Annotated in this window: 72 protein-coding genes and 1 pseudogene (2 of these 73 running past the window's edge); 29 read left to right on the forward strand and 44 right to left on the reverse strand. The window is 60.7% G+C overall.

Annotated features, from left to right (window positions below; all coding sequences use genetic code 11):
* The 3 genes in view from AB4N41_RS25815 to AB4N41_RS25825 are tightly spaced (at most 58 nt apart) and all read right to left on the reverse strand, a layout consistent with a single transcriptional unit that may run on beyond the window.
* Window positions 1-1,334: the beginning of a TipJ family phage tail tip protein gene (locus tag AB4N41_RS25815; protein WP_460138202.1), read on the reverse strand. It extends 2,230 nt beyond the left edge of the window; only the first 1,334 of its 3,564 coding nucleotides appear in the window; it begins with the start codon at window positions 1,332-1,334; its stop codon lies beyond the left edge, outside the window.
* Window positions 1,335-1,392: 58 nt separating this feature from the next.
* Entirely contained in the window at window positions 1,393-2,001 is a 609-nt protein-coding gene (locus AB4N41_RS25820; protein ID WP_150635453.1) for a tail assembly protein, read from the reverse strand.
* 27 nt (window positions 2,002-2,028) lie between these two features.
* Window positions 2,029-2,370 (reverse strand): hypothetical protein, encoded by a 342-nt coding sequence (locus AB4N41_RS25825; protein WP_460138203.1) that lies wholly within the window; start codon window positions 2,368-2,370, stop codon window positions 2,029-2,031.
* 140 nt (window positions 2,371-2,510) lie between these two features.
* Between AB4N41_RS25825 and AB4N41_RS25830 the strand changes: the two genes are divergently transcribed.
* Window positions 2,511-2,762, forward strand: coding sequence for a protein L (locus AB4N41_RS25830; protein WP_460138204.1), 252 nt, complete (start codon window positions 2,511-2,513; stop codon window positions 2,760-2,762).
* A gap of 80 nt (window positions 2,763-2,842) precedes the next feature.
* Window positions 2,843-3,073 carry a hypothetical protein gene (locus AB4N41_RS25835; RefSeq protein ID WP_460137928.1) on the forward strand — a complete coding sequence of 77 codons (231 nt, stop codon included), beginning with the start codon at window positions 2,843-2,845 and terminating at the stop codon, window positions 3,071-3,073.
* Window positions 3,074-3,212: 139 nt separating this feature from the next.
* Here AB4N41_RS25835 and AB4N41_RS25840 read toward each other — a convergent pair whose 3' ends face one another.
* From AB4N41_RS25840 to AB4N41_RS26010, 35 genes are all read right to left on the reverse strand, one after another.
* Window positions 3,213-3,977, reverse strand: coding sequence for a C40 family peptidase (locus AB4N41_RS25840; RefSeq protein WP_460138205.1), 765 nt, complete (start codon window positions 3,975-3,977; stop codon window positions 3,213-3,215).
* Window position 3,978: 1 nt separating this feature from the next.
* Window positions 3,979-4,728, reverse strand: coding sequence for a phage minor tail protein L (locus tag AB4N41_RS25845; protein WP_460138206.1), 750 nt, complete (start codon window positions 4,726-4,728; stop codon window positions 3,979-3,981).
* A gap of 9 nt (window positions 4,729-4,737) precedes the next feature.
* Complete coding sequence (locus AB4N41_RS25850) at window positions 4,738-5,076, reverse strand: phage tail protein (protein WP_252877565.1); 339 nt, start codon at window positions 5,074-5,076, stop codon at window positions 4,738-4,740.
* Complete coding sequence (locus AB4N41_RS25855; RefSeq protein WP_460138207.1) at window positions 5,076-8,051, reverse strand: phage tail tape measure protein; 2,976 nt, start codon at window positions 8,049-8,051, stop codon at window positions 5,076-5,078. Before AB4N41_RS25855 ends, AB4N41_RS25850 begins: the two co-directional genes overlap by 1 nt.
* A 10-nt stretch (window positions 8,052-8,061) precedes the next feature.
* Window positions 8,062-8,310, reverse strand: a complete 249-nt coding sequence (locus tag AB4N41_RS25860; RefSeq protein ID WP_460138208.1) for a DUF1799 domain-containing protein — start codon at window positions 8,308-8,310, stop codon at window positions 8,062-8,064.
* 62 nt (window positions 8,311-8,372) lie between these two features.
* Window positions 8,373-8,756: a phage tail assembly chaperone gene (locus AB4N41_RS25865; RefSeq protein WP_460138209.1), complete on the reverse strand. Its 384-nt coding sequence runs from the start codon at window positions 8,754-8,756 to the stop codon at window positions 8,373-8,375.
* A 3-nt stretch (window positions 8,757-8,759) separates the two neighbouring features.
* Window positions 8,760-9,413 carry a phage tail protein gene (locus tag AB4N41_RS25870; protein ID WP_252877562.1) on the reverse strand — a complete coding sequence of 218 codons (654 nt, stop codon included), beginning with the start codon at window positions 9,411-9,413 and terminating at the stop codon, window positions 8,760-8,762.
* A gap of 72 nt (window positions 9,414-9,485) precedes the next feature.
* On the reverse strand, window positions 9,486-9,902 hold the full coding sequence (locus AB4N41_RS25875; protein ID WP_460138210.1) for a phage tail terminator-like protein: 417 nt from the start codon (window positions 9,900-9,902) through the stop codon (window positions 9,486-9,488).
* A complete protein-coding gene (locus AB4N41_RS25880) occupies window positions 9,899-10,324 on the reverse strand; it encodes an HK97 gp10 family phage protein (RefSeq protein ID WP_460138211.1) in 426 nt (141 codons plus the stop codon). The genes AB4N41_RS25875 and AB4N41_RS25880 overlap by 4 nt, the downstream gene beginning before the upstream one ends.
* 11 nt (window positions 10,325-10,335) lie before the next feature.
* Window positions 10,336-10,722: a hypothetical protein gene (locus tag AB4N41_RS25885; RefSeq protein ID WP_460138212.1), complete on the reverse strand. Its 387-nt coding sequence runs from the start codon at window positions 10,720-10,722 to the stop codon at window positions 10,336-10,338.
* Window positions 10,722-11,762 (reverse strand): structural protein, encoded by a 1,041-nt coding sequence (locus tag AB4N41_RS25890; RefSeq protein ID WP_460138213.1) that lies wholly within the window; start codon window positions 11,760-11,762, stop codon window positions 10,722-10,724. Before AB4N41_RS25890 ends, AB4N41_RS25885 begins: the two co-directional genes overlap by 1 nt.
* Window positions 11,759-12,280 (reverse strand): DnaT-like ssDNA-binding protein, encoded by a 522-nt coding sequence (locus AB4N41_RS25895; protein ID WP_460138214.1) that lies wholly within the window; start codon window positions 12,278-12,280, stop codon window positions 11,759-11,761. Before AB4N41_RS25895 ends, AB4N41_RS25890 begins: the two co-directional genes overlap by 4 nt.
* A gap of 50 nt (window positions 12,281-12,330) precedes the next feature.
* A complete protein-coding gene (locus tag AB4N41_RS25900) occupies window positions 12,331-12,723 on the reverse strand; it encodes a hypothetical protein (RefSeq protein ID WP_339100219.1) in 393 nt (130 codons plus the stop codon).
* Between the two features lie 12 nt (window positions 12,724-12,735).
* On the reverse strand, window positions 12,736-13,698 hold the full coding sequence (locus AB4N41_RS25905; protein WP_106119925.1) for a DUF2184 domain-containing protein: 963 nt from the start codon (window positions 13,696-13,698) through the stop codon (window positions 12,736-12,738).
* A gap of 1 nt (window position 13,699) precedes the next feature.
* Entirely contained in the window at window positions 13,700-14,179 is a 480-nt protein-coding gene (locus AB4N41_RS25910) for a structural cement protein Gp24 (RefSeq protein WP_460138215.1), read from the reverse strand.
* Window positions 14,180-14,190: 11 nt separating this feature from the next.
* Window positions 14,191-15,321 carry a DUF2213 domain-containing protein gene (locus AB4N41_RS25915; RefSeq protein WP_460138216.1) on the reverse strand — a complete coding sequence of 377 codons (1,131 nt, stop codon included), beginning with the start codon at window positions 15,319-15,321 and terminating at the stop codon, window positions 14,191-14,193.
* A complete protein-coding gene (locus AB4N41_RS25920) occupies window positions 15,318-17,117 on the reverse strand; it encodes an anti-CBASS protein Acb1 family protein (RefSeq protein WP_460138217.1) in 1,800 nt (599 codons plus the stop codon). The genes AB4N41_RS25915 and AB4N41_RS25920 overlap by 4 nt, the downstream gene beginning before the upstream one ends.
* A complete protein-coding gene (locus AB4N41_RS25925; protein WP_460138218.1) occupies window positions 17,114-18,394 on the reverse strand; it encodes a terminase large subunit domain-containing protein in 1,281 nt (426 codons plus the stop codon). The genes AB4N41_RS25920 and AB4N41_RS25925 overlap by 4 nt, the downstream gene beginning before the upstream one ends.
* Window positions 18,369-18,890: a DUF2280 domain-containing protein gene (locus AB4N41_RS25930; RefSeq protein ID WP_115148299.1), complete on the reverse strand. Its 522-nt coding sequence runs from the start codon at window positions 18,888-18,890 to the stop codon at window positions 18,369-18,371. Before AB4N41_RS25930 ends, AB4N41_RS25925 begins: the two co-directional genes overlap by 26 nt.
* A 31-nt stretch (window positions 18,891-18,921) precedes the next feature.
* Entirely contained in the window at window positions 18,922-19,545 is a 624-nt protein-coding gene (locus tag AB4N41_RS25935) for a putative metallopeptidase (RefSeq protein WP_460138219.1), read from the reverse strand.
* 52 nt (window positions 19,546-19,597) lie between these two features.
* Entirely contained in the window at window positions 19,598-19,780 is a 183-nt protein-coding gene (locus AB4N41_RS25940) for a hypothetical protein (RefSeq protein WP_047297581.1), read from the reverse strand.
* On the reverse strand, window positions 19,740-20,126 hold the full coding sequence (locus tag AB4N41_RS25945; RefSeq protein ID WP_460138220.1) for a hypothetical protein: 387 nt from the start codon (window positions 20,124-20,126) through the stop codon (window positions 19,740-19,742). Before AB4N41_RS25945 ends, AB4N41_RS25940 begins: the two co-directional genes overlap by 41 nt.
* Window positions 20,123-20,446, reverse strand: coding sequence for a phage holin, lambda family (locus AB4N41_RS25950; protein WP_038861473.1), 324 nt, complete (start codon window positions 20,444-20,446; stop codon window positions 20,123-20,125). Before AB4N41_RS25950 ends, AB4N41_RS25945 begins: the two co-directional genes overlap by 4 nt.
* 323 nt (window positions 20,447-20,769) lie before the next feature.
* The gene (locus AB4N41_RS25955) at window positions 20,770-21,009 is read right to left on the reverse strand and encodes a hypothetical protein (protein WP_157284026.1); all 240 of its coding nucleotides are present in this window, start codon (window positions 21,007-21,009) and stop codon (window positions 20,770-20,772) included.
* 173 nt (window positions 21,010-21,182) lie between these two features.
* Window positions 21,183-21,878, reverse strand: a complete 696-nt coding sequence (locus AB4N41_RS25960; protein ID WP_460138221.1) for a hypothetical protein — start codon at window positions 21,876-21,878, stop codon at window positions 21,183-21,185.
* Window positions 21,875-22,525, reverse strand: coding sequence for a recombination protein NinG (locus AB4N41_RS25965; RefSeq protein ID WP_460138222.1), 651 nt, complete (start codon window positions 22,523-22,525; stop codon window positions 21,875-21,877). The genes AB4N41_RS25960 and AB4N41_RS25965 overlap by 4 nt, the downstream gene beginning before the upstream one ends.
* Window positions 22,516-22,794 (reverse strand): KOW domain-containing RNA-binding protein, encoded by a 279-nt coding sequence (locus tag AB4N41_RS25970; protein ID WP_460138223.1) that lies wholly within the window; start codon window positions 22,792-22,794, stop codon window positions 22,516-22,518. Before AB4N41_RS25970 ends, AB4N41_RS25965 begins: the two co-directional genes overlap by 10 nt.
* Window positions 22,784-23,191, reverse strand: coding sequence for a recombination protein NinB (locus tag AB4N41_RS25975; RefSeq protein WP_460138224.1), 408 nt, complete (start codon window positions 23,189-23,191; stop codon window positions 22,784-22,786). Before AB4N41_RS25975 ends, AB4N41_RS25970 begins: the two co-directional genes overlap by 11 nt.
* Window positions 23,188-23,688 carry a hypothetical protein gene (locus tag AB4N41_RS25980; protein WP_460138225.1) on the reverse strand — a complete coding sequence of 167 codons (501 nt, stop codon included), beginning with the start codon at window positions 23,686-23,688 and terminating at the stop codon, window positions 23,188-23,190. Before AB4N41_RS25980 ends, AB4N41_RS25975 begins: the two co-directional genes overlap by 4 nt.
* Before the next feature lies 1 nt (window position 23,689).
* Complete coding sequence (locus AB4N41_RS25985) at window positions 23,690-24,496, reverse strand: ATP-binding protein (protein WP_460138226.1); 807 nt, start codon at window positions 24,494-24,496, stop codon at window positions 23,690-23,692.
* Window positions 24,486-25,268, reverse strand: coding sequence for a Pyocin large subunit-like protein (locus AB4N41_RS25990; protein ID WP_460138227.1), 783 nt, complete (start codon window positions 25,266-25,268; stop codon window positions 24,486-24,488). Before AB4N41_RS25990 ends, AB4N41_RS25985 begins: the two co-directional genes overlap by 11 nt.
* The gene (locus AB4N41_RS25995; RefSeq protein WP_460138422.1) at window positions 25,268-25,996 is read right to left on the reverse strand and encodes a Rha family transcriptional regulator; all 729 of its coding nucleotides are present in this window, start codon (window positions 25,994-25,996) and stop codon (window positions 25,268-25,270) included. Before AB4N41_RS25995 ends, AB4N41_RS25990 begins: the two co-directional genes overlap by 1 nt.
* A 170-nt stretch (window positions 25,997-26,166) precedes the next feature.
* The gene (locus AB4N41_RS26000; RefSeq protein WP_460138228.1) at window positions 26,167-26,409 is read right to left on the reverse strand and encodes a hypothetical protein; all 243 of its coding nucleotides are present in this window, start codon (window positions 26,407-26,409) and stop codon (window positions 26,167-26,169) included.
* A gap of 19 nt (window positions 26,410-26,428) precedes the next feature.
* Window positions 26,429-26,623 carry a hypothetical protein gene (locus tag AB4N41_RS26005; RefSeq protein WP_353187460.1) on the reverse strand — a complete coding sequence of 65 codons (195 nt, stop codon included), beginning with the start codon at window positions 26,621-26,623 and terminating at the stop codon, window positions 26,429-26,431.
* A gap of 32 nt (window positions 26,624-26,655) precedes the next feature.
* Window positions 26,656-26,982 carry a YdaS family helix-turn-helix protein gene (locus tag AB4N41_RS26010; protein WP_460138229.1) on the reverse strand — a complete coding sequence of 109 codons (327 nt, stop codon included), beginning with the start codon at window positions 26,980-26,982 and terminating at the stop codon, window positions 26,656-26,658.
* On the opposite strand from AB4N41_RS26010, the gene AB4N41_RS26015 reads away from it, so the two are divergent.
* From AB4N41_RS26015 to AB4N41_RS26080, 14 genes are all read left to right on the forward strand, one after another.
* Entirely contained in the window at window positions 26,981-27,703 is a 723-nt protein-coding gene (locus AB4N41_RS26015) for an XRE family transcriptional regulator (protein WP_460138230.1), read from the forward strand. The two genes, AB4N41_RS26010 and AB4N41_RS26015, sit on opposite strands and share 2 nt — an antisense overlap.
* A gap of 16 nt (window positions 27,704-27,719) precedes the next feature.
* Window positions 27,720-28,097, forward strand: coding sequence for a zinc ribbon domain-containing protein (locus tag AB4N41_RS26020; protein WP_460138231.1), 378 nt, complete (start codon window positions 27,720-27,722; stop codon window positions 28,095-28,097).
* A gap of 583 nt (window positions 28,098-28,680) precedes the next feature.
* Window positions 28,681-28,863 (forward strand): hypothetical protein, encoded by a 183-nt coding sequence (locus AB4N41_RS26025; RefSeq protein WP_460138232.1) that lies wholly within the window; start codon window positions 28,681-28,683, stop codon window positions 28,861-28,863.
* A 484-nt stretch (window positions 28,864-29,347) separates the two neighbouring features.
* Window positions 29,348-29,935 (forward strand): hypothetical protein, encoded by a 588-nt coding sequence (locus tag AB4N41_RS26030; protein ID WP_460138233.1) that lies wholly within the window; start codon window positions 29,348-29,350, stop codon window positions 29,933-29,935.
* Between the two features lie 24 nt (window positions 29,936-29,959).
* Window positions 29,960-30,385 carry a hypothetical protein gene (locus AB4N41_RS26035; RefSeq protein ID WP_460138234.1) on the forward strand — a complete coding sequence of 142 codons (426 nt, stop codon included), beginning with the start codon at window positions 29,960-29,962 and terminating at the stop codon, window positions 30,383-30,385.
* Window positions 30,382-30,597: a hypothetical protein gene (locus AB4N41_RS26040; RefSeq protein WP_460138235.1), complete on the forward strand. Its 216-nt coding sequence runs from the start codon at window positions 30,382-30,384 to the stop codon at window positions 30,595-30,597. Before AB4N41_RS26035 ends, AB4N41_RS26040 begins: the two co-directional genes overlap by 4 nt.
* Window positions 30,594-30,764: a hypothetical protein gene (locus AB4N41_RS26045; RefSeq protein ID WP_172834020.1), complete on the forward strand. Its 171-nt coding sequence runs from the start codon at window positions 30,594-30,596 to the stop codon at window positions 30,762-30,764. The genes AB4N41_RS26040 and AB4N41_RS26045 overlap by 4 nt, the downstream gene beginning before the upstream one ends.
* Entirely contained in the window at window positions 30,761-30,886 is a 126-nt protein-coding gene (locus AB4N41_RS26050; protein ID WP_460138236.1) for a hypothetical protein, read from the forward strand. The genes AB4N41_RS26045 and AB4N41_RS26050 overlap by 4 nt, the downstream gene beginning before the upstream one ends.
* A gap of 156 nt (window positions 30,887-31,042) precedes the next feature.
* A complete protein-coding gene (locus AB4N41_RS26055) occupies window positions 31,043-32,206 on the forward strand; it encodes a hypothetical protein (protein WP_460138237.1) in 1,164 nt (387 codons plus the stop codon).
* Window positions 32,207-32,213: 7 nt separating this feature from the next.
* Window positions 32,214-32,972 carry an ERF family protein gene (locus tag AB4N41_RS26060; RefSeq protein WP_460138238.1) on the forward strand — a complete coding sequence of 253 codons (759 nt, stop codon included), beginning with the start codon at window positions 32,214-32,216 and terminating at the stop codon, window positions 32,970-32,972.
* Window positions 32,969-33,736: a lambda exonuclease family protein gene (locus AB4N41_RS26065; protein ID WP_375123568.1), complete on the forward strand. Its 768-nt coding sequence runs from the start codon at window positions 32,969-32,971 to the stop codon at window positions 33,734-33,736. The genes AB4N41_RS26060 and AB4N41_RS26065 overlap by 4 nt, the downstream gene beginning before the upstream one ends.
* The gene (locus AB4N41_RS26070; protein ID WP_460138239.1) at window positions 33,733-33,975 is read left to right on the forward strand and encodes a hypothetical protein; all 243 of its coding nucleotides are present in this window, start codon (window positions 33,733-33,735) and stop codon (window positions 33,973-33,975) included. Before AB4N41_RS26065 ends, AB4N41_RS26070 begins: the two co-directional genes overlap by 4 nt.
* Entirely contained in the window at window positions 33,972-34,436 is a 465-nt protein-coding gene (locus tag AB4N41_RS26075) for a hypothetical protein (RefSeq protein WP_460138240.1), read from the forward strand. Before AB4N41_RS26070 ends, AB4N41_RS26075 begins: the two co-directional genes overlap by 4 nt.
* A 75-nt stretch (window positions 34,437-34,511) precedes the next feature.
* The gene (locus AB4N41_RS26080; RefSeq protein WP_460138241.1) at window positions 34,512-34,868 is read left to right on the forward strand and encodes a hypothetical protein; all 357 of its coding nucleotides are present in this window, start codon (window positions 34,512-34,514) and stop codon (window positions 34,866-34,868) included.
* Here the strand turns inward: AB4N41_RS26080 and AB4N41_RS26085 are convergent.
* The gene (locus AB4N41_RS26085; protein ID WP_460138242.1) at window positions 34,865-35,332 is read right to left on the reverse strand and encodes a hypothetical protein; all 468 of its coding nucleotides are present in this window, start codon (window positions 35,330-35,332) and stop codon (window positions 34,865-34,867) included. The two genes, AB4N41_RS26080 and AB4N41_RS26085, sit on opposite strands and share 4 nt — an antisense overlap.
* Before the next feature lie 83 nt (window positions 35,333-35,415).
* Here AB4N41_RS26085 and AB4N41_RS26090 point away from each other — a divergent pair, with 83 nt between their 5' ends.
* The 5 genes from AB4N41_RS26090 to AB4N41_RS26110 are packed head-to-tail and all read left to right on the forward strand — an operon-like array spanning window position 35,416 to window position 38,954.
* Window positions 35,416-37,125 carry a DNA cytosine methyltransferase gene (locus AB4N41_RS26090; protein ID WP_460138243.1) on the forward strand — a complete coding sequence of 570 codons (1,710 nt, stop codon included), beginning with the start codon at window positions 35,416-35,418 and terminating at the stop codon, window positions 37,123-37,125.
* Window positions 37,126-37,169: 44 nt separating this feature from the next.
* Complete coding sequence (locus AB4N41_RS26095) at window positions 37,170-37,814, forward strand: hypothetical protein (protein WP_460138244.1); 645 nt, start codon at window positions 37,170-37,172, stop codon at window positions 37,812-37,814.
* Entirely contained in the window at window positions 37,811-38,122 is a 312-nt protein-coding gene (locus AB4N41_RS26100; RefSeq protein ID WP_460138245.1) for a DUF4406 domain-containing protein, read from the forward strand. Before AB4N41_RS26095 ends, AB4N41_RS26100 begins: the two co-directional genes overlap by 4 nt.
* Window positions 38,122-38,778 carry a hypothetical protein gene (locus AB4N41_RS26105; RefSeq protein ID WP_460138246.1) on the forward strand — a complete coding sequence of 219 codons (657 nt, stop codon included), beginning with the start codon at window positions 38,122-38,124 and terminating at the stop codon, window positions 38,776-38,778. The genes AB4N41_RS26100 and AB4N41_RS26105 overlap by 1 nt, the downstream gene beginning before the upstream one ends.
* The gene (locus tag AB4N41_RS26110) at window positions 38,775-38,954 is read left to right on the forward strand and encodes a hypothetical protein (protein WP_150635505.1); all 180 of its coding nucleotides are present in this window, start codon (window positions 38,775-38,777) and stop codon (window positions 38,952-38,954) included. The genes AB4N41_RS26105 and AB4N41_RS26110 overlap by 4 nt, the downstream gene beginning before the upstream one ends.
* A 25-nt stretch (window positions 38,955-38,979) precedes the next feature.
* On the opposite strand, the gene AB4N41_RS26115 is transcribed toward AB4N41_RS26110, so the two are convergent.
* Window positions 38,980-39,276 (reverse strand): hypothetical protein, encoded by a 297-nt coding sequence (locus AB4N41_RS26115; RefSeq protein WP_083386928.1) that lies wholly within the window; start codon window positions 39,274-39,276, stop codon window positions 38,980-38,982.
* 194 nt (window positions 39,277-39,470) lie between these two features.
* On the opposite strand from AB4N41_RS26115, the gene AB4N41_RS26120 reads away from it, so the two are divergent.
* The 7 genes and pseudogenes from AB4N41_RS26120 (at window position 39,471) to codA (ending at window position 45,478) form a co-directional block, all read left to right on the forward strand.
* Window positions 39,471-40,019 carry a hypothetical protein gene (locus AB4N41_RS26120; protein ID WP_460095565.1) on the forward strand — a complete coding sequence of 183 codons (549 nt, stop codon included), beginning with the start codon at window positions 39,471-39,473 and terminating at the stop codon, window positions 40,017-40,019.
* Window positions 40,020-40,092: 73 nt separating this feature from the next.
* On the forward strand, window positions 40,093-41,346 hold the full coding sequence (locus AB4N41_RS26125) for a DNA-methyltransferase (RefSeq protein ID WP_460138247.1): 1,254 nt from the start codon (window positions 40,093-40,095) through the stop codon (window positions 41,344-41,346).
* Window positions 41,347-41,397: 51 nt separating this feature from the next.
* Complete coding sequence (locus tag AB4N41_RS26130; RefSeq protein ID WP_460138248.1) at window positions 41,398-41,895, forward strand: hypothetical protein; 498 nt, start codon at window positions 41,398-41,400, stop codon at window positions 41,893-41,895.
* A gap of 70 nt (window positions 41,896-41,965) precedes the next feature.
* Window positions 41,966-42,178 (forward strand): helix-turn-helix transcriptional regulator, encoded by a 213-nt coding sequence (locus AB4N41_RS26135; RefSeq protein WP_024013576.1) that lies wholly within the window; start codon window positions 41,966-41,968, stop codon window positions 42,176-42,178.
* A gap of 63 nt (window positions 42,179-42,241) precedes the next feature.
* Window positions 42,242-42,598, forward strand: a complete 357-nt coding sequence (queD, locus tag AB4N41_RS26140) for a 6-carboxytetrahydropterin synthase QueD (RefSeq protein WP_007915588.1) — start codon at window positions 42,242-42,244, stop codon at window positions 42,596-42,598.
* 359 nt (window positions 42,599-42,957) lie between these two features.
* A pseudogene (gene codB / locus AB4N41_RS26145) lies at window positions 42,958-44,228 on the forward strand (cytosine permease).
* Between the two features lie 14 nt (window positions 44,229-44,242).
* Entirely contained in the window at window positions 44,243-45,478 is a 1,236-nt protein-coding gene (codA, locus tag AB4N41_RS26150) for a cytosine deaminase (protein ID WP_252876628.1), read from the forward strand.
* A 153-nt stretch (window positions 45,479-45,631) separates the two neighbouring features.
* Here the strand turns inward: codA and AB4N41_RS26155 are convergent, their stop codons facing one another.
* Window positions 45,632-46,612: a diaminopimelate epimerase gene (locus tag AB4N41_RS26155; protein ID WP_252876629.1), complete on the reverse strand. Its 981-nt coding sequence runs from the start codon at window positions 46,610-46,612 to the stop codon at window positions 45,632-45,634.
* 243 nt (window positions 46,613-46,855) lie between these two features.
* Here AB4N41_RS26155 and AB4N41_RS26160 point away from each other — a divergent pair, with 243 nt between their 5' ends.
* Window positions 46,856-48,007: an MFS transporter gene (locus AB4N41_RS26160; RefSeq protein WP_095182435.1), complete on the forward strand. Its 1,152-nt coding sequence runs from the start codon at window positions 46,856-46,858 to the stop codon at window positions 48,005-48,007.
* A gap of 85 nt (window positions 48,008-48,092) precedes the next feature.
* Here the strand turns inward: AB4N41_RS26160 and AB4N41_RS26165 are convergent, their stop codons facing one another.
* From AB4N41_RS26165 to AB4N41_RS26175, 3 genes are all read right to left on the reverse strand, one after another.
* Entirely contained in the window at window positions 48,093-50,519 is a 2,427-nt protein-coding gene (locus tag AB4N41_RS26165) for a TonB-dependent siderophore receptor (protein ID WP_460138249.1), read from the reverse strand.
* A gap of 98 nt (window positions 50,520-50,617) precedes the next feature.
* On the reverse strand, window positions 50,618-51,601 hold the full coding sequence (locus AB4N41_RS26170) for a FecR family protein (protein WP_252876631.1): 984 nt from the start codon (window positions 51,599-51,601) through the stop codon (window positions 50,618-50,620).
* A gap of 88 nt (window positions 51,602-51,689) precedes the next feature.
* Window positions 51,690-52,068, reverse strand: partial view of a sigma-70 family RNA polymerase sigma factor gene (locus AB4N41_RS26175; protein ID WP_065615952.1) — the 3' portion only. Its footprint extends 113 nt past the window's final position; 379 of the gene's 492 nt are visible here — the last part of the coding sequence; the start codon falls outside the window, past its right edge; its stop codon occupies window positions 51,690-51,692.

Here is a 52,068-nt window from a genome sequence, read left to right on the forward strand (position 1 = left end):
ATTGCGCTCAGCTCAGTCGGCCGGTCGCCGTAGCGGCGTTGCAGATCCAGGTCGGCGAATGGGATGACGTCGGTGTCGTAGTTGTTCGCCGGGTTGTCGTAGCTGACCAGCGCCCGGGTGTAACGGGTCTTCGCAGATGCACTGCCATAGGAGAACTTGCCGTCGATCACGTTCGACCGAGTGAACACATAGTCGAAGTCCTGCGCGCGCGGCATGTCCGCCTGCATCACCAGCTGGCCCTGCGCCCAGTACGTCATGCCCCGGTAAATCGCCGAGATGTCGCGCAGGAGCGACCAGGCATCAGCCTTGCCCTGCAAGTTCATGTCACAGAGAAAGCGCGGTTCCTGGCCGCCCAGTCCGTTCGGCACCAACTGGTCGCAGTATTGAGCGATGCGGTACAGCTCCCACTTGTCGACCATGAACGGCTTGATGCGCTTGCCCAGGCCGAACCGGTCTTCGGTGCAGATGCCGTAGGTGATCCACGCCGGGTTATTGGTCCAGGCCGATTTCATCGAGCCGTCCCAAGTCCCGGTATAGGTGCGCAGGATTGGGTCGTAGTTGCTCGGCACCATCCAGCGGCGGGCCTTGCACTTCACGGTCACGGCCGGAATGTTGGTGAACTGCTCGGCGTCGAACTCGATGTAGAGCAGCGCGGTATTCGGGTAGCGCAGCTTGGCGTCGATGACTTCGGTATATCCGGCCACCAGCATGGTGTCGGCGATCTTGTTGGTGTTCTGGTTCGGCGTCAGGCGGCGCACACGGATCTGCCACCCGGTGGTGGCGTCCGGTAGATCGATGCGGCGCGAGCGCTCGTAGCGCGTGGTGGTCTTGCCGTCGACTGCGTCCACCAGCACCTGCTGATAGGCGCCGCCGTCGGTGGCGACGTCGATTGCGTACTCGATCCGGTAGCCGCCGACGTTGCCCTGGTCATCCGAGCGTTGCAGCGCCGGCCAGGCCAAGCGCATGCGCACGGCGGAAAGCTGGGTATTGGTGATCGAGCGCACCCACGGCGAATCGCTGCGCAACTCAATGTTCAGCGACGTCTCGTTCTCAACGGACGGAATGCCGGGGATGTACGTCTGATCCACCGAGCCCGGGCGCCAGTCCCACTTCACGTTCGGGAAGTTGTAATTGCCGCTGACATCGCGGATCGGCGTGTTGTCCAGGTAGATGTCGTAATCGGTCGGGACGCTGTCGAACTCCCCCTCGCCCACGGCGATCAGCAGCTTGGCCAGGTTGGTCGAGCGCAGGCTGTCGCTGGCTTCGGTCGGCGACTTCGGCTTGCTGCTGCCGCCCTTCTCGCCGTGGATATCGATCTGTGCTGCTGCGCCCATGCTTTCCTCCAGGCATAAAAAAACCGCCTCGCGGGCGGTCGGTGTGCTGCTGTCCTGATTACACTTTGTCTTCAGCCAGGATCGAGGCTGAGATGATCATCCCGCCCCACCGGCGTTCGCCGATGCAGATCGGTACAGGGTTGCCGCTGGCCGTGGTGTTCTTGGCGCTGCCGAAGGCGTAGGACGGGGAGTTTTCGGGGGATGCGCTTTGCTTCAGGCCTGAGGCCTGCGGGCTGAGCATTTGGATCACGCCGCCGGCGATAAGACCAATCCCGGCCGGGGTCAGGTATGGCGCCGTAAATGGAAGCGCGTAGGATATCGCAAGCAAAACGACACCCACGACAGTCTGCAAAACGCCTGCACGCTTGCTACCCTCAACGACTGGCACGATCCTAATTTCCCGAGTGCCGCCAAGATCCAAATCCGGCTCGCCAACATTTACGCGGTTTCTGAAAACCGCAAAGCGCATGCCCAGGCTGGACAGTCGCTTTATTTCCGATTCGAACCCTTCGATCGTGCAGCCCAATGATTTGAAAGCTTCACGGCTTGAGCCTGAATCGATCTGTTTCAGGTGGGTTCTGCCGAACCTTTTTGCGAGAGAGCCTGAGAGCTTAATGACTGTCATGCCGGATGAATGCGGGTACGCTGCCACTTTTTGTCCACCCATAAAAAACCGCCTTGCGGCGGCTTCAGATTATTTGCATTTCTGGAGCGATTCTCTTAAATCGCCCCTTCCAATTTGTGACCATGCAACTCGCTGATAAAGCTTGGCGACGGAGCCCTTGGGGGCTGCTGTGATATCGAGTACATCATCCGTCTGTTGAGCGAAACCGCTAACGATCCTGTAGCCATTGGCTGTTTCGTTCATGCTCGCGTTCGAGTTGTGCTCCTGCCAAACAGGAAAGACGCACAACGCCAGGGCCTTCGGAACCTTCGTCGACGACACGGTCGCCGACGGGCCCGACGCCATCAAGTCAGATGGTGAAGAACACCCCGCCAACAGCGCTACCGCCAGCGCTCCTACGATCAATTTCATGCAGGTCACTCCTGTGGGAAAGCTGCAAGATATCACCCTGAGAGCTGTGTGGGCATCCAGCGTGGACGAAAGCCCAGTAACAGGACTTGCTCCCATCGTAGTAGCGTTATGCCCTCATTAATTCGCAACGGATAGTGCTGATGGCAATCGTTTCAGATGAGACCGTGAAATATCTCTCGCAAGTGAACAACCCGAGAGAGGAGCACTGGACGCACGTGTATGAGATCGGAGAAACGGTGCCAGTATCGGGAATTTATCGATGCGTTCATTGTGGTGATGAGATCACCTCAAACAAAGGTGACCCGTTTCCGCCTCAGAATAAAATACAGCATCCTTCTCACACTAAAGCGATCCTCTGGCAGTTGGTCGTTTTGACGCAAACCAAAGGCTAAAGGATTTCCCCAGTCCTTTGCCTGCAAGCCCAAGGACTGGGATTGCGCCAATATCGGCGCGTTTATGACCTGGAGGTCAAATGCAAAATGTAGAACACCGCCTGGCTCAACTTGAGCAAGCAGCGAACACGGTATCGGCAGTGACACTGAATGCACTGGGTGCAGTTATCAATGCGACTACAAAGCTTGATTCTGTTGACAGGCAAGCACTCTGGGATGAGCTGGAGTCCTACAAAGCGACTCAGATTCAGGGTGGCAGTCAAGCCAACTATTTGGACATGCTTTCCTTCTTGCAGTCCCGCATCTCCTGATAGCCGATTGGCGTCGACGCACACGGCGTCGACGCGTTGTCTTGCCCGGGTCCAAGTCCAATCCCAGCAACTGCTACACCACCAGACTCGGTGGTCACAAATATAATTTTCATTGCTCTTCTCCAGTGGTCAAACCACATCATATGGTTGGCTGTGCATCTTTGTGCCTGAGAATCAGGCGTGTTCTGTCGAGCCACGGCCCGCCGAAGACAATCACCTCGGACGGTCTTCCGTACAGGTGGTGCAGCAGGAACGGGCCGGGGCCGAACGTGGCGGCATCCTCACCCGGCAGCGCAGGATCAGTGCCGAGAAAGATCCCGGCGTGGTTCGGGTAAACCGTGCGCCCCACTTCCATCACGATCATGTCGCCGCGCTGCGGCTGGTCGACTCGGTAGAAGCCGGCGGCCTCGTAGTTTGCTTCGTACAGGCTGATGTTTTCCTTGCTCTCCCACCAGCCATCCGCGCGCTTGAACGCTTCGAATTCCAGCCCCCACTCGCGCTTGTACCAATCGGCGCACACCTGCCAGCAGTCCCACGCCTCGTGCACAAATGGCCGTTTCAGCAGCGGCACCTCGCCGGTCGGCACGATGGTACGCAGGTCACCTTCCGGCCAGCTCAAGATATGCCAAGGCATCGCGGTCGCTTCGCACATGGCGAGGTCACGCGGGGACGGCCTGCTGGTTGCGTCTGGATGCGAATGAATTATGCCGATTACTTCGCCTTCGTCTTCGGCCGCGGCGTACTGCTCGGGGTCGATTCGGAACTCTTCATTCGGCTCCGTCGAGACATTGATGCAGGGGAAGTATTGTTGCTTGCGTCCGATCGCCAGCAGCAGGCCGCAGCACTCTTTCGGGTACTCGGCCGCCGCGTGCGCCTGGATCGCATTCAAGATGTGCTTTCGCATGTCAGCTCCTTGCGATCAGGGAAACGGCGGGAAAGCCACCAAACGGCAGCGGGTTTCCTTCTCCGAAGCGCGGGGTGCAGCCCTTGCCCAACGTGGCGTCGCACTGGTCGAGTTCAGGATTGTCGGTAATGACGCCGTCCTTCGTGACGTACGGCCCGGTGTAGCCACAGTTCGGCCCGCGATATCCGCCGGTGAGACACCAGTGGCAAAGGGTTGTGGCTTGGCGGCCGATCGACTCATTGCCGACGTCGCCCGGACTCGCCAACTCCCAACTGACCGTTTCGCCGTCCTCGTTCGTTTTCTGGTCGATATACCAGACCTCGATCGTCTCTTGGGTTGGGTCAGCCGTTGGATTGCCAGCCGGGAAGTTCGCGGCGTCGAGATATGTGCCCAGCGTGTGCCGCATCGTCAGCTTGAACTCGAGCAGATCTTCGAACGCCAGACATAGCGCGGTGATGCGCCCGTTTACGTTGCCCACCGACAATGTCGGCCGGACCGCCGTGCCGTCGCCGTTCGCCTCGATGCCGTCGATCTGCATTGGCCAGGCGCTGTACTCGTTGCCCTGCCAGTAAATGGCCTTCGCCGGCAGTTGGTCGGCATCGGCGCCGGCGGCGATCAGCTCGGCCGGCGTGTGCGGTATCGCGTGCCCGTGGAAGCGCAGCACGTCCGCCCCGTAGTCCGTGCCGTCCAATTCAAAGAGCAGCACTTCGCTGCCAGGCTCAAGCACCTGGATGTCACTGATCAGCGGCATGGTTGCCCCTTATGGATGGAATGCCCGCTCGAACGTGGCGGTGAGTTTGAAAACGCCGCCGCCCACCGGAGTGGGCACGGGGTTCTTGCATGTGAACAGGCCAAGCTGGCCCAAGGGAGTCGTCCAAAGGAAGGCTTTTGCGCCGGCGTGCCGGTCGAGGAAGGCCATGATCTCCAGTACCTTGGCTTGAGGGCCGCTGTAGGTGATCGGGTACGCGTCTTCCTTGTTGTTCGGCCCGTCGCCAACATCCTGTTTGTAGCCGCCGCCAAACTGCGAGGTGCGCACCCGATACAAGATCTCGGGCGCGTCACCGTGCTGGGTTGGCCAGGTGAATGTTTCGATGGCCATCAGCCCCTCCCGTTCGTCAGTTTCCAGATTGATCCGCCGGGTTGCAGCGCTCGGGCGATCGCGGTTTCAGCTTCGGCTTTCGCCGCCTGCTGAATGCCTTTGCCAAGCTGCGTCGTGTCTTCTGCGCTGGCCGCGCCGCCATTGCCCTGGGTTTGCACCGATACCGCGACGGGGAAGTTGTAGACGTTGCCGCCCGCACTCCCGCCGCCGCTGATTGCGCGCACGCCCAGTTGGCCGCCGGCCGTGCGGGTCAGTGGCATGATTGCCTCTGGCCCCGCCTCGCCCATGACGCCAGCCTGCCCGCCTGCCATTCCGAACGCTGTTGGCTTGCTCACGATGGAGTTGGTGAACGCTGCACCATTGGCGAACATCTGAACGCCGCCAGACCACGCGCCACCATTTGCTTGGACGCTGCCCGGCGTGAAGCCAGACAGGTCACCGCTGTAGCCGGCCGCAGTAGAGCCCGCTGACGTAGCCGCGCCGCCACCGAAGTAGCTTGCGCCAGCGCCAACCAGACTGCTCAGCAACGCTGAACTGGCCTGACGGGTCGCGATTCGCGCCATGTCCGCCAGAATCGACTTGGTGAAGTCAGCAAACGACAGCTTCCCGGTCATGGCGAAGTTGACGACTGCGTCTTCCATCGAGCTGAAGGCATTGCTGAACAGGTCTCGAGTCTGGCCGGCGATGTTGCGCGCGCTCTCCAGGTAGTTGCTGAACGCCGAGGTAGCACCGTTGCGCCAATCGCTCTGCGCGGCCGACATCTGCTCGTAGTTGCTGAGCACTGTTTCGCTCAGGTCCGTTTCGCTTCTGTTGATCGCGTCGAGCTTGGCCTGGTACTCCTCGGCGCTCATGTTGCGTGCCTTGTCGGCCCGGTCGCGCGCTAGGTCCAGACGTTGCTGGTTGGCTCGATCGGCAATGCCGTTCAGTTCGCCATTGATGGCGTTCTCGCGGTCGCCACGGCCCACGCCATCCGCTGCACGGCCTCCAGCGCGCCGCAGGGCGACGTTCTGCTGGTCGAGGGCGTCGGTGTAGACCTTGATCGCCTGCGCCTGCTTGGCGAGCCGGCCCTGCTCGTTCGTCGCGATGACTTCGAGCTCGCTGTCGGCTTCCTTCTGAGCCTTGACCATGTTGGCCCTGGCATCAGCGATCTTTTGATCGAGCTGGATACGTTGCGCTGCCGAGGTGCTGGCCTTGCCTTTCGCCGCCTCCAACGAACTGATTTCAGCCTGATACGCGGCGGTTACCTCGTCGCGCTCGTTGCCGATCAGTGCCTGGCGCTTGAGCAGGTAATCTTCCTGCGTGACCAGTCCGGCCTTCTGGGCGGCTTCCAGTTCCTTCTGGGCGTTTTTGTATTCGCCGAGGATCAGCGAGAGCTGGTTTTTCGAGTCGTTGAACTCGGTCAGGTTTACCGGCGATGTCGCAGCTTTCGGATCCTTGTTCTTGTCGCGGATGTTCTGAATCGTCCTCGAAACAACCGCTTCCTGAACCAGCGGATCGTTCGGGTTCGCCTTACGCAGCGCCTCTACGTCTCGCTTGTACTCCTTGATCAGCTTGTTGCGCTTTTCCTCGTTGGTGAGGTTGGAGTCGCTGATTGCCTTGAGTCGCAAGCTTGCGTCGATACCGTCGCGCTCGGTTTTGGCCCGGTCAGCGTCTGCCTTGGCGCCGGCGGTGATTTCCTCTTTGCGCCTTTGGAGCAGGACGATCTGCTGCTCAAGGAACTTGGTTGACTGGCTATCGGCGCCCAGTTCGTCGCCGAAAAACGACGAGAGAAAGCCCCCCGACTTACGCCCATCAAGGACTTTCTGGTAGTTGGCGATCTGCGAATCGATGGATTGGGTTCTACCCACATCCAGAGTCGCGTCCAGCGCGCCGGCCGCTGCGGCTTTGATCTTCTGCCAAGCGCCCTCAATCAGGCCGAGATTCGCCGTCACCTCGCCGGTTCGATTTTTGATCGTATCGGCATAGGTGTCGGTGAGCAGCTTTGCTGCCCCGATGGTGTCGCCCTGCTCTTTCAGCGCCACGATCTGCGAATAGACCGAGGCAGTGAGGAAGTTGTACTGGTCGTTGAGTTCCTTGGCTGCGGCTACCGGGTCCTTGGCAATCTTCGCGAACTCGGCAATCGTTTCGTCGATAGCTTTGCCGGTGGCCTTTTCCATCTGTAGAGCAGCTTCGGTGATCTCTTCGAAGCTGCCGCTGGCGATCTTGCCGTTGCCTGCCAGCTTGGCCAGCACCTCGGCAGCAGCACCAGTAGTGCCGACGGTTGCGCTTACCTGCTCAGCCATCGATGCCAGCTGAGTGGCGCTAGTGCCGGCGGAGTTGCCGGTGAAGATGATCGCCTTGTTGTACTCGTCGGCCTCCTGGCTGCCCTTGTAATAGGCCAGCGTCAGCGCGCCAACGGCCGCAGCAGCGACAGTGAACGGGTTGATCAAGCCGAGCACGTAACCGCCCAGTGCTTTCGCAGCCGGGCCGATGCCGCCAAACATATCTTTGAGCTGTCCGCCCTGTTGGAGCAGCACAGTCAGCGGAGCCTGGCCCCCTTGCAGCGACACCGCGATATCGGTGAACTGCGCCGGCACGCCACGAAGCGCAGCTGCCGTCTGTTTGGCGGTGTTGCCAGTGCGAGTCAGGCTGTCGTCAAAGCGGGACAGATTCGCCCGAGACTGGTCGATCTTCGACTGGTATTCGCTGAAGGTCGACGCATCAAGCGCGCCGAGTTTCTTCTGCTTCGCCAGCTTGTTCTCGAGTTCGTCCAGCCGGCCGAGCGCCTTGACGGTAGGATCGATCTCGCCGAGCAGATCGCTCAGCTCATCCTTCTGCTTCTTGATCGAAGCTGTTGCCTTGTCGGCGCCTTTGGAGACGCCCTCCGCCGCCTTCTCGGCCCGTGCACCTGCCGCCGTAAGCTTGTCGAGGTCGGAGCTCGCCTGCGCAGCATCGGTCGAATCGACCTTGATGCCGAGTTCAGCAATAGAAGTCATGCGGGCTCCGTTATTTCGATTCGCTCATCACGAGCATGGCTTCTGCTTCCATGACACGTATGTCGTGGAAGACTTCAGGAATTTCGCGCCGCTTCATGCCCAGCATCGAGGCCACCGGCGGCAAGGCGTTGTAGTCCAGTCCGGTAGCCCCGCCCATGCCTACGCGCCACTGCGTGGACATCGCTTCGAACAGCAGGAAGGCCGGCCAGTTGTCTGGCCAGATCTCGTACTCTTCTTCAGGGATGTCGGCGAGCGTCATGCCGAATGCTGCCAAATCAGCTTCGGACGGCCCGGGCTCGTACAGGACACGGGCGGCGCCGGTCAGTTTCCCAGGCGGGCGGGTTGATAGGCGCTCTGGTACGCGGAAAGCACAGCCTGAGGAGCGCCAATGCAGGTGGTGACCAACGCCGTCAGCGACTCATCCGAGAGTTTCTCGTCGAAGCCCCAGCCCTCGATGATGTCCTTGAGCTGGCCGACCTGCAGCGCGATTTCGGCGCCTGTCGCTTCCTGCCAGTTCAGCTCGTCTTCCTGCACCTTCTTGGCATGCTCGTCGCGCGCCGCATTCCACTTATCGAAATGCGCGGCCAGCGCCAGTCGATCCATGTACTTGAACTCGAATTCAACACTGACCGGATCAGCGCCGACGCGCGGGATCGAGACCTTCGCCTTGAAGGTCGGGTTCTGGGAGATCTTGATCTTGGCCATGGGTTACACCGCCGCCGCGTAACGAGTTGGACGGGAGGCCAGCGACAGGGTGATGGTGCGGGTCATAATGTTGTTGCGGTCGAGTGTTGGGGTGGCAGTGATGGAGACGTATGCGTTGTAATAAATCACCGAGCCGTTCGGCAGCGTCAAACGCAGTACGCGAGGCGCTCGATCATCGTCGGCCGCTTCAACAGCCGCCACGTACGGCAAGCTTGGGTCGTCCGCCACGGTGATACTCATGCTCATCGGCGACTTGGTGGTCGGCAGTTGGCGGTCGTCGGATTCTTCAAGGAAGCCGAAGGTTGTGAATTGCTGCTCGCCGCCCGCACTGGTGCTGCCGGTGATCTGACTGATTTGTGCCCAGCCACTCGCCGCACGAACCGAACCCGCGCCTGCACCAGCCGTGTACACGACGGTATTGGTGGTGTTGATGCCTTCCAGCTCGAAAGTACCTACGTCGGATTCGGCCACGCGGGCGACCTTATCGTTCAGGCGGGTCCAACCGGAGTTCACGACGATAACGTCGCCGTCGGTAAGGCCGTGCGCGGCGGCCGTAGCAACCGCCGGATTCGCGTTGCTGATGGCAGTTACAGGCTTCAGCGCGCTGAAAGTCGCTGCGATTTCGAGAATGGAGCCGTTGGGGAGAATGGCGCTCATTGAGAATGTTCCTCTGTGCAGAAATGACAAAACCCGCTCGGTGGCGGGTTCTGGGTTTGCCCAACGGGCGGATTAGTTGGTGTCTGATCGGTATTGGAAAGAGGCCGATACCGTGAAGGTGTTGCCGTCTGGTACTCCCGGCCCGGGCGCTACCGGCGTCATCACCAGCGCTACAAGCCCAGCGCGGGGAATACGCAGATTGAGCGGGAACAGCGCCGCCAGTTCATCAACAATACCGCTCGCCTCGGTGCGGTACTTGCCGGAGGCCGTCACAATGTTGACCTGAAATACACCGGTGTAGACCCGGTGATCGCCGCTCAGCGTATTGCTGCCCGTGACCGCTGGCAGAGTGAAGGCTCGCAGGTACGTCTCGCCCGTCGCTGGTGTGAAGGTTTCGTTCTCGACCACAACCTTGATCGGCTTGGCGCGAGCCTTGGCCCAAGTCAGCAGGCGCGACTCGAAGGCCGCAGCAATGATGTTGTGGCTCATACCTGGTTGTTCCTGATGGCTTCGAGCACGATCTGCTGGAAGCGAGCCAGAGTTATCTGCACCATGCCGGCCGGGGCCTTGGCAGAGTGCCCATATTCCAGTGGAATCGCATACGGCAGGTTATTCAGGATGTACGCCGCCTGCCCCGCCGTAAGGTCGCTGGCAGAAGCAATCAGTGAGGCGATCGCGTCCTGACCAGTCGGATCAACCTCGTCGAAGGTGACGCTCTCGATGTTGTCGATCGATAGATGCCAGTTGCCTTTGAAGAGCCCGGTATCGACAGGCGAGAGCCGGATAACAGAGGTGCCCAGCTCTATCACGACCTCGCGAAACACCTCGTCGATTGCTTCTTTCGCCTGCTCGGCGAATTGCGCCAGGCTTTCAGCAAAGCTCCCCTGCTGGCCGCCGTAGCGGCTGGTCATGTGATTCGCCATTACTTGCGCACCTGAAGCTCGAAGCCGACCGCGAGACCGGCGAAGTTCCACGGAGCAACGGCTATCACCGTGTACACCGTGCCGTCGAATGTGATCTTGTCGTTGCTCTGCGGTGCCGGCATGTCTTCGCCAGTCAATTGAACCGGCGACACCAGCAACTTCACGTCGCCGCGAACGATCAGCGTCCCATCGATATACTGGTTGTCGTACTCCTCGCGGAAGCCGGAGCCGTTCACGACCAGCTCGCTGGGTGCAGTCGGCGCGTCTGGGTCGTATTCGCCGAGGATGTCGCGGCGCAAGACCAGTTCGAGCCCTTTCCCGCCCTTGCTGCGCGGCGCGAGCATGCGGGTTGCCGTAGCCTTGGCGCGGTCATAAATGTCTGGCATCACTTCCGCCTTATCTTGTATATCGCTGAGCATCGACAGTTGGCGCGCTCACTCCAGCCAGCACCCAGTGCAGAATCGCCCGGGTAACGAAGCAGCGCGCCGTTCGGGCTTTGAAAAGGCTGATCCTTCTGCACTTCCTGCCCGCCCATGACCGAATGCGCGTGCCGGACCTTCTTGTCGGCCCGATCGCGCCATGTCTTGGTCACTGAATCGCGATCAAGCCCCTGAGCAATCAACTGCTCGTAAACCTGATCCCGACCGGCGCCGAAGGATTCCAGCGCCTCAGCCTTGGAAAGCATCTCGGCGTAGGTCTTCATCAGCCGATCAGCATACCGGCCAGCGATCTTGTCGACGTCAGCTTGGGCAACAGGCTTGCCTGCGCTGATGGCGCGATTCACGATGCCATCGAAGCGGCGATCCCGACGCTTGCGCTGCAAATAGTTGCGCATCTCGTCGGGGTTTCCGCTCAGCAGCTGCTGGCGGGCATTGATGACGTATTGCGCGTAGTTGCCGGGTAGGCCAATCACGCCGCCTGAACGGGATCCTGTTTGTGCGCTTACTCGTCCAAGTAAATCGAGCGCCGCCTGCCGTGGGCTTCGGGTCATTGGCGTGGCGCCTACTTCGACCTGCAGCGACGGCGTAGCAACAGCGCGACTGCGCGAACCCATGACTGCCCTGATCGCCTCGCGCACGTTCACATCGGCGTCGCGTCGAATCTCGGCGGCCTTTTCCACCAGCCACTGCTCTGGCTCAGGCTTGCGGACGTCGAATTCAAATCGCCCCAGATCTTTCGGGATCGCGATCGCCTTGATCTCAAACTTGGCGCCTGCGAGGTACACATTTCGAGCCAGCTCGAGGAAAGCCGCCAGCGCGCCCAGGCTCAGCAGCGCTGCCAGCCCGTTTTCGTCCTCTTCGGCTATCAGCCGCTCAACTTCAGCCACCTTTGCCGCGCCTACCACCAGCTTGATCTGGTCCAGGTAGGCCTTCTGCATCGCAGGCTCCATTCCCTCGATGGCCTGGATGATCTGCGCCTGGGTCATACCACGAACACCGCAGGCAGCGTGTAGCGAGCTACCAGCACAGGAGCGATCATCTCGTCGATGATGCTGATCACCGGCCTGACCGACGCCGCCCCATCTGCGCCCGCCGCAACCGAGAATTCCTCCTCGACGGGGCCGACCTTCTGGCGCTTCACAGTGGACGCCGCCACGAAGTCGGGACTCAGGCTGCCCGGTTCGACCAGTTCACGCAGTGCGGCTTCGTACGTTGCCTGCTCAACCTCAACCGGCACTTGATCGGATGGGATTGCATGCCCCTCGTAATCCTCAGCGCCGGTGCGCGGCCATTCCCTGGCTTGCCCTCTGCCCTCGGTCTTCACGCCGGGGAACAATGACTGCCACACACCAGAAGCCAGCAGCTTCCGGTAGCGACCGTCGATGTAGACCGATGCCCGGATCAGCGCGGCCTGCTTCGCCACGTCATCGCCGGTCCACGCGGCATTCGCGCGCGCAGCGTGATAGGCGTCGGCAGCTGCGACGGTTCCGTAAAAGTCTGGCATCGGGATATCTCGAATAGGTGGAGCGTCATGCGCTCCGGTTTTGCGAGGTGTTACGCCTTGGCGGCGGCCAGTGCAGCCTGCAGGGCTTCCAGATTTGCTTCGGCGTCGAACTCAACGTTCAGCGCCTTCAGCTCGTCGATGACCTTCTGCTTTTCGGCAGCGGCAGCAGCCTCGGCTTCTTCCAGCTTCTTGCGCAGGGTTTCGACTTTGCTGTTGCCAGCGGCATCGATGCCAAGTGCCTTCAGCTTGGCGAGCAGTTCAGCCTTTTCGTCACCGTCGGCGGTAGGCGCCTTGCCATCGACGCTCATGAAGGCGAGACGCGATGCGCCTTTGTGCCCTTCTGGCGTCAGGTCAAGGTCTTGCGTCTCACCAGGAAGAACATAAACAACGCCAGCCGTGGTGTGCACGCCCTGAAGCGCCTTCGAATTGTTGGTCACTTTCATGTCGACCTCCTATCAGGCTGCTGGTGGGGTGATTTCGTCGAGGTACGCCACGGCGCCCGGCAGACGAATCTCGGTGCCGCCGGTACGCGCGATGATGCCGGTCTCGAAACCCATGATGGACTTCTGACGCGGAGCCAGCACGCGGCGCGGCATTGGCAGGTGGAAGCGAACCACCTCCGGATCCTTCCGGTACGCAACCAGGCGACCACCACCATCAGCGGATGCGTTGCGGGCTTCGCGCAAGGGCGCGATGTCCAGAGGCAGGCCGGTTTCGGCGGTGTAGATGTTGTTCTTACGAACGTACTCCAGCACGGTGATCATGCCGTCGCCTACGCCCAAGCGAGCCGTTGCGATGTAGCGGAATGCATCAGGTGGCAGACGCAGCGTGTCAGCCCACTCGACTTCGCCGGTGTTGGTTCGGATCGATCCCAGCACACCGTTGATGTCGGCCATGATCTGATCGACAGTCTTGGCGGACCAGAAAGTGGAGCTGCCGGTACCGGTAGCGGCTGCATCGACGCGGGAAACGTTGCCGTCGTTCAGCAGGCCGGTCCAGCGCTTTTCGGTGCTACCGACGAACGCGATGGAGTTCAGCAGGCGCTCAACCTTGTCAGCGGCGGAATCCGCCTTGGTGCCGCTCAGGTTGATGCCGTACAGCTGTGCCTGGTTCACCTCTTCCAGATTCCATTCCCAGCCAGAGCCGATCATCGCGAAGTCGTGCGATGCCTGATCGTGGGTCGCGGAGTTGAACGGCATGTCGGTGCCGGAGCCGGACAAGAACTTCGCTTCGCCGGCGGTATCGACGGTGAAGAAGGTGGTGCCGATGGCCCACGGTGCGCCCTCGGTCACAACCGGGATGCTTGCCGCATAGTTGAACGCTGGGTAACGGCGCGTGTAGATGCGGGTTTCGATGTTCCGGCCTTGGGCCAGAACAAACGGGAACGCCGACTGAGCGTCTTCAAAGACTTGAGGCATGTTAAGCGCTCCGATGTTTGAGGGAGATTTCGACGATGTCGCCGTTCGCACCAGTGGTGTCGAAGAAGGCGCCCGGGATCAGCACGGCGCCAGCAGCAGCGGTCGTCACGTAACGGTTGGTGGCGGCGACGTAGTACACGTCATCACCAGGTACCACCGCAGCGCCGGCAGTGACATACATCTGGCCGTCGGTCATGAAGGCGCCGGTGAAGTCCTGCGGATAACCGTCGATCAGCGTGGCGCCGGTAGCAACCGGTGGAACCGCAGCGCTCAGCACGGCCAGCCCGAGGAACAGAGTGCCGGTGGCAGCGATCTTGTGATCGTTGCCTGCACCCGCAACGCGGAAGCCCGGTGCCCCGAAGACAATGCCCTCGACGTTCGAGACGGTGCGGCTGATCTTGTTGCACTTCTCTTCGTTGGCGACCAGGCCGGGCACGCCCTTGGCTGGAGCGCTGGTGTAGGTGGTTTGGTAAGTAGCCATTGCTGTGCTCCTTATGCCTTCGGCAGGTGGGCGGTTTGCATGTCGGCAATCATCTGCAGACGCGCTTTTTCCGATTCATCGCCGACGGTCTTGCCGTCCTGCTGAATCATGTGTTTGCGGAACGGGTCGCCTGCCGGATCTTTGGCAGCGTCCTCGACCAAGATCTCGAAGCGCGCGTCGATGTAGGCATCAGCCTTGCCGGCCACGGCCGCATCGCCCAGCTTGGCGACCACGACAGCCTTGCGGATGTCGGCGTCGGTCTTCCCGGTGTAGTCGGCGTCCGCGATCGACTTGGCCTTGCTGATCAGATCAGCGCGGGCGGTGACGCGCTTGTCGATATCGGCATCACTGAGCTGCTTGGCTTTGAGGCCGTCGATCTCGGCGTCCTTCTTGGCCAGCTCGGTATCCTTGGCAGCCAGCGCGGTCGCGTGTGCGTCTTTCAGGCTTTGGGTAGCAGTCGAAGCATCGGCAAGCTTGGTGTTCAGCTTCTCGATGGCTTGGGCGCCTTGCTCGGTGACATCAATGGAGATGCCATCGACAAGGAGTTTCCGCAGTGAATCAGCCATGTCATGGCCTCCTTTGGGGGTGTGTGGTTTATGGTCACCAATGCGAAGGTGCTCGCCACCCCGAGCGCGATGCTCAAGGCTGAGGTGATTCATTTTCATGGGGCCGAGGAAGCAGTCGTACTGCTCGCCATCGGGGGAAACGCCGTCCTGAAACACGACTTCGGCGCCGTAGCCCATGGACAGCTCGCGCTTGCCGGACTCGTAGTCCTCGATCGCCTTGGCGTCCATCAGCACCAGCGGCACCTTGACGAACTGGCCGTCGCGAACAACCTCGCCACCGGTTTGGCCGATCGCGACGTCTTTCCAGTTCCTGGAGTTGACGCCGTCGCCGCCCGGGTGGCCGTTGGTCATTGGCCGGTATGCGTACGAGTGCATCGCGTCAGCGTGGAATACCGCGCTTTCCGGCCGGTACACACGAACGATCGGTTTATCCCGCAGGCCGTGTTCGTTGTCCGGGTCGATCTCGGTACCCAGATAATCCTGAATACCGGTGCGCGCGACTCGGGCCTCGGCCACCAGATAGCCGTCCTCAGTGCGCCGCACTCCCGTGACTGGCACGGAGTCGGTGAAGATCATGGGGCGAGCTCCTCGAAGATCTCAGGACCCAGCTCAATCGCGCCACGGTATGGCTCGACCTTGTCGATATCGACGCTGCCGGGTTCGTAGGTGAAGGTGATGTGGGGCTGATAGTCCGGCCAGTCCCAAGAGGCGCCAGCCTCAACGATGGAGACGTGCCGCCAGGCCAGTTCGGAGCTGTTGAACAGCAGCACCATCGCGCCCTCGCCGAACTTGTCGATCAGCCTTGCGCCACCTGGTGCAATCTTGAGCTGGCCCTTGCCATCGCCCGACCACGACTCGCCGACCTTCATCCAATCCACCGGGTTGCGGCTGTAGGCGACGGTGACGTGCAGGTCAGCATCTGGCACTGTGGATTCGAAGCCCTGCGACTTGGCCCACTCGATGATCTCGCCACCGTTGATGACCTTGCGGGACACATACAGGGAACGAGGCGCGGCGTCAGTGATCGCTTTCTTCGCCACCGGCTGATCCGCAGCGGTGCCCGGCAGGTCGGCGTCGTCATCGTCGTCATCGGGCAGTTCGGCGCCGAACTTCTCGATCGCCGCTTCAAGCCCCGGCATTACGCTCAGCTCGACCAGCAGGTTCACCGCAGCGGTCGAGAGCGCATCCTCAGGGAACAGCCCGGAGTCTTTCAGCGCCTTGATGGTGTCCGCCGTGGTCTTGCCGATATCGGCTCGCTCTTTCGCCGTGGCCTGCCAGAGTGGCGCCCAGGTGTAGTGCACCTCTTTCGGCCGACTGCCGAGCGCGGAGCGGATCAAACCCTCATCCAGCACGCTCATGGCTGGCTTGATCTCCAGCTTCTGGCGTGACGCGACGTTGTCGTAGTAGTTGCGAGTGTTCTCTTCGCCATTGGCGCCGAGCCCCGTCGAGGACTGACCGAACATGCGGGTGCCGGGGATATCGAACGCGCCGGCGACGCCCTGCTCGGTCTTGGCGATCACTTCAGGCAGGTTGCCGAAGCTGGCCGACTTGGAACTGTGCGTCTCTTGCCCGTCGAGGATCAGCGTACCGTTGATGCCCTTGGCCGTGGCAGCAAGACGCAAGCGCTCCAGCAGCAAGCGCTCGTAGTTCTTGTCCTGCATGCTCGACATCAGGTTCGGAATGTTGATGACGTCGATCTTGGCCTCGTAGACCAGGCTGACCACGTTGGCGACCGTCTCGTCGTAGTGACGCACGGCCGGCATGGCCGATAGCAGCACCGAGTCGCCCCAGCCGAAGCCAGTGCCTACGGCAAGCTCAGAGTCTGGATGCGGCACGCCGACGAAGATGACAAGACGCGACGGGTGAATCTCCACCGTAGAGCCCGGCAGCCGGTACGCCTTTGGCTTGCCGAAGCGCGGGCTTTGCGGATCCTGCTCGATCTCCGTGGCGCTGAGTTGGCGGCGAGTCATTACCGTCAGGTACTTGATGCCGCCCTTTCCGACTCGATCCGGCTTCAGCTCTGAAGCCGTGTCACGCTCACCGGTGCCGATGAACACCGCAGCGCCGCCGAACAGTCGGGCCTTCAATAGGGCCTCGAGAATCTTGCCCTTGACGTTGAGGCGATCCTCTTCGGCTTCGAGCAGCTCGATCTGAGCCTTGTCGGCCTGCCAGTTGCGCCAGTTGCGGCACGCATCTACGGCCGGAATACTCACGCCCTTCTGCGCTGTCCACGATCCACGGAATGCGTTCAGCAGTTGCTGGTCGTCCATCACCGGGAGCGCATAGTGCGAGTGCGATGCCTTGTCGCGCGCAGTGCCCAGCCCTGCGACCAGGTTCTGCAGGCTGTCTTTCAGATAAGTGAATGCGCTCATTGGTCGCTCACGTTCGCGAGTGTGTAGCTGCCCGCAATCGGGAAGCGCTGGACAATGAAGTAGCCGAGTGCGTCGACCGGGTCTTCAGTGCCGTCCTTGTTGGGTTCGCCTTTTTCGTCGTAGGCCTGCTGCTCGAGTACCTGCGTACTCACCGGACAGTTATCGGTGTTCACCAGGTAGCGGCGTTTTTGATCGATGTTGAGCATCATGGCGTTCACGGCCAGTACCCGATCGCGAACCGCTGGGTTCGATGGGTTCACCATGACCATAAAGCCGGCGGCGCGGAGCAGACTGTGGTCTGACTCGCTGCCGCTGACGCTCTTGCGGTTCTTGCCGCTGGCGTCCGGGTAAACCGTGATGCTATGGCCCTGATACCGCCGTTTGAGCTCGACGATCATCGCGGGCGTGTCGAACAGGTGCGTGGCCTCTTCCAGCAACAGCGGAAGGCCGTCACGAATGACATGCACCGTCGCGGCCATCCGGTTGATGTTGAAGTCCATGCCGATGTGCAACTGCTCGCCCGGGCGGATCGTCGCGTCGGTGTGGTTCTGCTTTCGGCAGAAGTTCGGGTAGACGCTGCCCGACGTCAGGTTGACGAACAGGCCGTCGATGTATGCGTCCACCAGGTTGGCCGGGTACGACTCACGCAGCGACTTGATGTAGTCCTTCGGCAGATTCTTCGCGTTCTGCCGTGTCGAGGCGTGCACGATGCCGTACAGCGGGCGCTGACTCGGATTGGCGGCAAGCTCCTTGACGAACTTGCGATAGACCCAGTTGAAGCCCTCCGGCGTCGTGGTGACGTCGATGGTGTTCATTGCTCGGGTCGGCCACACGGTGGACATCCGCGCGATGATCTTCTTCCATGCGCTGTCAGCCTTCTTGATCGCCATGCAGTCGATCTCGTCGACCAGTGCATGAGCGATGTTGAAGCCCACGATGCGGTGCGGGTGCTCCATGCTCTTGCAGACGATCGTCGACAGGCACCGGCCTCGGTTGTCGCGCAGGTACACGCGCTTCTTGCTTGGCACGATGTCGGCGAACAGGCCGAAAGCCTCGGCCACCACCGGCATGGTGTCGTAAAAGATGTCCGCGATCTGCGGATAGGTCGGCGCGAAGTAGCCCTGGGGAATGCCGGGATGCTCCAAGGCGTTGATGCACATCCGGACGCAACCCACGAACGTCTTGCCGCTACGGTAGCCGCCGACGAACGCTGAAAACTTCTTGGGGTGACTGATGAACTCGAACTGCGGCTTATTCAGCTTCAGGGTCGCTTGCATCTTCTACCCCGATGATTACTTGCTTGGGCTCGGGCAGGCCCTTATTCGGGTCTTCCAGTTCTCGCTGCAGCTTTTGGATGTTGAGCCGTTTGATCTCGTCGTCCAGCGACTTGTCCGGCTCGACTCGGCGATTGACGTAAGCGTCCCCGACTTCCTTCGCCGCCTGCTCAAGGATCTGCATAGCCAGACCGATGTTCTTCATCGACTCTGCCTTCTCGACGTACCTGCTCATGGCGCGTAGTCGAAAGGCGCGATTGGCGATCGGGATGTCTACCGTCTCCTCCCGGAATCGCTTGCGGGCGTCGTGAAACATTTCCACCCACCGCTTGGCGAGCGTCTTGCTGCATCGTTTGGTTGGGTCGTGCGTCTCCACCTGCTGGCGAGTCACATCGATGTTGAATTCGCGCTTGACGGCCTCTGCCACCTGGGAGGGTGTGTCGAAGCAGGCCAACGCCTGAACGATGAAGGCCTTCACCTCGCTGCTCAGGGCTGCCATAGGATTGGGTTCCGTCTATTGCTGTCTATCCTCAGGCCGACTTGAGCAGACAGGTTCCGCAGGCCCTCGAAATGTTCAATTTCCCCACCTTGGCAGGATTGTTTGCAGCGTCCACCAGCTCTTGCACTTGAGCGCTTGCCCCATAGCGACGCACCACACCGACGAACTCTTCAACGTCGTGTCCGCGCATCTCAAGCTTGGGCAATCCTTCCTGGGTGAACTTGGGTGCGCCGTACTGATCGGTCGCCTGAGCGATGTGGTACAGCTCATGCTCCACCAGTGCGCAGAAGTCAGCGTCTGAGCAATCAGCGCAGTAGTCGGCAGCCAGCGTGATGATGTAAGCCGGCACGTCGCCGAACCAATCCAGCATCTGCTGCTCCATACGGGCCTTCTGCCAACCGCCGGCGCGGAACGCTATCTGCTCAGCCTGGCCGACAACCGTGCGCCCTTTCTTCGTGAAGGCGGCGGACGCCCACATCACGCGAATGTCAGCATCGATCAGATGGGCGTGGTCTGGGTTGTGGATGCTACCGGTGTCGGCGAGGATCTCGGCCTGGATCCACTCCCACACCTCGGGCGCAGGGATTAGGCGAATACCGAAGCTGGAAAGGTCAGACAGCTCGAGCAATGACGCGGGAGGCATTGGCCTTTCCATTCAATCCTCCGTGTCGCGACACAATTTGCACTCTCGCGAAACGTGTCGCGACCTACTTGCTCTGACTGCGCTTGATCTGCGCGTCCACCTGATCTGCGCAGGTGTCGAGCAGGTTGATTGCTTGGTTCTTCAGCTCCCACAGCTGGCCGTTGTCGGCGAGGTCTTCATCAGCAACCCGCTCACAAGGCACCAGCTCAGGGGGCTCGACTCTTACCGCCGCTGTCTTTGTTACCACCGCCGGCTTTCCCGCGCAGGCCGTCAGGCAGAGGCTGAGCAGCCCAATCACGAACAGGCTTGCTGTTGCGCTTGAGTTCTTCAAAGTTCTTCTCCGCCTTTTTGGCTTTGGCCTGACTGGCCTGTAACCGCTTGTTCAGGTCTTTCTGGTAATCGGCGTTGCGCTGGGCTTCGGCGCGGAGTGTGGTGATCGTGGCCTGGCTTTCGAGGTTGGCGTCGACCGCCTTCTTCTTCTCGCTGGCTTCGAATGCCACCTCCCCGCGTAGGGCGACGACTCGCGACTGTTGAATCCCAACGAGGAGCATGCCTACCAGGGCGATGATGATTGCTGCAGCGAAGGCCTTCATGCGGCATCCGCCTTGCGACCGAGGAAGCGGGTCACCAGCTCGCGAATGGCTGTCACGCCGAGGAACCCGATAGTCCCTCCGGCGGCGATCGATAGGCTTGAAGGCCAGGCCATCCACTCAATAACGCTGGACGCGACCAAGCTCAGCGATCCGCAGATCAGCGCCTCGAAAATGATCCGGCGCACGCTGGTTTCTTTTCCGTCGTAGATGACGCGAAGCAAGCAAACGGTGATGGCCATGATGACGCCCGCCATTAGCGGATTGCTCAACGCCAGCCAGAGCTTGGCCCATGTGTCTGGCTTGTCAGGCATGTTTGGCATCCGGGTTGCCTCCCCCATGGGGAGATTGATAAATCCGGCGTCCGCTGCACTCCCAGCTCGGGGCTATGGGTGTGGGGAGCCGAAAACGAAAAAGCCCCATCGAATGCTGAGGCCCTGAATAGGTGCGCTCGTCTTTCCGAGCTGTCGGCCAAAGACTATCCCAGCGTCGACGCCCCTTTGCATCGATCTCGCTGATCCAGTCTCGCGCCACTCCACAAGCATGTGAGGTCAGAGTGCGCGGGCTGCCGGCGTTGATCCGTGCGTCGCACTATCCGGCTATCGACGTCCAGGCCTTCCCGAAGGCTGCCCTGGCTACAGGTAAATCAGAAAGCTGGCGAGATATCGAAGTAGTAGTCCTTCCCTTCTTCGAAATGCTCGGCGCGGTCCGCAGCCACGTTTACGACGTATTCGCCGTAGGGTGTGTACTTGCCATAGATCGCGTCTTCTTCCGCCGGATTGGCCGACCACACCGCACCGAAGTGCAGGCGCGTCAGTGATTCCGTCGAGCCCTGAACAGGCCCTTTGGAGCGGAGAGTCATTTTGCAGCGGGTGATGTGGGTCATCGGTAGATCCTCGAACGTCGATTGAGCAGGAGGGTCTTTCCGGTCTTTCGCCTGCATTTGGGCAATAAAAAACCCGGCGCGGTGGCCGGGTTTCGTTTGTCACTCCTCGATACGCGCAGGAATGACAGGATGGGATTAATTTCGCTCATTCGCTCACTGATGTCAACAGGCAATCACGCCGCTTGTTCAATCAGCAAACCTTCGCCTCCGAGAATGTCGGCGGCGTGTGCCAGCGCCTCGTTCACCAGGTCATCAGCTGCCTTGCCGATATCCTGACGCCAGCGGCGGCGAGTTGACTCCGGCGTGCCGTCGTTATCCCAGGTGTTCATGTCGTAAAAACTGTCCTTGAGCACGATCATGTCGGCCGATCGGGAGCTGTCACGCTTGACCTTCGCCTGGCCGGCCGCCAGCGCAGCCTTCACCACAGCCTCACGGCGCCACTCTGGCGCATCGATCGGGATCTCGACGGATACGGACGTCGCCACCTTCGGTCGCGCGCCCTTCAGCTGCGGGATAGCCCAGGCAGTGGTCGCCTTGAACAGGAACAGCTTCGGCGCCGGCGTGTTGATCTGGACCTGCATTGCCGCAATGGCTTGCACCTTGCGTCCCTTGTGGGTGCTGTACTTCGCCACCAGCGCATCCCAATGCTTCTGCTCGAGTGCGCTGTGCAGCCGCGCGGATACCCAGCAATCAACCTGAGTGCGGTCGATGTTGTCGGCACCACGGGAACGGACCAGAGTCGCCAGATCGCCGCCCTCATCTTCGTCGGCAGAGTTGTACAGCTTCTGCCACGCCTGCTTGCTGGTGTTGTCGATCGCCTCAGCCGCGAGGGCCGAGACAACTGCGTTCAGAACACTTGGATAGATCATGCTGCAGCCCTCTTCAGTTCGCGGGTCTTGGCCCGGTAGTCGGCGGTGATCGCCTTGAGTTCTTCTACGGTGTGCTTGCGCGGTTCGTGGTCTGCTTCGAGCGCTTCAACAGCCTCCAGACCGATGCGGGCAATCAAACCGGTGCGGAATCCTTGCGAAACCGTCTGGCCCTTTCTGGCGTACTTGGATGACCCGGCATTGCAGCTCTTACACTGCAACCAGATGTTGTTCGGCACCAGCCGCAGCTCGGGCCGTGCGCCCTTGCCAAGGAAGTGGCCGGCATCGAACGCACCTCCAGTCTTCCAGCCCTGCGCCGCCAGAATCGATTCCTGCGACTCGCCGCAGCTCATGCAACCGCTGCCGATGCTCAGCTCATAGGTGCGCCGATAGTCGCGCACAGCCTTCTCGGCATCCTTGAGGTGATCGCCGCGACTTTTCAGGGCCTCTTTGCGGACCTTGATCTCGCGGCGACCGAGCTGGGCGATCGCCTTACTGGCTCTCTCGCTATTCGCCGGCGCAATGGCCAGCGCACACTTCGGACTGCAAACCGCTTGCCCCAAGCGCTGCGGCTGGAAGCTGATGCCGCACGCTGGGTTCTTGCACTTCTTCGGCCTCGCAGCCTTCCTCTCGTTGAGGGCTACGCGCATGGCTCAGCCTCCTTGGCTTTCTGCTGCTCGGGCTCAAAGTCGCCGCGCAGTGGCATGAGGTTCTTTTCGTGCTTGATGGCGAGGCAATCCTTAAAACTGCACAGCCATCCTCCCAATCCGGAAGCAGGCCTGAACTGATATGTTTTCCCCGAAGTAGGCGACACAACCACCTCGTCCGGCTGCACGAAGCGGATGATCTCGGCCGTTTCGCCCAAATGGCCTCCCGCAATCACCAGCGCCAGATCGCCCGGCTTGAAGTTATTGGTCATAGCGGCCGTCCCAGTGATCAGTTGCGCTCCACTTCACGTCATGCTCGGCGCCGAAGGCATGCATCAGCTCGAACAGATCGCTGAACCACTTCTGCGACTGCTTGCGGGTCGATACGGCCATCACCACGAAGCCACCGTCGAGGCCTGGCTCTGCGCGCTGCTTCTCCAGCGAGGCACTGAAAAGGCACTTCCAGTCTTCACTGGTCAGTTTCTTGCCGTGCCAGATCACTTGCTCGGATACGTCCTTGAGCATTGCCCACATCTTGCGGTTGCAGATGTCCGGGCGTTTCTCGTCGCGGATCACCACCACCTTCGGCTTGGTCAGATCGATAGCGTGCAGGGCGCCGGCGAGGCGGTTGATATCGCTTCGGTCGCGGATTGTGTATTCAGGGTTCATGGCTGCCCTCCGACACGCATGGCGGCACAGATAGCTATGTCGAGCTCGCTGTCGCTGGGCACTGAGGCGCCAAGCAAGCAGCGAACCGTTTCGAGGCGAATCTGATGTTTTTCCGCGATAGAACGCAGCACCTCGTTCTCGGCCTTTAGCCGGTCGCGCTCGCTGGAAACATCAATCAACTTGGCTGCATTGCAATCGCATTGGCCACGCCATTCGCCGACCATGTCATGCACGTCACCTGTGTCTCCGCAATTCCAGCAGGACGGCCCGTGCTTCCAAACCTCAAGCTCTTGCGCAAGGTCACGCTCGGTTGTGCTCTGCAATGTCTTCAGCCGCTCGTTCTCTGCCAGCAGCTCCAGCGCCACCTCCTCCACGGTCTTCTCCCCGAGGAATTCCTGCAGCGCCTCAGTGTTGCGCTTCCAGTCTGCGCAGTCGGCACGGAATGACGCGGCTTCGGCCCACAGCAGCTTCTGGAGTTTTTGTTTGTCGATGGTCATGTCAGAAACCCTCTTTGCCGCGTTGCGATTCCCAATCGAACGGGACCACGATCATTCCGCCCTCACGCAGGCGGTCGACACAGCGGTCACCCATGGCGGCCGGCAACTGGCTGGCTTCGAGGTTAGAGATCACCACCGTCGGGCGCTCCTGCTCGTACCGGCCATTGATGATTGCGAACAGGGTCGTCAGCTCGAAGTCGCTCGGCTGCTCCTTGCTCACGCCTACCTCATCCAGCACCAGCAGATCGGGGTCGATCAGGCTCGAAAGAATCTCGGCCTCGCTGCGTTCGCTGTGCTTGTCGTACGTGGAGCGGATCGCCTGAAGGATTGCGCCGACAGTGCGGTACACGGCCGTGCGCGACGTGTTGTGCAGCAGCTCGTTGGCCATGCCGGCGCCGAGGTGCGTCTTCCCGGTACCGGGCTTGCCGATCAGCACCATGCAGCGACCGGTCTTCAGGATCTCGTCGAAGATCTGGACGTAGTGCTGGCAGAACCGGAGGGCTTTGCGCTGGCCGTCGTTCTCAGCCTGGTAGTTGCCCAGAGTGCGAGTGGTAAAGCGTTTCGGGATCAGCGCATCGCCCAGCTTGCGAGCGAGGGACATGCGCAACTCCATCGCCTTGTTGGCCTGCTCAGCGGCTTCGGACTTCTCGCGGGAGATCCGAGTGCACTCAGGGCAGTTGCTCTTCAGCTCGCGACCCAGCACGGCATAAACCTTCTGCTCGTACGCGCCGTGGGTTTCGCACTCGGCTGGCTGAATGCGGGTGCCCGGCGGCAGTTCCGGGGTTGATTGGACTGGCTCAGAGCGCATAGCTGCCGTCCTCCCGTTGTATCAGGCCGGCGTGATAGTCGCGTTCAGCGAAGCCGGTGTGGCGGGATTGCGGGAACGGGTGCACGTTGCTGGCGACCTTGTCCGGGAAGATGCCTGTCCAGCCGTTGGAGATCGAGGTGGCGAGCACCTGATCCGGCGCGGCATGGCCCAGTAAGGCCTTGGCCTGCTGCTCACAGCTCTTGGCGGTCAGCGGCTTGCGGATTTCCTTGCGGTGCTGGCACCAGTCGGCCCAAGCCTTTTCGGACACGTTCTCAGGCTTGGCAGCGAGCGGATCGAATTTGGCAGACTTCGCCGGTGCGCCAGCACCATGCTTTTGATCTTGCTCTTTCTTCTCTTCTCTTCTCTTCTCTTCTCTGGTCCGCGTTTTGTCCGCATCGCTTGCGGACACATTGCGGACAGAGTTGTTTTTGCGGTCGTTACGCTTACGCTCGCTGTCGTTGGCTCGACGCTTTGCACTGGCACCGTTGTGCTCGTCAAAGCGAGGCATTACAAGGCTTCCGTCTTCCTGCACGGACGCCCATTCCACCTCGATCATGGCCTGGGTAAAGCCCGGCCAGCCAACCACTGCGTCCATCGCATCGACGCTGTAACCGTGCAGCACACCGTCGTCGGAATGGGTGTCGAAGATGCTCCACGCAATGTGCAGTCCGCCAATGATCCGAAGTCTGTCCGCTTTCAATGCGGACACCATGCGGAACACTTTCGGATGCGTCTGAAGGTCGATTCGCATTTTGATCCAGTCTCCGGCCATTACTTGCTGCCTTTGCCGACGATGCCGGCGAGCTCGAGGAAGCGATCGACATACCAGTGAGGCTGCGTCTCGCGCGGGGATTGAGGGCTGGTGAGGTTCTTGCCGTACTTGAGGCCTTTTTCAGTCACGGACCAGAAGTCGACCATCTCGTGTTTGGAGTTCTTACGCTGGAGTTGCTTGAGGAAGCCGTGGTCGGCCAGCGCACGATTGAAAGCCGCCGGGGCGCAGCGGATGCCGCAGTCCTTCAGCAGCGCTGTGGCAGACTTTGTAGGCATTGAGGAGCCGCCGGTGGCATCGGGCGCGGCGTCGATTGCGTAGCCTGGGAGGAAACTCGACTCCAGGCCGTTGTTCTTTGCGATCTGTGCAAGCATCAGCACCTGGCTGGACGGCGCGGGCTTCAGCAGGCGCGTGAAGCATTCGAGAATTGCCAGTTCCCCCACTACCTTCGTGCCGTTGGCGAGAACAGCTTGGCGGGCGCCATCCTGCTGCTCCAGTTCACGCCAGCGGCGAATCACCTTCATCCGCATTGGCGCGCTGTAGCCGGTAAGCAGGCAATCGGTGTGTTCGCGGTCCAGCAGATACTCGACTTGTTCGCGGTTTTGGCCGTCCAAGTAGATGTGCTCAAAACTGAGTGCATCTGCCTTGAGCTCTTTGAGCATTGCGAGAATGTCCCGCTTGACGTTCGCGTGACGCTTGCCGGTGACGTTGGCGATCTCGCGAGAAGACATAGTGTGTCGCGACACGTTTTCGGAATTATAAAAAGGTGTCGCGGGCTTTTTGAGGGCCTGTACATCATGGTTAGAGGTATGCATAATTCGCCTCACAGATGCTTTTGTTGTATGCAGTAGAAGAAACCACCGGGCCTGGTGGTTTTTTTTCGCCTGCGATTTGGGTTTTGTCATTCGGGGACTTCATCAGCCCCTCCTTTTTCAGTCCCTATTACGGGACCTTGCTGGGCTCGCCTTGCGGTTGGTAGATGCCGGAGTTTTCCGGCGCCTTTTGGCCTGGTCTTCTCGAAAAAGCGCTCCGTTCCAAGCTTTGCGGCATAGTCGTCAGGCGTCATTCCTGCGGCCTTTGCCAACCTTTCAAGCTTTTCGTAGAGGCGCCCATCGATCCCATGGCAGATCGTGGTTTCAGGCACATAGCCTCCTTCAGGGCCTTCAGGCCTGCATGTGTTTACCGTTAGCATCCATCTCGACGATGCTCTCCAGCTTTTCCTCAACGCACATGCGCACGAATACAGCGGGCTGCAGCTTGTGAAGACGCGCTACGGCTCTTAATGCCTCGTAGGTTTCATCGTCGTAGCGGGATTTGATTTCCCGATCCTTCAGGTGACGGCTGTCGTCGTAGGCCATAGGGGTCTTGCTCCTGGGTGAATGGAAAATGGTTATGCGGCTTTACTGGATTCGTTGGGGTACAGGTCGGGGCGCAAGTCATGGCGGGATACGCCGGTTGCTTGCTCGACGGGAATTACACGCTCGGCCGGAACCCGGCCGGTGGCGCACCAGCGCTGTACGTTTTGTGGCGTACAGCCAAGGACGCGAGCGAGGGCCGACTGGCCGCCTGCTGCCTTAGCTGCACGCTCTGCTGCGTTCTGTTCCATAGCGTCCTCGTTAAACTGGTAATTACAACGCAAAGTTACAGCTTTTGAATCGCGACTACAAGTGAGAATTGCAATGCTAGCTACAAGTTCGAGTTGTATTCTCGCGGCCATGACTACTACCTCTTCCCGAATCGCTGCAGCCCGCGAGGCTGCTGGGCTGAATCAGTCCGAGCTGGCGCGCAAGCTCGAAGTGAGCCCGCAATCCGTCCAAGCTTGGGAATCCGGGCGAACGGTCCCGAGAAATCCAAAGATCAAAATGCTGAGTGACGTGCTTGGGGTTTCGGTTGCCTACCTGATGGGCGAGGCTGGCCCGCTCGAAAGCCAGAGTCGGACTGCCGACACTTCATTGAGCTCAATCGAAACGTGGGATGACGAAACGCCTCTCGGTGACGACGAGGTCTACGTCCCCTTCCTCAAGGAAGTCGAGCTGGCGGCGGGCACTGGGCGATTCGCGATTGAAGAAAGCGACAGCGCGAGGCTTCGCTTCTTCAAGAAGGATTTGCGCAACAACGGCGTTCAATTCAGCAACGCCAAGTGCGTGACGGTGAGCGGCAATAGCATGATGCCGGTGCTTCGGGATGGCGCCACAGTGGGCGTGAACATGGGCAAAAACTCGCTCGGCGATATCGTCGACGGCGAGATGTACGCGCTGAACCACAACGGTCAGCTTCGTGTGAAGCAAGTTTACCGGACTCCCACAGGCATCAAACTACGCAGCTTCAACCACGACGAACACCCGGACGAGAACTACACCTTCGAGCAGATCCAGGAGCAGCAGATAGCGATTCTTGGGCATGTTTTTTGGTGGGCGATGTACTCTCGCGCGAATTGAATTCAGAGGCTTCAACATGGACGAAGCGGTAAAGGCCTGCCCCTATTGCGCAGAAACGATCAAAGCCGAGGCCATCAAGTGCAAGCACTGCGGCACCAGCCTTCTGACTGGAACCGTCAGCGGCGAACCGCCAAAACCAGCCCGCAAGCCGATCTGGCCATGGTTCATATTGGTTCCGCTGGTTTTGTTCGGATTGCTTCTTGTGATCGGCGCCCTATCAGGACCGCCTTCGGAGAAAGATCGTGATCGCCTGGCGATAGAGTTGTGCTGGAAGGACTACGATGATCCGCTGGCATCTGTGCAGACGAAGACGTTCGTGCGCGGCGCATGCCGAGGCATGGTCGACAAATTCGAGGCGAAGCACGGCAGATCAGCGACGCTGCGCAGAGACTAAACGCCGCACATATCAAATGAGCCCGCCAAGCGCGGGCTTTTTTACGCCTACAGGAAACCCATCTCATGCATAACTGCAAAAATAATTACAACTCTTGCTTGCACATTACAATTTTCAGTTGTAGATTTGCCTCAACGCCAAAGCAACCCGGCGCCAGGGTCGACAGACCCGCCGCTCTTTAACAACCCAAACCATTCGCGGATCGATCCCCGGAAACGGGCAGCCCTAAAGGCATCGCTGGAAACGGCGAACAACGCGAACCATAAATTTCGATCCCCATGTCAGCTCTGGAACTGAACCACGCCCGGCTCTGGTTACCGGACCAGGTCGACCTGCTGATGCATCTGGATTCAGCACTAACCGATCTGCGCTGTGAGCACTCCCTGCCGGAGCCAAGATGAGGCGCTTTACCGGCAAAGTGCGAAGCGGTGACTTAAATGCGCCTCCCGGGATGGCGAGTAATCCCGTACCGACAGCCAGATGATTCAAGTCAGTGACGGCCGCCAGCAGCGGGTCACAGCAGGAAATTTTCACTGATGCACCTGGTGACGGGTGCATTGGGAAAACAACCGAGGGCAAGACGATGCAAGAACAAAAACCGCGCCGCGTGAAGGCGAAGATCACCCGCGTCGTGACCGAGATCGCGATTATCACTCTGGACCGCCAAGGAAACGTCGATGAGTACATCGAACTGGTCGAGGAGCTGGAGTGCGGCGAGATCAGCGAAGTGCACGACGTTCACACGGTGCTCAGCTACCACGACTGAACAACCAGCGCCACGACAGCCTGTCGTTAACTGCCCGATCCTCTCTATGAGAGCGCATCGGGGTGTGATCTGAAATGACCCGCCATAAACCAAGAAACTGGAATATGTGGTCAGGTCAGTTCACACCCCGATGCGGACGAAACTGCGGCCTATAACCGCCCACCTGCATCACCGCAACACGCAGATGAATGCCCGGGCTGACGGGCAAGTGTAAGACCTGAGGGATCGCGGGAATCGTGGCCGGTAGAGTGAGTAAGCGCCCAGATGGCCACGGCGAGTCCAAGAATAAGCGGCTGAAACCTTCGCCCCGGTGAAGCTCCGGTGTCACTTAGGCCGCTAATAGTCATGCCGGGATCAGCTCCGGCCATCTGCACCCACCCTACCCCGACAAACCCCGAATGCACTCCCCTTCGCGCCCAACGGCAACCAGCGGAGCGGATGAGTGCATCCGAGTTTTGTTGGATTAACCAAAGAGGTTTCCGTAATGCCGAAGATCATTGATGTGATCAGGACGAAGCAGGGGCAGACGTTTCTGCTCCTCGACGAGTTGCCCCGCTGCGTTTACGAGCGCACCGGAAACCTTTTGATATCCAACGACGGCGGCTTCTACGACTTCCTGAAGATTGAGCCTGGATCGCGTGATGCCTTCGCCGGTCGGGCCTTCACGATCAAGCTTACCGATGGGTCGACGCTTGAATGCAAGGGTCAGGTCTGGTCATGCGGCGCTGATGTTGGCGTACCAACCGCACAGGTCGGTGTCGGAACTCTTGAGTCTCTTGCGAGCTGCTACGTCTTCAGCTCGGCCACAGTCGACGTATCGCTGGTGAATGAATGGCTCTCGAAAAACAAGCCGAGCAGCCGGTACTACAAGTACGACAAGCGCGAGACGATCGAGTACTGGGAAGCCATCTACCGCACCGAGAAATGGGGTAATCGAATTTCTCCTGCTCGAGCCCGGAAGCTTCGCAAGCGTGGCGCGACCATCTGGTACGTAGATGGTCGGCCAACTTGGAGCGCCCGCTTCGAAAAGCGCAAGGCGCAAATCCTCGCCGATATCGCAGCAGACTCCTGATCTACCCCCACTCTGGAGGCAACCATGAACGCAACCGCGCTCGCACAAAGTGAATTCGATAACCGACTGCCGCCTCCGGTGAGCGAAAGCCCTCGCGAAGTTGCTCGGGGTGAGTGGCTGTACAGCGCCGTAGAGCAGATGGTTCGGCATGGCTGCGACGTGAAGGTGCAGCGCCGCATGCGGCCGGCTCAGGGCGTCACGCTGGACCAGTTCGCTCTGGCAGTTGATGAGCATGCAAACGGACGGCTTGCAGACTGCGAGGTGACCACGGCTTCGCTGGGCTACCTGCTGATCGCCGCCGAGCGCGGTCACGCTGACAAGGTCGCCGCCGCCGAACTCCTTGGCCCCAGCGACCACCCATTGGGCAAGCTTGGCGAAATCGCAGAGGGCCTACTTCGACCCCTTGCCGATGACGCGCTGATCGCCCAGGCCGAGGACAACGAGCTATGAGCAATCAGGTAGCACTGGCCCGGCTGGGCCTTGAGATCGCGAAGATGCGCAAATCCTGCACTCCGGTGCCGGATCGCACCTTCGTCATGGGCATGATCGAAATGGCAGAGTTCGCCGAGATCATCGACACCCGCACCGCCAATCGTTATCGGGATGGGCTGGACGCCAATTTCGTCGAGCGAAACGCGCATCTGAAAGGAGTTTCGGCATGACTACTGCACCGGTGAAAACGCTTCTCGACGAGCAACTGGAGGAGATTGCACGCAGCCTCGCAGTTGTCGGCGCTGGCATCCCTCGCGAACTTCCTGTTTCAGCGCTTCCCCCTCCACTGGTGGCAGCCATCAAACAAGGCCGGATCGCTGTGAGGGCTCGGCCATGAACCTCGTCTACTGGATTCTCGTTGTGATCTTGATTGCCGGCGCAGGCGCCTACGGCATCGTGAAAGACGGCTCAGGCACTTGCCAGGTGCCGCGCTCCACCACCTACCAGGTGTTCCGATGACCAGCCTTCAGCGTGCACGCCGCATCTTGATTCGACGCGGCTCGTTTCGAGTCCTTTCGATTTACACCTTCCTGATGCTGCTCAGCGCCCTCGCCGATCGCATCACCTCCTGACTTTCAACTTCAAGCGCTGCGCACGTCGCGGCAAGGATTCCCCGTGTCCGCAAATACCGAACTGGCAGCGGTGCCACCGGCAGAAACCGCCCTCGCCGTCTACAGCAAGCCGAACGGGCTCGACCCATGGCTTGACCAGGTGCGCGCAAAGGTCGATGAGTTCAAGAAGGTCCTGCCCGATCTCAAGACTCGCAAAGGCCGCGAAGCTTACGCATCAATGGCGCACTCGATCGCGAAATCGAAAACGGCGCTTGAAGCAGTGGGCAAAGAGATTTCCGCCAAGCAAAAGGAAATCCCCAAGCTGATCGATGCTGAGCGGAAGCGCGTGTGGGACACGCTTGAAGCATGGCAGAAGGAAGTGCGGAAGCCTCTGGATGACTGGCAGGCAGCCGAAGATGCTCGGGTCGACAAGCACAACGACGCGATCCAGCAGATCAAGGATCTCGCCATCTTCGAAGCGGCGCCGACGTCCGGCCACCTCGCAAACATCATCGCTGACCTTGAGCTGCTCGAAATCGGCGATAGCTGGGAAGAGTTCTTGGCCGAAGCCGCCCAGGTGAAAGACCAGACGCTGATCAAGCTGCGCGCCCTGCACACCGAGCGAGCGCGGTACGAAGCTGAGCAGGCGGAACTGATCCGGTTGCGTGCCGAAGCCGAAGCACAGGCTCAGCGCGATCGGGACGCACAGATCGCCCGGGAAGCTGAAGAGCGCACCCGCCGCGAAGCTGAGCAGCGTGCACAGGCCGAACGAGAAGCCGCCGCCCGCCGCGAGCAAGAGTTGCTTGATCAGGCTGCCGCCGCACAGCGTGCTGCCGAGCAAGCTGCCCGTGACGCAGAAGCTCAGGCCGAACGCCAGCGCCTCCAGCTTGAGCAGCAGGCTGAGCAGGCTCGACTGGCAGCGGAGCAGGCAGAAGCGAACCGCATCGCCGCAGAGCAACGCGCAGAGCAGGAACGCCAAGCTGCGGCGAAACGTGCCGAACAAGCCGCTGAGCAAGCGCGTGCCGACGAGCGCCGCCGCGCCGATGCAGCGGCTGCCGAAATCGTCCGCCAACAGCAGGCGCGCGAGGCCGATCTGGAACACAAAAAGCAGATCAACCGTGCCGCTCTGGAAGCCTTCATTGAAGGCGGCATGACCGAGGAATGCGCCAAGCAGGCAATCACCTTGATCGCCCAGCGCAAGATCCCCGCCATTTCAATCAGCTACTGAGGTCGCCATGTCTACCGAAATCATCATGCCGGAGCAGCGCCGGCAAGCCGTCGTGCCGATCTCGACGGACAACAGCATCATGGCGGTCATCAGCCGCGCTGCCGCCGATCCGACCTGCGATATCGAAAAGATGGAGCGCCTGCTCGCCATGCATGAGCGCATGCAGGCCAAGACCGCCGAGCAGGAATTCAACGCAGCCATGGCCGAGATGCAGTGCAACATCCCGACTGTGTTCGAGGGTGCGGTGAACCTGCACACCGGCAACTCCTACGCCACGCTTGATCACATCACTCACACGTTGAAGCCGATCATGCAAGAGCATGGCTTCGCCATCACCTTCAAGGTTGAAACCGAAGACAAAGTAATCAAGGTCACCGGGATCCTCATGCACCGAGGCGGTCACCGCGAGCAAACAACCATGACTTTGCCGGTCGATATCGGCAAAGGCCGTAACGAAGTGCAGGCGGTCGGCTCCTCCACCACGTATGGCAAGCGCTACGTCATGTGCGCGCTGCTCAACATCACCACCGGCGAAACCCGCGACGACGACGGGCAATCAGCCGATGGCTCAGATACGGACGACATGCGCGCCCAGGTCGTCGCCGACATCCTTGAGCGTGTCGGGCAGACCACAACGCCGGACGAACTGAAAGACGTCTGGCAGGCGAGCCTGAAAGTCCTGCAAGCATCAGGTGACACAAACGGTTATTCCACAGTGAAGACCGCCGTCACCGTCCACAAAGCCAAGCTGGAGGCGCCTCAATGATCGTCCTCAACTGCACTCAGGGCTCCGCTGAATGGCTGCAAGGCCGCGCCGGAGTCATCACTGCAAGCATGTTCAGCACCGCCCGATCCAAGGTGAACGGGCTCACCGCCCAGCAGCGGAAGTATGTCGACGCGATCCTGGCCGGCCATAGCGAAAGCAAGGCCCGCGACGTGGCTGGCTACAAGGCCGGGCCGAAGGCCGAAGTCGTGCAGCGAGCTCTCGATGGCGAGAAGGTCGGCGAACCATCGAACGCCGCACTCACCTACGCCTTCGAACTGGCCGTTGAACGGATCGGCGGTGCGCCGCTGGATGGTGGCTTCGAAACGTGGCAGATGCGACGTGGACACGAACTCGAACCCGAAGCCCGCATGGAACACGAGATTCAGACAGGCCTGATCGTTACGCAAGTCGGTCTGGTGAAAACTGATGACGGCGTGTTCGGCGCCAGTGCAGACGGGTTCATCGGTGAGGACGGCGGGTCGGAGTACAAGTGCTTCCTCTCGCCTGACAAGCTTCGCGCGTTCCACATCGACAACGATGCCAGCGAGGTTATCGACCAGGTACAGGGCTGCATGTGGATCACCGGCCGCAAGTGGTGGCATATCGGAATGTACTGCCCTCTCCTGAAACCAGTTGGTCGCCAGCTCTGGCTGCAGGAATTCAAGCGCGACGACGACTACATCGAACAACTCGAAGAAGACCTTTGGCAGTTCAAGCTGCTGGTGGACGGATACGAGGCGAAGCTTCGGAGTAAAGCAGCATGATCAGCAACCACCTCAACCTCGTCGAGCAGCACCGGCCGGACGCCGAGTCGATCGCTGAGCGAATCGCACAGTACCTGGCCGCCGGCGGGCGGATCGACCAACTGAAAAGTCCGCCGCGCAACCCGCTGCCGCCTCCTCGCTCGAAGAAAATAGACCCTGAAACGGTCCTCAAGCGGCGGCCGAAGCCGATCTCGGCGGCCGAACGCAAGACGCTGCGCAAAATGGCGGACTCGCTATGAAGTCGAAACGCAAACCCAACAACGGTTTCGCCCGGGCTGAACGCAGTTGCCGGGCGCTGCTGCGCACCAACCACGTCGCGGTGGTGAACATCGACCCCAGTGGCAGCCAGATCATGGCGAACTGGAAGAGCTGCAAGCAGATCCGCAGTCTGGCTATCGCCAACGCGATATTCGATTTCGCCTACCGCTGGACGATCTACATCGCCGCCATGTGTCGAGACGAGCGCGGCGCCGAGTACATCAAGTCGGTGGAGATATCTCCCGAGGGCATCTACAAGGTCGAGCGCCTGACCGATGCCATCGAGTATTACTACCTGGAGCTGCGCAACAGCGCGAACCCGAATCATCTGGTTGCGTCAGGCTGGATCGCCATTCCCGACGAGATTTCGATGGACGAAGCCCAAGCCGCGAAGCTGTTCTACGCCGCCGGCGCCTGGCATCAGGTGAAGGTCGCAGCGTGAGACGTTTTCGCACCCAGCAACGTAAACGACAGACCTGGCTGGACTTGCCGGCCAGCGGAATTGAAGAGGTAGGCCATGGCCGAAGTACAGGAGCCGACGAAGGAAGCCATCAAGCAGAAGAAAAAGCGCGAGAAGGCAGCAGCAAAGGACGCTGCATTGGGCGTCGAGAAGTTTACGGTTGAGGTCGCCGGGGTGTTCAAGCCTGATCTCAAGCGAGTCATGGCCGCCCACGGGATCAACAACCAGCAGGACATTCACCAGCGGCTGCTGAAGAACCTAATCGACGCTGACTTCGAAACGCAGACTTGGATGCTGCGGAATGTCACGACACCTTATGAACCAAGCGAAAAGGTGTCGCGAGCTTTCTACGAGAAGAGCATGGCCGAGATTACCGCCGATCCCGGCGATGAAATTGTCACGCCGAGCGCTTAAAGGAAATACACGTCCTCAGGTGTGAACTCGCGCCGTATCGAATGCGACTCGGATGGACAGTCTGAATGACCGACCAGACCCTTCCAAAAATCTTCATCGAACCAGCCGAGCAGATAAAAATAGTGGCAGGTGATTATCAAAGTTCCTCGATCCCACTCCGAGCCAGAGCTCGAAAGTCCTTGTATATCGTAATGGTCTTCCAACTCATAAAAAGAGATCTTCTCCTTTTTCCGCCACTTTTTATCCAGAAATCCTGCCAACTCGGAAACCTGCTCTTCGCTGACCGCAAACTGTTCCTTGTAGGGTTCATGCCAATGCGCGCCGTCGTTGCCAATCGGGTAAACACCGTTGTCCCAGGCGTATGCGTAAGCTGGAGTGATATTCCTGCCAGTCCGATCGCTCGTGAAGAGCGCGAGAAGTTGAAATTTCTGAAGGTTGAAAAGCATTTCCGCAGTAGCTGACATTTTCGCTCCTTGATCCGGCCCCATGCCGGGCCGAACACAAATACCCCACTTCTACGAATCACGCCAGCCGGCGAGGATCCCCTATGGAAATCGAATACGGCTCGGTCTGCTCCGGCATCGAGGCGGCAACGCTTGCATGGAAGCCGCTCGGCATGCGGGCGACCTGGTTCGCTGAGATCGAAGCGTTCCCCAGTGCGGTGCTGGCTCACCACTACCCGAACACGCCGAACCTCGGCGACATGACCAAGCTCGGCGCCCAGGTGCTGGCCGGCAAGATCGCCGCACCGGACGTCCTCGTTGGCGGCACACCGTGCCAAGCCTTCAGCGTGGCCGGGATGCGCGAAGGCCTCACCGACCCGCGCGGCGCCCTCACCATCAAATACGTGGAGCTCGCAGATGCAGTTGACTATGTTCGAGCAGGCCAGCGAAAGCCGCCCTGCGTCGTCGTCTGGGAAAACGTCCCCGGTGTCCTCAGCGACAAAGGCAACGCCTTCGGATGCTTTCTTGGCGCGCTTGCTGGGGAAGACTGCGAACTGCAGCCTTCAGGGAAGAAATGGCCGGACGCTGGTTGTGTGTATGGACCCAAAAGAACAATCGCGTGGCGGATCCTGGACGCCCAATATTTCGGCCTGGCCCAACGACGCCGCCGTGTGTTCGTTGTCGCAAGTTCTCGAGACGGATTCGATCCCACCGAGGTACTTTTTGAGCGAGAAGGCGTGCGCCGGGATACTGCGCCGCGCCGAGGCGAGGGGCAAGACGTTACCGGAACAGCTCCTTTCGGCCCTGCGCTCCAGTGCGGATGCGGAGAAATCTTCGCCGAAGAGCTCGGGCCGTACGGCTGCATGAACTGCGAGGGTGATGAAGGCCCGGCGGTTTCGATGTTCGGCGGCATACCGGCGTTCGGTGGGCACAGCCTAGGCGGTTCGGTTGAGCGGTCGGCCACTCTCACCGCGAAAGACTCCCGGCTAGATATGGAAAGCGAGACGTTCTTCGTTGCGCCAACGCTCGCCGGCGGCGCGCGCAAGTCCGGAGGCTACTCGCTCGACGATATACCGCTCACTGCGCCAGCTCTGCGCGCACAGGCACAGAGCAGCCACCGAGCCGACTCCGAGGCTTTCATCGTGGCTGGCACACTCAATGCCAACGGTAAAGCGGCCGGCAGCGCAACCCAGCAGGATGCGGAATCCGGGTTGCTGGTAGTTCACGGAACGCAGGACCCGGATGTTCGGGTTGAACAAGCGCACACCTTGGGGCGGAACAATGGGATGGAAAACGCCGTGCTCGCCTTCTCCTGCAAGGATCACGGCGCAGACGCTGGCGATGTCGCGCCAACACTTCGCGCAATGAATCACTCTGGAAGCCATGCGAACGCCGGCGGCCAGGTCGCAGTGTGCATCACTGGTGACGTCACGCACACGCTAAAGGCTGACGGTTTCGACGGGAGCGAAGACGGTACCGGGCGCGGCCAACCGATTGTGGCTGCATTCGCCGAGAACTCCCGAGCCGAGCTGCGCTATGAAGGTGGCGACGGCAGCACCACCGGCGCGCTCGGATGCGGTGGTGGCAAGGCCGGCCAAGGGATGCCTTCGGCTCAAGTCGGCGCCTCGGTTCGGCGCCTGATACCGCGCGAGTGCGAACGCCTTCAGGGAATGACCGACGACTACACCCTGATCCCCTGGCGCGGCAAGCCGGCCAGCGAATGCCCGGACGGTCCGCGCTACAAGGCGATCGGGAACAGCAAGGCAGTCACCGTCGTACGCTGGATCGGCCGGCGCATTCTCAAACAACTTTGAAATCACCCTCCACCGCCCGGGCATGCCCCGGCATAGGACGCCCCATGCCCACAGAAAACAAACCGGCCGAGCCGCTGAAGGTCGAGCGCTCGACTGTGACCAAGCTGGTGATCACCGGCGCGCCGCGTCTCGACGCGATTACCGTGTTCCTCGAGGACTTCGGCCGCCGCGACTGCCCTACTGAATCCGACCCGAGCTATCAGACCGCCCAGGGCAAAATCACGGTCAATTGCTGGGACCACAGCTGGAGCGCCTACTGGGGCGGCATGGGTCCGCGCACGGTGGCCGAGTTCGTGGCCGACTGTGATTGGCATTACGTCCTGAACTGCCTCGATCGCGGTATCAGCAGTACGCGGTTCAGCGGGAATGCCCTTCACACCTTCGCGAAAAAGTGCATCGTCCAGCGGCGCCGGCAACAGACCGGCCGACATGACTGGGAGCTGGATGAGCTGAGCAAGGATGAGGCGCGTGAGCTCTGGCAGGACATCGACGTGCTACGAACCGTCGAGTCGCCAAACGAGTCCTGGCATCACGACAGGCTGTTGACTGAACTGTTTGGTGATGAGTGGCACTACCCGGTTGGCGACAAGGCGGTCGAGGAGAATCACGAATTCAACTATCTGCGCCGGGTGGTGGAAGCGGTACAGGGCGCGTTGCGCCAAGAACAATCGCAGCAGGAGGCAGCATGAAACGCATCTATCTCAGCGGGCCTATGACTGGCCTGCCCGGTCTCAAATTCCCAGCCTTCCACGCCATGACCGCCCAGCTCCGCGACGCCGGCCACACTGTGACCAACCCTGCCGAGCTCAACCCGGACGGAGGGACTTGGAGCGAGTGCATGCGCCGCGACATCAAGGCGCTGATGGACTGCGACACCGTGGCCAGGCTTCCCGGCTGGCACTCTTCAAGCGGCGCCCGACTCGAAGTGCTGATCGCTGAACGCCTCGGCATGAAGGTTGTGAATGCCCATGATCTGGTATCGATGGAGATTGCGTGATGAGCGAAGTAGAGAAAACGCCAGCGGCGCGGTGGCGGCAAGAAGGCCAGGCAGATCCGCACGGCGACCACTACAACTGCCAGCGGGCGGCGCTGACCCTCGGTGAGCTGACCGATGATGAGCTGGCCAACGGCGTATTCCTTCACGGCAACGAGCCTCTGAACATCAACGCCCTGCTCCGAAAAACGCCCGGCTATCACTCAGCGGTTGTCTGGCTCACCGCCGGCAAGGATCGCATCCGTTGGTTATCCAGAGCACTCGAAGCCTCGAAGGATCGCGAGCAAGCCCTGCAGCAGCGCCTGAACGCAGCGGATCAGCTGAACGATGATCGTGCAGGGACTTGCGAATGGAGTCGAGAAGAAGATAGCGGCATCTGGAACAGTGGCTGCGGTGAGACTTGGTCATTCCACGAGGACGGGCCGGAGGAAAACGGCATGCACTTCTGCCATTCATGCGGCAAGCACCTGGTGGTGGAGGTGGTTGAACAGGAACAGGATGACGACTGGCATATGAACCCGTGCAAGCAAGGTCACCGCGATGTCGGCGCGGCCGGCGGTGTGGCGGCGTGCAACCAGTGCGACGAGAAGATCGAAGCTGCCACCACGCAACAAGCCTTCGAGCGCTGGAACGCGAGCCACCCGGCACCGCAGGAATGAAGCGCTTCATCCGCCGCAAGTTCGAAGCCTGGCTGATCCTGCTGGCAGCGAAGATCCTGATGGACCGCAACGTTCAGCGCTCCCCGGTCGTCTCCCGCCGCGACAACAGCGACATGTGGGCCATGGCGGAAAAGCTCGAAGCCATCGTCACGCGCATCAGAAAGAAATACCAGTAACTCCCTCCCCCTTCAAAGTCAGCCGCTATTTCGAGGACGCTGACTTAGGACTCGCACTTCCAGCAGCAGCCAACTGACGAGCTCGGCTTACGCCCCAAGCCATAGCTCTGGTCATTGATTCACCCGGACTTGGGTTAACGGTTTCTTCATGCAACGCCATGCCACCGGAAGCATAAACACCGATGAACATTTGAGTTTCGCCGGTACGAGATAGCCTGACCTGCACGTCGATGTGAGTTCCATTACTGAGAGTTTCATCATGTGTTCGGTTGTGGATCTCGGGATCTGCCCAAGCCCAGAAAATGTCGCCGCGAAGCCTCATACCGCCCTCCTGCCTGTTCCTTGATAGGGGCTTAAAACTCCTCCAAAGATAGACCTGATCGAACGAAGCGCAACGGCGCCGAAGCGGTTACGGACGGCTGGTTTCAATACCTCTACAGCTCCAATTCCCTTGTACATATTTTAGCCGCTATAGCGGCAAGGACGAGTGTTGCCGTGAGCATCATCGACGACGTAATGACCGACAAGATCACCCTACACGGCCTCGGGTTCGTGCAGGTTCAACTGCAAGGCAATCAACGCCTGCACGTTTGGCATCCAGAGCTGCCGCGCCGCGCTTGCTTCAAGCACTCGGCAATCCATGACCATCGCTTTAACTTCACCTCGCGGGTGATCGTGGGCAAGCAGATCAATCACTGCTATGAGTTGGAGCGCTGTGACGATGGCGGATTTGTGCTGTATCTGCATGAAGGCGCTCGCACACCGGGCGGCGGTAGGCCGTGGACTCCAGACGGTCGCGCCCACCTGATACCGGATGGCGTGTTCACCGTGGAAGCCGGCAACGACTACAACACCCAGGCATATCACTACCACCGCACCGAGCCAGGTGGTGATGGCCGAGTCGCCACGATCATGGCGAAGCGCGGCGAGTACCCGGCCGGCGCCCACTCGACCTGCACCTACGGCGTACAGCCGGACACGGACTTCGACCGGTACCAATGGTCACCGGCCCAGCTCTGGGAAATTGTCTCCGACGTGATGCTCGGCCAGAGGCTGACGCCATGATCACCAAGTGCTTACTCGGCTGCACCCTCTTCTTCTGGCTTCCATTGGTACTGACTATAAAGGCGGTGATCGGATGAGCGACTACACCATCATGGTCGGCGATTGCTTGGAGCTTCTGCGGCGAATGCCGGACAGCAGCGTCGACAGCATCGTCACTGACCCGCCCTACGGCCTGTCCTTCATGGGCAAAAAGTGGGACTACGACGTTCCGGCAACTGAGGTGTGGGTCGAGTGTTTGCGCGTGCTTAAGCCCGGCGGGCACTTGCTGGCCTTCGCCGGGACGCGTACTCAGCACCGCATGGCTGTCCGCATCGAGGATGCCGGGTTCGAGATCCGCGACATGATTGCTTGGGTGTATGGCTCCGGGTTTCCGAAGTCTCGAAACATTGGCAACGATGTCGATGGGATGGATGGTTGGGGCACAGCGCTGAAACCCTCACTTGAGCCAATAACCTTTGCCCGAAAGCCACTGATTGGCACCGTCGCGGAGAACGTCATCGCCTATGGCACTGGGGCACTAAACATCGATGCCTGTCGTGTCTCGCCAACTGGTGAGCGGCTTGGCGGTGGCGACGAAAACGGAAAATCAGCCAAACCGGAAGGCTGGGCGAGGCCTTGGATGGACGACGCCGAACACGTGGCGGCTCACAACGCCAAGGTCACGGTGAATGTAGACAGGGCATCCCGCCTTGGGCGCTGGCCCGCAAATCTCATCCATGACGGCAGCCCCGAGGTAATCGCTGCTTTCCCGAATGCACCTGGACAGCTCGCCGCCGCCAGCACCAGCGACACCCAGCGCGCAGGGCTGAACGTGTACGGCAACATGAAGCGAGGCCGCGGAGCCGAAGCCAGCGCCAGCAGCGAAAATGCCGGCGTTGTCGGTTTCCACATGAGACCCGGCGCCCGCAGGCTTGATAGCGGAAGCGCTGCCCGCTTCTTCTACTGCGCCAAGACCAGCCGCAAAGATCGAAACGAGGGCCTGCTCAGCTCGGACGCTCCCGCTGTCGCAAAGGATGCAACCATGCGCGACTGCGAAAACGCCGAGTGGAGTACTCGCAACGGCAACAGCCATCCCACGGTGAAGCCGACTGACCTGATGGCCTACCTGCTGCGCCTGGTGACACCGGCCGGCGGCGTTGCTCTCGATCCATTCATGGGCAGCGGTAGCACCGGCAAGGCCGCAATGCGCGAAGGCTTCCAGTTCATCGGCTGCGAGATCGACGAGCAATACGCGGCGATCGCCCGGGCGCGTATCGATCACGAAATCACCCGACAGCAAGAACTGCAGGCCGAATCTGATCAGCTTGATCTATTCGGCACCGCCTAACCCCTCCCCCAACTCAACAGCCTGCCGGTGTACGGCGGGCGAGGTATCCCAATGTCCGAAGAAAAGAATGCATTCCGCGAGGCTGCTATCGAAGCCATCTCGGATATGGCCCAGCATTTGCCGCTTGATTGCGAGCTGCTGGTGGTGGCATGCCGCCCCGGCAAGAAAGACTTTGACCTCGTGCTGCCGTCGCCAGAGTCGAACCTGAACAATGCCCTGGACGCTCTGCGCCGGAACGGTCTGAGCATCGACGGTGACAACGCCTACAAGCGCGACCTGCTGGACGCTGTGGTCGGCTCGCTGGCCCTCGGCGCGCAGAACAGCAACCCGCCGCCATCGTCTCACTGGGCAACGCGATTCTGGGAAATCGGTCGGGAAGAGCGCGAGCTGCACGAAGAGCTGGTCGCCGCGCTGAAACTCACCTGCGAGAACCTGCGCGCCTGCCAAGCAACCATCCACCTGTGCGGCGGGTTCGACCCCGCATATGTCGACGATGCGCAGGCTGCCATGAAGGTTGCTGACGCAGTTCTGGCCAAGGCCGGCGCATAACCCATCACCACCTTCTGCCGCCACGCGCGGCATAAATTCATGCCAAGCCGAAATCGGCGAGGAGTTTCACATGGCAGCGACAGAAAACATCGATCGTTTCCTGCGCCTCGACGAGGTGCTTCACACAACCGGTCTTGGCCGTAATACGGTTTATCGCCGGATCAGGGAAGGCACATTCCCGAAACAGGTTAGAATAGGCCCCAACTCGGTCGCCTGGCGTCAGTCTGCAATCTCGCAGTGGATGCTCGATTTGAACCCCAGCAACGACCAATCAGTACATTGATCAGTACACCAGAAACTGACAATTCAACAGATCCCGCTAAATTCAAGCCATACAGGTCATACCGTGGAAATCTTCAAAGAGTTTACTTTCGAATCCGCCCACCGCCTGCCGCACGTCCCGGACGGCCACAAGTGCGGCCGCCTGCACGGCCACTCATTCAAGGTCGCGCTGCACCTGAGCGGCGACCTCGACCCGCACACTGGCTGGATTCGCGATTTCTCCGAGATCAAAGCGATTTTCAAGCCGCTGTATGAGCGCCTCGACCACAACTACCTGAACGACATTCCTGGCCTGGAAAACCCGACCAGCGAAGTGCTGGCCAAATTCATCTGGAATGAGATGAAGCCATTGCTGCCGGAACTCAGCGCGATCCGCATTCATGAGACGTGCACCAGCGGCTGCATTTATCGCGGCGAATAAGCCGATCCGAAGACCACTGCAAAACCCTGTGGGAGCGGGCTTGCCCGCGATAGCGGAGTGTCGGACACATCAATGTTGGATGTTCCGACGCCATCGCGGGCAAGCCCGCTCCCACAGGGTTCAGTGCCGGATTGAGTTCAGAAACAGCCTCCACGGCTGTTTTTTTATGCCTATGCTGTCCGCTCCCCGCCAAGAGGGCAGCCCCATGACGGCTCGCTCCCACATTGGGCTCCTGGTGCATTCAGTGCACTGCTTTCGCGCTGAAAACCTCAGTCGCGTCTACACATTCGTTCACTTGCGCCGCTTGGCACGACCGCTGCAACCCTTCTGCGTCTTCCCCTTCCTGCAAGGACTGCCCCATGACGCAGAACGCCTCCGGCAACGATTACCCGCTCAGTGAAGTCCCCATGCACGCGCGCAAAGGCCTGGCCTCGACGGCGATGGTGTTACTGGGCTTCACGTTTTTCACTGCGACCATGTTTGCCGGCGGCAAGCTCGGGGTCGCGTTCGGTTTCGCCGAGATGATGGCGGTGATCATTGTTGGCAATCTGCTGCTGGGCCTTTACGCCGCAGGGCTGGGTTACATCGCCTTCAAGAGCGGCCTCAATTCGGTACTGATGGGCCGCTTCTGTTTTGGCGAAGTCGGCAGCAAGCTCAGCGATCTGATTCTCGGCTTCACCCAGATTGGCTGGTACGCGTGGGGCACGGCGACGGCGGCGGTGGTGATCGGCAAGTATTTCAATCTCGATGAAAGCACCGTGCTGGTCCTGATGGTGCTGTTCGGCCTCGGCTTCTGCGCCACGGCGTACATCGGTTATCGCGGACTGGAATTCTCTCGTACATCGCGGTGCCGGCGATGATGTTGCTGCTGATGCTGTCGATGTGGGCAGCGACCGTGAAAGTCGGTGGCTTCGAAGGCTTGCTCAGCGTGGTGCCGAGCGGTTCTCTGGACTGGTCGACAGCGATCACCCTGGTGTTCGGCACCTTCGTCAGCGGCGCAACGCAAGCCACCAACTGGACGCGATTTTCCCGCTCGGCAAAGGTGGCAGTGCTGGCCAGCCTGATCGGTTTTTTCATCGGCAACGGCCTGATGGTGCTGATCGGCGCGTACGGCGCGATCGTCTATCAACAGCCGGATGTGGTTGAAGTGCTGCTGTTGCAGGGCTTCGCCATGGCCGCGATGGCCATGCTGTTGCTGAACATCTGGAGCACTCAGGACAACACCATCTACAACTTCGCCGTGGCCGGCTGCAACCTGCTGCGCACCGGGCGGCGCAAGACCGTGACCCTCGGTGGCGCGGTGATCGGCACTCTGCTCGCCCTGCTGGGCATGTACGACATGCTGGTGCCGTATCTCATCCTGCTCGGCACGGTGATTCCGCCGATTGGCGGGGTGATCATGGCTGACTTCTTCTACCGCTGGCGCGGGCACTATCCGCGTCTGGCCGACGCACGGTTGCCAGCGTTCAACTGGCCGGGCCTCGGGGCCTACGGGGTCGGAACCGTCGCTGCGTTCAGCTCGCCCTGGGTCGCGCCGCTGGTAGGCATTGCCGCTGCCGCGCTAACGTATGTCATCGTCACCGGTGTGCTGGGCGCCCGTCGCGTCAGCGCACCACTACAAGACCTATAAAAAGGATTTGCCTGATGCACATCATCAACGCCCGCCTGCGCAACCAGGAAGGCCTGCACGAATTGCACCTCGAAGACGGCCTGATCCACAGCATCGCCCGTCAGACCGAAGCGCCGACCCTCGGCGCGGATGACCTCGATGCCGGCGGCAATCTGGTGGTGCCGCCCTTCGTCGAGCCGCACATCCACCTCGACGCCACCCTCACCGCCGGCGAGCCGCGCTGGAACATGAGCGGCACGCTGTTCGAAGGCATCGAATGCTGGGGCGAGCGCAAGGTCACCATCACCGAAGAAGACACCAAGACCCGCGCCAAGAAGACCATTCAGGCCCTGGCCGCCCACGGCATTCAGCACGTGCGCACCCACGTCGACGTCACCGACCCGCAACTCACCGCGCTCAAAGCCATGCTCGAAGTGCGCGAGGAAAGCCGTCAGCTGATTGACCTGCAAATCGTCGCGTTCCCGCAGGAAGGCATCGAATCGTTCCGCAACGGGCGCGAGCTGATGGAAGAAGCGATCCGCATGGGCGCCGACGTGGTCGGCGGCATTCCGCATTTCGAATACACCCGCGATCAGGGCGTCAGCTCGGTGAAGTTCCTCATGGACCTGGCCGAGCGTACCGGCTGCCTGGTCGACGTGCACTGCGACGAGACTGACGATCCGCATTCACGCTTCCTTGAAGTGCTTGCCGAAGAAGCGCGCAGCCGCGACATGGGCGCCCGCGTCACCGCCAGCCACACCACGGCGATGGGTTCTTATGACAATGCCTACTGCGCCAAACTGTTCCGCCTGCTCGGCCATTCCGGCATCAGCTTTGTTTCCTGCCCGACCGAAAGCATTCACCTGCAAGGACGTTTCGACAACTTCCCGAAACGCCGGGGCGTGACCCGCGTCAACGAACTGCTCGAAGCCGGCATGAACGTGTGTTTCGGTCAGGATTCGATCGTCGACCCGTGGTATCCGCTGGGTAACGGCAACATCCTGCGCGTACTTGAAGCGGGTTTGCACATCTGCCACATGCTCGGTTATCGCAACCTGCAAAGCGCGCTGGATCTGGTCACCGACAACAGCGCCAAAGCCATGCACCTGGGCGAGCGTTACGGACTGGAACAGGGCCGCCCGGCGAACCTGCTGATTCTCTCGGCGGACAGCGACTACGAAGTGATCCGCAGCCAAGGCCTGCCGCTGTATTCGATTCGCGGCGGCAAGGTGTTGATGAAGCGGCAGATGCCGGTGGTGGAGTTCAGTTGAGAAGTACGCTGAACCTGATGGGCCGAGAGCAAAACCTGTGGGAGCGAGCCTGCTCGCGAAAGCGCCATGCCAGGCACCTCGATGTTGGATGTGCCGACCTCTTCGCGAGCAGGCTCGCTCCCACAGTAGATCCCAGCGATAGCGTCGGCCGAATCAATCCATCAACCGCGCCGTGCCAAACAATCTGACGCGCAGCAATTCCCCTTCCGAAACCTCAAGCAAAACCGGTGCGGTGCCACCCGGCATGACCACCCGCACTTCACCCGCCTCGACCCAACCCACCCGCCACGCCGCACACGCCACTGCGCTGGCGCTGGTGCCGGATGACGCGGTCGGTCCCTCACCACGTTCGAATACCCGGGCGAGGATTTGCTGCGGCGACGCCAGCGTGGCCCATTGCAGATTGACGCCCGCCGGACAGGGATTGCCGGCACCGGTGGGCATGGCATAAGCGATTGCTGTAAGCCGTTGGTTCAGGGTGGGTTCACGCATCTGTTCGTTGCTCGGCAAAGCGCTTGCATCGCTGAGCAGCGTTACACAGTGCGGATTGCCGATACGGACGAATTGGCTGTGGGTCCAAGTGGGATCGAGTTGCGCCAGGGGCCGGACATGGCTGACCTCGCGATTATTGATTTGAACGCTCTCGACTGCCCGCGCCCCAACGGCTCGCGGGCCGAATCCGGGCCGGCCGAGGTCGAGCCAGAAACCGCGCACGCCTTCGACTTCGGCGGGTCTCACTGAGGTTTCCAGCGCCGCGCCCTTGTCATGATGAACGCGCAACACTGCGCCCTGCTCCGGCATCAAGCCTTGCTCGGTCAATGCCTGAGAAAAAATCGTCAGGCCGTTACCGCTGCGCTCGGCGAGACTGCCGTCGGTGTTGACGATCAGCACATCGAACGGCGCAGATGCCTGAAACGGGCCGATCAGCAGGCCGTCACTGCGGTGGGGTTTGCCGTTGGCCGGACGCTGGCCTTCCGGCCAATCGCAGCACAGGGCGATAGCGGCTTCGCTCCAGTGCTGCCGAGATGCGGCGCAGGCGTCGGCGCTTGTGGGCAACGCGATTCCGGCCTCGCGCAAGGCTTGGGGTGAGACCACGGCGTAGATATTGCCGCGTGCGTCGTAGAACTTCGTCATGCCTTGTTCCCATATTCCATGCTGGCGAAAATCCGACTGTAAACCGCAAACCAGTGTGGGAGCGAGCCTGCTCGCGAAGGCGGTGCGTCAGTCGACAATTCCATATTTGACCCACCGCTTTCGCGAGCAGGCTCGCTCCCACAGGGTAGGATGTTCACCGTTATGCCCCGAAGGCCTGAGATCGAACCTCAACGCCGTCAGAATGTCACTCGGGATGCAGTTGTTTTTTTGCCAAGGATCGATATGACCAGTCTCAACCCCCAAGACACCTTCGTCCCCGGACGTCTGCAACAGATGTCCACCCGCGTCGCTTTTTTCATTGCTGGCCTCGGCATCGCCGCGTGGGCGCCGCTGGTGCCGTATGCCAAGGCGCGGGCCGGGCTGGATGAGGGCACGCTGGGATTACTGCTGCTGTGCCTGGGTGTCGGCTCGATTCTGGCGATGCCGCTGGCGGGGATTCTCGCCACGCGTTTTGGTTGCCGACGAGTGGCCACCGGCGGCACCTTGCTGATCTGCGCGGCGCTGCCGTTGCTGGCGACGGTGTCATCGATCCCGGCGCTGATCGCCACGTTGTTCATGTTCGGCGCCGGCCTCGGCACGGTGGATTCGACGGTGAACCTGCAAGCAGTGATCGTCGAGCGCGCCAGCGGCAAGCACATGATGTCGGGTTTCCACGGCTTGTTCAGCCTCGGCGGCATCGTCGGTGCGGCGGGTGTCAGCGCCCTGCTCGGCCTCGGCCTGACACCGCTGGCGGCGATGCTGGTGGTAGTGGTTTTGCTGATCGGCGCCTTGCTCAAGTGCGTGCCGCACATGTTGCCCTACGGCAGCGAAAGCTCCGGCCCGGCGTTCGCGATTCCCCATGGCATCGTGCTGTTTATCGGCGGCATGTGCTTCATCGTTTTCCTTACCGAAGGCGCGGCGCTGGACTGGAGCGCAGTGTTCCTCGCTCAGGAACGCGGGATCGACACGGCTTATGCGGGAATGGGTTACGCAGCGTTTGCCCTGACCATGACCGTCGGCCGTCTGCTGGGTGATCGCATAGTGCGCAAGCTGGGGGCTACGCGGATCATTCTGTTCGGCGGCCTGTTGGCGGCGGCGGGACTGTTTCTCGCCACCTTCGCGCCGAGCTGGCAAGCGGCGCTGCTCGGTTATGCGCTGGTCGGCGCCGGTTGCTCGAACATCGTGCCGGTGCTGTACACGGCGGTGGGCAAGCAGACGGTGATGCCGGAGAGCATCGCGGTGCCGGCGATTACCACGCTGGGTTATGCAGGGATTCTCGCCGGGCCGGCAGTGATCGGTTTTGTCGCCCATGCCAGCAGCCTGAGTTTTGCCTTTGGACTGATGGCGGTATTGCTGGTGGCTGTGGCGATCGGCGGCAAAGTCCTCAAGGTCTGAAAGCTTCGCGAGCAGGCTCGCTCCCACAGGGTTTCAGTGGTCCATGTGGGAGCGAGCCTGCTCGCGAAGGAGGCACCGCGCTCTATCAGAAGCCGACGCTGGCCTGCACGAAGAAAGTGCGCGGTGCGCCGACATACATCCCCGAGTTGTTGTCGCTGGAGCGGGTGAAGTATTGCTTGTCGAAGACGTTCTTCACCCCGGCGCCGAGCTTCAGGTTCGACACCTGCGGACCAAAGTCGTAGCCGCCGCGCACGTTCCAGGTCACGTAACCCGGGATGTTGCCGTACTGCCCGTCCGCCGTGCCTTCAGTGATGTAGTTGCCATTGAAGCTGCCATCCGCATTCACACCGGTGCCCGGCGAACGCTGTTTCGATTGGGCGAAGCCATCGATGTTGTACGTCCAGCGGTTGATCTCGTAACGCAATCCGACCGTCGCAACCTGCCGCGAATAGAACGGCAGGTCGCGGCCCTTGAAGCCGGGGATCTCGCCTTCATAGGTGGCGCGGGTGTAGGTGAAACCGGCGTTGGCGGTCAAACCATCGAGGCGCGGATCGAGGGCGGCCATGTCGTAGTGCGCCGAGGCTTCGATGCCCTGGTGCTTGGTCGCGCCGAGGTTGGTCCAGCCGACGTCGTTGCTGATGTATTGCAATTCGTCATCGAAGTCGATGTAGAACAGCGTCACCTCGCCGCCCCAGACATCATCGTTGTAACGCGTGCCGATCTCGTAGGTCTTGGCCTTTTCCGGCTCCAGACCGTTGGCGGTGCTGTCACCCGAACCGCCCTGGCCGAGCTGGAAATACTGCAGGCTGCCGAACGAGGTTTCGTAATTAGCGAACAGCTTCCAGGCATCGGACAGGTGATACATCACGCTCAGCGCCGGCAGCGGCTCATTGCTTTCGATGCTGCGGTTTTTCTCCTGGACCGGCCGGCCAGCGGTGTCGAGCACGGCGCGGTCGTGCCAATCGGTGCTGATGTGTTCGAAGCGAATGCCCGGGGTGATGGTCCAGTTGCCGACGTCGATCTTGTTGTCGACATACACCGAATTGGCCTCGGTGCCACCGGTGCGATCTTGGAATACATGGCCGTCGGAAGTCGGCGTGACCACTGGCTGATTGTTGACCAGCGCCAGACGACTCGACTCTTCGTGCATGGCCTCTTTCAGATAGCGATAACCGACGCTGACTTCCTGAGTGGTCGGGCCGACATCGAACACCCGCGACACGCGCGGCTCGATGCCCAGGGTGTAATAGGAACGCGGGTATGAGCTAAGGGTGCGCTGATCGCGCGCGGCGATGGTACTGCCGCGAAAGCTGTCGGTGTAATAGGTGAGAATTTCTGCCTGGGTGCGCTCGTCGATCTGGCGGATCCACTTGAACGACACGTCTTTGCGCCGGCCTGTGAACTGGTCGTAATCACGCACCGATTCGTACGGTTTGTCGTCGTACTGACGCTGCGTCAGGCCGCCGGGCATGTCGGCACTGGCGTCGTAGTAGTGGAAGTTGAGGCTGAAATCGTCCTTATCGGTCGGCGCCCAATGCGTCTTGAGCAGCACGTCGTCGATGTCATTGCCGTTGTTGCGCTCGCGATAACCGTGACCGTTGACGCCGGAGTACAGCAGCGCGACGCCCATGCCGTTGTCGGCGGTGCCGCCAAGAAATGCGGTGTCGATGTGTTTCCAGCCGCCGTACTGAGTGGTCTCCAGTGTTGTGCCGATTTCGCCGGTGGTTTTCTCCGGGATCGCGCGGGTCACGAAGTTGATCACGCCGCCGACGTTCTGCGGCCCGTAACGCACGGAACCGGCGCCACGCACGACGTCGATGCTGTCGAGGTTGCCCGCGGAAATCGGCGCCATCGACAGTTGCGGCTGGCCGTAAGGCGCGAACGCCGCTGGTACGCCATCGATCAAAACAGTCGAGCGTGGCGACAGGCGCGAAGTCAGACCGCGTACGCCGACGTTGAGGGAAATATCACTGCCGCCGGTGCCATTGGAGTCCTGCACCTGCACGCCGGGCACGCGTTTGAGCACGTCGCTGACGTTCATCGCGCCCTGCTCGACCATCGCTTCGCGGCGAATCACCGTGCGTGCGCCGGGGTGGTTCTGCACCACCGCAGCGTCGGCGTCACCGAGCCAGTCGCCGACCACTTTGATGTCGGTCACGCCGAGCTCCAGCGGGCCGTTGCTGGCTGCGGAGGTGGCGGCTGGAGCGAGCGTCACCGAGCCTTCATTGATCTGATAATCGAGACCGCTGCCCTGCAACAGCTGCCGCAAAGCCTGCTCTGGCGAAAGGTCGCCGTCGACCGCTGGCGCCTGTTTGCCGGCCACCAGTTCGGGGCTGAAAAACACCTGCAGCGAGGTTTGCTGGCCCAGCTCGCTCAAGGCCTGGCCCAGCGGTTGCGCGCGAATATGAATGGCTTCAGCGGCAAACGCCAATGGCATCGCGGCACTGACCGCCAGCGCCAAGGCCAGTGGCAACCAAGGGGATTTTTTATTGTGGGTTGTGGTGATGTTCACGTCGTACGCAGTCCTGTGGATCGCAAGAGTGTGCGGCTGTTAATGCAAACCAGTTGCAGTTGAACAGGAAGACGATGAACTGAGAAAAAACCTGAATGCTATCTGGAAATTATTTCCTGACTGCCATCGGCAAGGGTGCGCACCGTCACCGGCAGGATGCTCGGCAAGGCTTTGAGCAAGGCGTCAGTGTCGTCGGATTTGAACACGCTGGTCAGGCGCAGGCTGGCGACATTCGGCTGGGATACGGTCAGCGGCTTGTCGCGATAGCGCGATACTTCTGCCGCTACTTCGCTGAGGCTGGCGTTGTTGAACACCAGTTTGCCGTTGCGCCAGGCGGTCAGCTGCGCCGGGTTGACCGCGTAGGCCGGCAGGACTTTGCCTTGGGCATCGACCGCCGTGCCGAGGCCTGCGGTGAGGTTGATGAATTGGTTGTCCGGGGCAGCACTTCCCTGCACCTTCACCGTGCCCTGCTCCACCGCCACGCGGGTTTGCGTGGCATCGCGGCGCACATCGAAACGCGTACCGGTGACCGTAACCCTGCCGCTGCCGGCTTCGACAATAAACGGACGCGAGGCGTCGTGTTCAACGCTGAACATCGCCTCGCCCGCGCTCAATTCGATAACCCGTCGATCCTGCTCATAACGAACCTGCAAGCGGCTGCGACTGTTCAGATCGATTACAGAACCGTCCGGCAACGCCACATGCTTGCGCTCGCCCGGCGCCGTGGCGAATTCAGCGCGGTAACCGCCCGGATGATTCAGCCCGCTGAACAGGCCAAGCCCCAGCGCCACGGCCAGAACACTCGCGGCGACGGCATAACGCAGCATCGGCCGACGTTGGCGGCGAGCTGGCGGAGTTTCGGCAAGCGCCTGCAGACGCGACGTCGGCAACAGATCAGCAGCCGTCCACAAGTCCTGGAGCAGGCGGAATTCTGCACGGTGCTGCGGATGCTCGTTCAGCCAGGCCTCGAAGCGCTGCTGTTGCTCGACGCTAACACTCGGCTCCTGCAATCGCACGAACCATGCCGCCGCCTCGTCACGCACTGCCGCTTGCCCACAGGCGCAATCTCTCGTCTCCATCATGGAATATTCTGTCCGGCTGAGGTTGAGACCAGGCAGGCCCCCCTGTAGGAGCTGCCGAAGGCTGCGATCTTTTCGACGTCACACGTCATCATGACTGCAAGCCATCCAGCCGCTCACGCAGATGGCGCAGGGTGCGGATCATATACTTTTCGACCATGTTCTTGGACAGCCCCAGGCGTTCGGCGATTTCTGCCTGCGTCAGGCCTTCGATCTTCTGCCATACAAAGATCTTGCGGCAGTTGAGCGGCAGCTCGGTGAGCGCGCGTTCGATGGAATCGGCCAACTGGATCGCGTGCATGTAATGCTCCGGATCGCCCGCCGACGATGCACTGTCATCGACCGCCTCCGACTCCATGACGCCCCGCCGGTCCTCACGCCGATAACCGTCAACGGCGATATTGCGTGCGGTCTGATGCAAATACGCACGCGGCTGCTGCACCGCCGCCGAATCCGCCTCAAGCACCCGC

Source organism: Pseudomonas sp. S2_A10, from assembly GCF_054668465.1.

Bases quoted from the DNA above. Each gene is read 5' to 3' on its own strand.
- AB4N41_RS25860 (WP_460138208.1), bottom strand. From the start codon at position 8,310: ATGACGCTCGCCGACATCCCTGAAGAAGAGTACGAGATCTGGCCAGAC.
- AB4N41_RS25895 (WP_460138214.1), bottom strand. From the start codon at position 12,280: ATGCCAGACTTTTACGGAACCGTCGCAGCTGCCGACGCCTATCACGCT.
- AB4N41_RS25870 (WP_252877562.1), bottom strand. From the start codon at position 9,413: ATGAGCGCCATTCTCCCCAACGGCTCCATTCTCGAAATCGCAGCGACT.
- AB4N41_RS25880 (WP_460138211.1), bottom strand. From the start codon at position 10,324: ATGACCAGCCGCTACGGCGGCCAGCAGGGGAGCTTTGCTGAAAGCCTG.
- AB4N41_RS26070 (WP_460138239.1), top strand. From the start codon at position 33,733: ATGATCAGCAACCACCTCAACCTCGTCGAGCAGCACCGGCCGGACGCC.
- AB4N41_RS25970 (WP_460138223.1), bottom strand. From the start codon at position 22,794: ATGACCAATAACTTCAAGCCGGGCGATCTGGCGCTGGTGATTGCGGGA.
- AB4N41_RS26110 (WP_150635505.1), top strand. From the start codon at position 38,775: ATGAAGCGCTTCATCCGCCGCAAGTTCGAAGCCTGGCTGATCCTGCTG.
- AB4N41_RS25850 (WP_252877565.1), bottom strand. From the start codon at position 5,076: ATGGCCATCGAAACATTCACCTGGCCAACCCAGCACGGTGACGCGCCC.
- AB4N41_RS26015 (WP_460138230.1), top strand. From the start codon at position 26,981: ATGACTACTACCTCTTCCCGAATCGCTGCAGCCCGCGAGGCTGCTGGG.
- AB4N41_RS25885 (WP_460138212.1), bottom strand. From the start codon at position 10,722: ATGCCAGACATTTATGACCGCGCCAAGGCTACGGCAACCCGCATGCTC.
- AB4N41_RS26050 (WP_460138236.1), top strand. From the start codon at position 30,761: ATGAACCTCGTCTACTGGATTCTCGTTGTGATCTTGATTGCCGGCGCA.
- AB4N41_RS26095 (WP_460138244.1), top strand. From the start codon at position 37,170: ATGCCCACAGAAAACAAACCGGCCGAGCCGCTGAAGGTCGAGCGCTCG.
- AB4N41_RS25975 (WP_460138224.1), bottom strand. From the start codon at position 23,191: ATGAACCCTGAATACACAATCCGCGACCGAAGCGATATCAACCGCCTC.
- AB4N41_RS25865 (WP_460138209.1), bottom strand. From the start codon at position 8,756: ATGGCCAAGATCAAGATCTCCCAGAACCCGACCTTCAAGGCGAAGGTC.
- AB4N41_RS26135 (WP_024013576.1), top strand. From the start codon at position 41,966: ATGGCAGCGACAGAAAACATCGATCGTTTCCTGCGCCTCGACGAGGTG.
- AB4N41_RS25845 (WP_460138206.1), bottom strand. From the start codon at position 4,728: ATGCCGCTGATCAGTGACATCCAGGTGCTTGAGCCTGGCAGCGAAGTG.
- AB4N41_RS26115 (WP_083386928.1), bottom strand. From the start codon at position 39,276: ATGAGGCTTCGCGGCGACATTTTCTGGGCTTGGGCAGATCCCGAGATC.
- AB4N41_RS25890 (WP_460138213.1), bottom strand. From the start codon at position 11,762: ATGACCCAGGCGCAGATCATCCAGGCCATCGAGGGAATGGAGCCTGCG.
- AB4N41_RS25985 (WP_460138226.1), bottom strand. From the start codon at position 24,496: ATGCGCTCTGAGCCAGTCCAATCAACCCCGGAACTGCCGCCGGGCACC.
- AB4N41_RS26130 (WP_460138248.1), top strand. From the start codon at position 41,398: ATGTCCGAAGAAAAGAATGCATTCCGCGAGGCTGCTATCGAAGCCATC.
- AB4N41_RS25900 (WP_339100219.1), bottom strand. From the start codon at position 12,723: ATGAAAGTGACCAACAATTCGAAGGCGCTTCAGGGCGTGCACACCACG.
- AB4N41_RS25930 (WP_115148299.1), bottom strand. From the start codon at position 18,890: ATGGCAGCCCTGAGCAGCGAGGTGAAGGCCTTCATCGTTCAGGCGTTG.
- AB4N41_RS26025 (WP_460138232.1), top strand. From the start codon at position 28,681: ATGCAAGAACAAAAACCGCGCCGCGTGAAGGCGAAGATCACCCGCGTC.
- AB4N41_RS26005 (WP_353187460.1), bottom strand. From the start codon at position 26,623: ATGGCCTACGACGACAGCCGTCACCTGAAGGATCGGGAAATCAAATCC.
- AB4N41_RS26085 (WP_460138242.1), bottom strand. From the start codon at position 35,332: ATGTCAGCTACTGCGGAAATGCTTTTCAACCTTCAGAAATTTCAACTT.
- AB4N41_RS25955 (WP_157284026.1), bottom strand. From the start codon at position 21,009: ATGACCCACATCACCCGCTGCAAAATGACTCTCCGCTCCAAAGGGCCT.
- AB4N41_RS25820 (WP_150635453.1), bottom strand. From the start codon at position 2,001: ATGGGTGGACAAAAAGTGGCAGCGTACCCGCATTCATCCGGCATGACA.
- AB4N41_RS26160 (WP_095182435.1), top strand. From the start codon at position 46,856: ATGACCAGTCTCAACCCCCAAGACACCTTCGTCCCCGGACGTCTGCAA.
- AB4N41_RS25840 (WP_460138205.1), bottom strand. From the start codon at position 3,977: ATGCGAAAGCACATCTTGAATGCGATCCAGGCGCACGCGGCGGCCGAG.
- AB4N41_RS26040 (WP_460138235.1), top strand. From the start codon at position 30,382: ATGAGCAATCAGGTAGCACTGGCCCGGCTGGGCCTTGAGATCGCGAAG.
- codA (WP_252876628.1), top strand. From the start codon at position 44,243: ATGCACATCATCAACGCCCGCCTGCGCAACCAGGAAGGCCTGCACGAA.
- AB4N41_RS25910 (WP_460138215.1), bottom strand. From the start codon at position 14,179: ATGGCTACTTACCAAACCACCTACACCAGCGCTCCAGCCAAGGGCGTG.
- AB4N41_RS26120 (WP_460095565.1), top strand. From the start codon at position 39,471: ATGACCGACAAGATCACCCTACACGGCCTCGGGTTCGTGCAGGTTCAA.
- AB4N41_RS25990 (WP_460138227.1), bottom strand. From the start codon at position 25,268: ATGGCCGGAGACTGGATCAAAATGCGAATCGACCTTCAGACGCATCCG.
- AB4N41_RS26045 (WP_172834020.1), top strand. From the start codon at position 30,594: ATGACTACTGCACCGGTGAAAACGCTTCTCGACGAGCAACTGGAGGAG.
- AB4N41_RS25995 (WP_460138422.1), bottom strand. From the start codon at position 25,996: ATGTCTTCTCGCGAGATCGCCAACGTCACCGGCAAGCGTCACGCGAAC.
- AB4N41_RS25905 (WP_106119925.1), bottom strand. From the start codon at position 13,698: ATGCCTCAAGTCTTTGAAGACGCTCAGTCGGCGTTCCCGTTTGTTCTG.
- AB4N41_RS25875 (WP_460138210.1), bottom strand. From the start codon at position 9,902: ATGAGCCACAACATCATTGCTGCGGCCTTCGAGTCGCGCCTGCTGACT.
- AB4N41_RS25960 (WP_460138221.1), bottom strand. From the start codon at position 21,878: ATGATCTATCCAAGTGTTCTGAACGCAGTTGTCTCGGCCCTCGCGGCT.
- AB4N41_RS26090 (WP_460138243.1), top strand. From the start codon at position 35,416: ATGGAAATCGAATACGGCTCGGTCTGCTCCGGCATCGAGGCGGCAACG.
- AB4N41_RS25915 (WP_460138216.1), bottom strand. From the start codon at position 15,321: ATGATCTTCACCGACTCCGTGCCAGTCACGGGAGTGCGGCGCACTGAG.
- AB4N41_RS25980 (WP_460138225.1), bottom strand. From the start codon at position 23,688: ATGACCATCGACAAACAAAAACTCCAGAAGCTGCTGTGGGCCGAAGCC.
- AB4N41_RS26030 (WP_460138233.1), top strand. From the start codon at position 29,348: ATGCCGAAGATCATTGATGTGATCAGGACGAAGCAGGGGCAGACGTTT.
- AB4N41_RS25965 (WP_460138222.1), bottom strand. From the start codon at position 22,525: ATGCGCGTAGCCCTCAACGAGAGGAAGGCTGCGAGGCCGAAGAAGTGC.
- AB4N41_RS25925 (WP_460138218.1), bottom strand. From the start codon at position 18,394: ATGCAAGCGACCCTGAAGCTGAATAAGCCGCAGTTCGAGTTCATCAGT.
- AB4N41_RS26065 (WP_375123568.1), top strand. From the start codon at position 32,969: ATGATCGTCCTCAACTGCACTCAGGGCTCCGCTGAATGGCTGCAAGGC.
- AB4N41_RS26080 (WP_460138241.1), top strand. From the start codon at position 34,512: ATGGCCGAAGTACAGGAGCCGACGAAGGAAGCCATCAAGCAGAAGAAA.
- AB4N41_RS26105 (WP_460138246.1), top strand. From the start codon at position 38,122: ATGAGCGAAGTAGAGAAAACGCCAGCGGCGCGGTGGCGGCAAGAAGGC.
- AB4N41_RS26155 (WP_252876629.1), bottom strand. From the start codon at position 46,612: ATGACGAAGTTCTACGACGCACGCGGCAATATCTACGCCGTGGTCTCA.
- AB4N41_RS25950 (WP_038861473.1), bottom strand. From the start codon at position 20,446: ATGCCAAACATGCCTGACAAGCCAGACACATGGGCCAAGCTCTGGCTG.
- AB4N41_RS25830 (WP_460138204.1), top strand. From the start codon at position 2,511: ATGGCAATCGTTTCAGATGAGACCGTGAAATATCTCTCGCAAGTGAAC.
- AB4N41_RS26035 (WP_460138234.1), top strand. From the start codon at position 29,960: ATGAACGCAACCGCGCTCGCACAAAGTGAATTCGATAACCGACTGCCG.
- AB4N41_RS26125 (WP_460138247.1), top strand. From the start codon at position 40,093: ATGAGCGACTACACCATCATGGTCGGCGATTGCTTGGAGCTTCTGCGG.
- AB4N41_RS25825 (WP_460138203.1), bottom strand. From the start codon at position 2,370: ATGAAATTGATCGTAGGAGCGCTGGCGGTAGCGCTGTTGGCGGGGTGT.
- AB4N41_RS25945 (WP_460138220.1), bottom strand. From the start codon at position 20,126: ATGAAGGCCTTCGCTGCAGCAATCATCATCGCCCTGGTAGGCATGCTC.
- AB4N41_RS26170 (WP_252876631.1), bottom strand. From the start codon at position 51,601: ATGATGGAGACGAGAGATTGCGCCTGTGGGCAAGCGGCAGTGCGTGAC.
- AB4N41_RS26020 (WP_460138231.1), top strand. From the start codon at position 27,720: ATGGACGAAGCGGTAAAGGCCTGCCCCTATTGCGCAGAAACGATCAAA.
- AB4N41_RS25920 (WP_460138217.1), bottom strand. From the start codon at position 17,117: ATGAGCGCATTCACTTATCTGAAAGACAGCCTGCAGAACCTGGTCGCA.
- AB4N41_RS26060 (WP_460138238.1), top strand. From the start codon at position 32,214: ATGTCTACCGAAATCATCATGCCGGAGCAGCGCCGGCAAGCCGTCGTG.
- AB4N41_RS25835 (WP_460137928.1), top strand. From the start codon at position 2,843: ATGCAAAATGTAGAACACCGCCTGGCTCAACTTGAGCAAGCAGCGAAC.
- AB4N41_RS26075 (WP_460138240.1), top strand. From the start codon at position 33,972: ATGAAGTCGAAACGCAAACCCAACAACGGTTTCGCCCGGGCTGAACGC.
- AB4N41_RS26100 (WP_460138245.1), top strand. From the start codon at position 37,811: ATGAAACGCATCTATCTCAGCGGGCCTATGACTGGCCTGCCCGGTCTC.
- AB4N41_RS25935 (WP_460138219.1), bottom strand. From the start codon at position 19,545: ATGGAAAGGCCAATGCCTCCCGCGTCATTGCTCGAGCTGTCTGACCTT.
- AB4N41_RS26010 (WP_460138229.1), bottom strand. From the start codon at position 26,982: ATGGCCGCGAGAATACAACTCGAACTTGTAGCTAGCATTGCAATTCTC.
- AB4N41_RS25855 (WP_460138207.1), bottom strand. From the start codon at position 8,051: ATGACTTCTATTGCTGAACTCGGCATCAAGGTCGATTCGACCGATGCT.